The sequence below is a fragment of the Amycolatopsis dendrobii genome (assembly GCF_014145675.1).
Classification (GTDB): domain Bacteria; phylum Actinomycetota; class Actinomycetes; order Mycobacteriales; family Pseudonocardiaceae; genus Amycolatopsis; species Amycolatopsis dendrobii.
The window spans coordinates 114,105-171,775 of record NZ_JACGZW010000018.1 but is presented as its reverse complement, the minus strand read 5'-3'; the positions used below and the strand labels follow the sequence as shown (position 1 = coordinate 171,775).

Here is a 57,671-nt window from a genome sequence, read left to right as displayed (position 1 = left end):
ACCATCCGGCGGACAAAGCGAGCTACCGGCTCGCGATCGCCACGTCGTCGCCGTATCTCGTTGCGGCGACGGGGAATCTCGTGTCGCGGTACCAGTCGGCGAGCACCACGAAATGGGTGTTCGAACGGCCTGAGCCGACCTCGACCTACCTGATGAGCGTCCAGATCGGCCGGTACGAGGACCTCGAATTGTCCGGCGGCGCCTGGGTTCCGGAGCGCACGGTCGAGCGTCCCGGCGGCGTCGTCCAGCGGGCCGCGGTGCCGCCGCGGCTGCGGCGGGCGTTCGCGCGGGACTTCGGGCGGCAGGGCCGGATGATGGACGCGCTGGAGGAATGGTTCGGGCCGTACCCGTTCGACGAGTACGTGGTGGTCGTGACCGACGACGACCTCGACGACCCGATCGAGGCGCAGGGGATGGCGATCTTCGGCGCCAACCACGTGGACGGCAAGCGCACGCACGAGCGGCTCGTGGTGCACGAACTGGCGCACCAGTGGTTCGGCAACAGCCTGAGTGTCGCGGACTGGCAGTACATTTGGCTCAACGAAGGCTTCGCCACTTACACCGAGTGGCTGTGGTCGGAGCGGTCCGGCGGTTCGTCGGCGGAAGAGCTGGCCCGGGCGTGGCATGCGCGGGTGCGCGCCAAGCCCGCGGATGTGGCGATCGGCGATCCTGGCGTGGCGCGGATGTTCGACGAGCGGGTGTACAAGCGTGGGGGGTTGACGCTGCACGCGCTGCGCGGGGAGATGGGGGATCCGGCGTTCTTCGCGCTGGTGAAGGCTTGGGCCGTGGAGAACCGGCATGGTGCGGTGACTACGGAGCAGTTCGTGGCGCTGGCGGAGTCCTATGCGGGGCGGTCGTTGCGGGAGTTCTTCGCGGCTTGGCTGGAGCGGGTGGCGTTGCCTGCGTTGTGAGTCGTCGGGGCGGGTGGCTCGTCGCCTGGCGGCGACATCGGCCCTTGGTTGCGTGGGGCACCCCGTTAGCCCATTGTGCTGACGGTTCGGGGGTGCTTGTCAAGGCGGGAAAGATGCCTTGACAAGCACCCCCGAACCGCAGGGCGGCTTTGTATCGGGGTTGGGGGAGGGTCTGGGTGCTCCGATAGTCGGGTGTGCTGGTGCGGTTGGGCGCTTCGATGGTCGGGGTGCACCGGCGGCGGTTGGGCGGCGGGAGTTAGCGCCCCAATGTGGCATTGGGTGCGTCTTGCGCACCCAATGTGGCGTTCGGTGCGTCACATGCACCCAATGCCACATTGGGGCGCATTCTCGGTGGCGGGCGCGGGCGGGCGGGTGGGTGGTCCGTGAAGGGCTCTTGAGGGAATCCGGGGCCGGCGGAGGGGCTTCTCGCGGACGGCGGGGGCGTGAGGGGGACCCTGAGGGAATCAGAGTCAGTGGGGGTGGCCCGCACGGGCTTCACGTATCTGAATGTGCAGCTGCCGGATCCCAGTCATCGGATGTCTGTGCGGCTTTCCGGGTGAACGACTCTGGCTTTCGCCTGCTCTGTCTGGATATATTCCGCTGAACCCGCGCAAGCGGGCGCGAAACGTAATATGAATCCGGAGGGTGTCATGGTCGGGGTGTCGCGGCGGACGGTGCTTCGATCCGTGTCGGTCGCCGCGGGGGCGGCGGCGTTCGGCGGGCTTTGGGCGCAGGGTGCGCCGCCGGCCCCGGCGGCGCAGCGCAGCCCGCACCGGGATGTCGCCATGGACGCGCGGATGCGGTGGCGACGGTTGCCGAAGAACTGGCAGGAAGCGCCGTTCCTGGCCAACGGCTATCTCGGTGTCCAGGCCTACGCCGGGCAGACGCCGCAGGTGCTGAAGTTCATGCTCAGCCACACTCAGGTCCAGGATCAGCGCATCCAGTGGGAAGCGGGGATCGGGCTGTCCCGGTTGCCGATCGGCGCGATCACGCTCGCCTTCGCCGGCGCGATCACCGGCGTCGACTGGACGCTCGACCTGTACAACGCTGAACTCGGCGGCACCATCACTACCACACGCGGGCAGGTCGCGTTCTCCGCCGTGGTGCACAACGATCTTGGCGTCCTGCTCGTCTCGCTCGACCCGAGCGCGGGCGAATCCGGCGCGACGTGGGGTTTCGCCCCGCTGGTCTCGGCGACGACCCGCACGGTGCGCAAGCCGCCGGAGTACACCGCGAATCCCGAACCCGAGCAGACGAACGGGTACTGCGCGCAGCCGTTGACCGCAGGCGGCGGGTACACGACGGCGTGGCGGGAGAAGCGGATCGGCACGAAGCGGTTGTTCGCGGCGGCTGTCGCGTACTCCTTCCCGCGTTCCACGCACACCCGCGACGCCGTGTCGCTGGTCGGCCGGACGCTGGCGACGAACCCGGATCTGCTGCTCGCCTGGCATCGCCGCTGGTGGAACAGCTTCCATCAGCGCAGTTTCGTGTCCGTGCCGGACAAGCAGGTCCAGCGGTTCTACTGGATCCAGCTCTACAAGATCGCCTCGGCGACCCGCAAGGACGGCCCGGTCGCCGCCGAATGGGGGCCGTGGTTCCCGGAGGTCGGCAACAGCTGGACGGCGGTGTGGTGGAACCTGAACGTCCAGCTCACGTATCCGATCGTGAACAGCGCCAACCATCCGGAGCTGGACGCGGTGACCGAGACTTTCCGCCGCGATCACGCGAACCTGGAGGTGTCGGTTCCGCCCGCTTACCGGGACGGCGATACTTACGCCCTTTCGCATCCGGGGGATTGGCGGCTGCGGCCCGGCGGCGTAAGGACGGTCGGCGTTCCGGGGACGACGTCCAAAACGGACCAGACCGGGAACCTGTTGTGGGGCTTGCACAACGTCTGGCTCGCGTACCGCCATCACCTCGACCAGCCGGTGCTGCGCGACGTGCTCTACCCGACGCTCGCGAAGGCGCTCAACTTCTACCGGCACTTCCTCTTCACCGGACCGGACGGGCTCCTGCACCTGCCGCTCACCCGGTCTCCGGAGTACGCCGACGCGGCCGACTGCACGTACGACCTGTCGTTGATCCGCTGGGCCGCGACGACGCTGGTCGACTCAGCGAGGATCCTGCGGCTGAACGAGCCGCGCGTGCCGATGTGGCGGGAGATCGCCACGAAACTCGTTCCGTACCACGAGGATCCGGCCGACGGCGTGCTGATCGGCGACGGCGTCCGGCTCGCTGATTCGCACCGGCACTTCTCGCACTTGCTCTGGCTGTACCCGCTGCGGGAGCGGAACTGGGAGCACCCCGCCGACCGGGACGTCATGACCCGCACCTTCCGGCATTGGGCGGCGGACCAGTCGGCCTGGCACGGCTACAGCTACGCGGCCGCGTCGTCGATGAACTCGGTGATGGACCAGCCCGAGGAAGCCTTGCGGTACTTGAAGTTCTTCCTCGACCGGAACATCGTCGCGGACACCGAACTGACCGCGAACACGATGTACCGCGAGGGCTCGAACTTCGCCATCGAAAGCCCCGTCACCGCCGCACAGTCCGTTGTGGACATGCTGCTGCAAGGTTCCGGGGGAGTGGTGAAGGCATTCCCGTCGGTGTCGGCGAAGTGGCCGGACGCGTCGATCGCCGGGCTGCGTACCGAGGGCGCGTTCTTGGTGGACGCTTCGCGGCGCCGCGGCGTGACGGAGTTCGTGCGGGTGCGCAGCGAAGCCGGTGCCCCGCTGGTGCTCGACCACGGGATCGACGGCGACATCGACGTGCGCGATCAATGGGGCCGGCGGTTGCCCTGGCGGCCGGTCGGGCCCCGGCGGATCACGCTGGAGCTGCGGCGGGGCAGCACGGTCACCGTCACCCCGCGCGGTGCCCGTCCGGACTTCGGGCCGCGTGACGTTCCTTCGCTGGGCACCGTCCCGGCCTGGGGTTTGCCTGACTAGAAACGAGGAGGCTGGCGGACATGGACATCTCGCGCCGGACAATGCTCGGCGGAGCGCTCGCCGGGATCGCCGCCGCAGCGGCCGGGCTGCCGGGGGCCAGCGCGGCGGAACTGGGCCGCGACGGCGTCGACTGGGCGGATTTCCTGGCGACCGCGGACCTGCGCTGGCGGCGGATGCCGAAGACCTGGTACGAGGGCCCTTTCCTGGGCAACGGTTTCCTCGGCTCCGGCATCTACGCCGAACCCGGGCGCAACGCGGTCCGCTTCAACGTCCAGCACAGCCAGGTGCAGGACCACCGGCCGCAGTTCGGGTCGCTGTTCGGACTGGCGCGGCTGCCGATCGGGTACTTCACCCTCGAACCGGTCGGCGCGATCACCGGCCTCGACTGGCGGCTCGACGTCTGGAACGCCGAACTCGCCGGCACGATCACCACCGCGGCGGGCAGCCTGGAACTGCGTGCGATCGTCCACACCGGACAGTCGCTGCTCGCGGTGGAGGTGCGGCCGTCGGAGGGCGAACGCGGCTTCCAGTGGGTGTTCCATCCGGCGAAGGCGATCAGCCCGCGCGCCGATCCGGTGTGGAAGAAGCCGCCGCCGGACGGATACGCGGAGAACCCGCCGGTCCACTTGCAGCAGGCAGGCGACGCGCACCTCGCGGTCCAGCCGCTGCTGGCGGGCGGCGAGCACGTGACGGCTTGGCGTGAGGTCTCTCGCGGCAGCGCGCGGACGCTGTACACGTCGGTCGCGTGGTCGCATCCGGAGAAGACCTCGGCGGTCCGCGCGTTGCAGACCGTGCGGCGGGCGAGCACGCTGGAAGTGCTGACCTGGGACCATCGCCGTTGGTGGCACGACTACTACCGGCGCAGCTTCCTGTCCATTCCGGACACCCGGCTGCAGAGTTTCTACTGGATCCAGCTGTACAAGGTCGCGTCGGCCGCGCGCCGGGAAGCGCCGGTGATGGCTACTTCCGGGCCGTGGCTGGAAAACACGCCGTGGCCCGCGACCTGGTGGAACCTCAACGTGCAGCTGGAATACTGGCTCATCCAAGGTTCCAACCACCTCGAACTCGACGCGGTCAGCTACGCGCTCGGCAAGTACCGGGACCGGCTCACCAGCCAGGTCGCGAAGCCGTACCAGGCCGATTCCGCGGGCATCCCGCGCACCACCGACATGACGCTGCTCAACGGCCTCGCCGACTCGACCAGCGGCTACCCGGTCGGCATCCCCGGCAAGGACACCCCGACGCCCGAGGTCGGCAACCTTACCTGGGCACTGCACAACGTCTGGCTGACCTGCCGGCACACGATGGACCGCCAGCTGCTCCGCGACACGCTGTTCCCGTTGCTGCGCAAGGCAATCAACTACTACCTGCACTTCCTCGCCCCCGGCCCGGACGGCCGCCTGCATCTCCCGGCGACCTTCTCCCCGGAGTACGGCGTGAACGCGCCGGACACCAATTACGACCTCGCCCTGATCCGCTGGGGTTGCCGGACCTTGCTGGACACCGCGCGCGAGCTGCGCATCGCCGATCCGCTGGCGGGCAAATGGCAGCAGGTGCTCGCCACGCTCACCGACTACCCGGCCGACGAGAACGGCTACATGATCGGCGCGGGCGTCCCGTTCGCCAAATCGCACCGGCATTACTCGCATCTGCTGCAGATCTACCCGCTTTACGAGATCACCTGGGAACAACCGGAGCATCGCGAGATCATCGAAACCTCGCTCAACCATTGGGTCGGCTTCGAGGGCGCGTTGCAGGGCTACACGTTCACCGGCGCCGCGTCGATCTCCGCGCAGATGCTCCGTGGCGAGAAGGCCGCGTATTACCTCGACGAGCTGCAAAAACGTTATATCCAACCGAACACGATGTACAAGGAATCCGGTCCGGTCATCGAAACGCCGTTGTCCGCGGCGAAATCCATGCAGGACATGCTGGTGCAGAGCTGGGGCGGCGTCGTCCGGCTGTTCCCGGCGGTGCCGGCGGCGTGGGGTGACATCGCGGTGCGCGACTTCCGGACCGAAGGCGCGTTCTTGCTCAGCGCATCGCGTGAAGGCGGGAAAACGCGCTGGCTGAAGGTGCACAGCGAAGCCGGTTCGCCCTGCGTCCTGAGGCCAGGCATCGACGGCGAGTTGACGGTGACGGACGCGCACGGCCGTCCGCGGCGCTGGCGGCGGCTGGCGAACGGAGACGTGCAGGTCGATCTCGCGCGCGGTCAGGACGCGTATGTCTGCCGCCGCGGCGACCGGCCGGACTTCACGGTCCGGCCGGTCGCGCCCGGCGGGTCGAGCGATCCGTGGGGGATGCCGTGAGCTAACGGGCGAGGAGGCGGCGAAGTGCTTCCAGCAGGCCGGTTCCCGCCGCTGCGTGCCGCCAGGCGATATAGCCGTCCGGCCGGACGAGGAGGCAGCCGTTTTCCTCGATGCCGCTGATCCGGGCCCAGTCTCCGTAGGAATCGCGGGCCTCGGGCGAACCGATGGTCACGACCCGCAGGTCCAGCCCGAGGTCCGCACCGGCTTTCGCGGCGGCTTCACGCCAGGCGCCGCCGGTGAGTCCAGTGAGGACAGTCCACCGGCCGCGGCCGACGGTATCCAATGTGGACACTCGGCGACCGTCCGGGCCGACGAGCCAGACGTGCGGCAGTTTCGCGCCCGGCGTGGTCGTCGGACGGTGGTACAGCTCGGGATCCCGGTCCGCCGCGGGCTCGACGCCATCCGGGAGGACCGCGTTCGAGACGTACCGCTGGTCCATCTCGACGCCGTGCGCGTTGAACTCGTAGTTCTTCAGCTCGATCGCCGCCTGCAACCGCTTCCGCCGCAGGGCTCCGTCCTCGGTGGCGGCGGTGCAGGCGGCGAGACCGGCGGCGATGGCGTCTGAATCGGTGTCGCCGTCGATGCCGAGCGCGGCGAAAATCGGCCCGAACTGGTCGCGACTGAGGTTCGCCCGGTCCACGATCTGCTTGCCGACCGGGGCGCGCTCGGCGCTGTAGCTGTCGAGAAGTCCTTCGCCCGCCTCGCCGCGGACCACCATCGCGAGTTTCCACGCCAGGTTGTACGCGTCCTGCACCGAGGTGTTGGACCCGAGCCCGTTGGACGGCGGATGCCGGTGCACCGCGTCGCCCGCGCAGAAAACGCGGCCGGACGAGTACTGCGTCGCATAGCTGTGGTTGACCGTCCACAGTGAAGTCGAAGTGATCTCCACCGGGAGGTCGGGATCGCCGACCAGGTCGCGGACGATTCTGGCCGCTTCTTCGGCGCTCACGCCGGGCGGTGGCTGCGCGATGTCGTAACCCCAGGTCAGCAGCCATTCGTTCCACGGCCGGACCATCCGCACGAGACCCATCCCGATACCGCCGAGATGCGCGCCCGGCCGCATCACCCAGTACAGCACGCTCGGCCGGTGCGCGACGTGCTCGGAAAGGTCGGCGGTGAAAGTGATGTTCATGCTGCCGGCTTTGCCGGACTGGCCGTCGATCGGCAGCCCGGCTTGCTCGGCGACGCGGCTGCGGGCGCCGTCCGCGCCGATCAGGTAACGGGCGCGGAGAGTGAACTCGTCGCCGCGAACCCGGTCCAGCAATCGCGCGGTCACGCCGTCATCGTCTTGGGCGAAGTCGAGGAATTCCGTGTCCAGGCGCAGCTTCGCCCCGCGCGCGGCGGCATTCGCGGCCAGGATCGGTTCCAGGTAGGTCTGCGGCAGGTCGATCAGGTGGCACGGGCTCGCCGCCGCGTATTCAGTCGCCGAGCGATCAGCGGTGCCCCAGCTGGCGATCCGGCCGATTTCCTCGCCCACGAGCGACGTGCACAGGACGGTGTCGCCCATCAGCTCCGGGGGAGTGCCTTGCGCGAGCGCCTGGTCTTCGATGCCGAGGTCGCGCAGGACCTCCATCGTGCGCTGGTTGGTGATGTGCGCGCGGGGCGTGTGCGCCATCCAGCCGTATCTGGTCGCGAGCACGGTGCGGACGCCGTAGGTCGCGAGCAGCAGCGCGGCGGAACCGCCTGCCGGGCCGCTGCCGACCACGAGGACGTCGGTGTCATACCTGGTCATGATGGGTTCCCGGGGAGACGCGGAAGGTGAAATCGAGGCGGCGCCAGGGTTCGCGCCCGTCCGGCGCGGGGCCGGTCTGTTCGGCGAAGTCGACGATCAGGCCGTCCTTCACGCCGAACACGGTGTCCGAATCGAGGTAGTCGCCGCCGCGGACGAACAGCTGGGTCACCAGCGTGCGGTAGCCCGGTTTGGCGATCATGAAGTGCACGTGCGGCGCGCGGAACGGATGCCGTTCGGTCGCCGTGAGCATGCCGCCGACCGGGCCGTCGTCCGGGATCGGGTACGCCGAGGGCACGATCGTCCAGAACCGCAGCCGCCCTTCGGCGTCGGTCCGGAACCGGGCGCGCAGCACCGGGCCGTCCACATCGGGCAGCTGGACGTCGTAGAAACCGTCCTCATTGGACTGCCATACGTCCACTGTCGCGTCCGGCACCGGGGTTCCGTCCGGTTCGGTAACCTGGACATCAGTCCACAGTGGAGTGCCCGGCAATCCTTCGGCGAGATCCGCGCCCTGCTCGGTTTCCGGCGGTCCCTCCACATAGAACGGACCCAGTACGGCCGACGGCGTGGTGTCCGGCGTCCGCGAGTTCGTGAGCACGTCGACCACGCTCGAAACGCCGAGGATGTCCGACAGCAGGATAAACTCCTGCCGCGTGTCGGAGCTGATTTGCCCGGTACGAGTAAGGAAGCCGATCGCGTACTCCCACTCCTCCTGAGTGAGATCGGTGCGCACGACGTACGAATGCAGCGTGCGGACCAGCTCGGACAGCAGTTCGCGCAACCGAGGATCCGGTGTGCTGGCAAAGCTGTCCACGACCTCCTGGGTGAGCCCACGCAAATCAGGCGGCGTGCCTTCCGCCGGGTCCGGACGAGTGCCGGACCACGCGTGCCGCAGCAGGTCTTCGATGCCGTCGCGGGTGAGTTCGCGCGGATTCGGGTAAGGCGCGGCGGCGGCCAGTTCGGCGGCCTTGGCGAGATCGCCTTCGGCAAGGCCGATTTCGGCCAGCGAACGCGGCACCGGCAGACCGGCGATCAGGTCGAACATCGCGGTCGGCGCGTCCGGCGCACCGAGCGCTTCGGCGATCCGCCGCATCGCGTCGGCGGCGTTCGGCGCGTTGTACGCCATGGCGTGCGGAAGAACGATCGTGTGCGTTTCCGCGTGCGGCAGCCCGAAACTGCCGCCGAGGGTGTGGCACAGCTTGTGGTGCAAACCCATCCCGACCGAACCCAGGCACGAACCGGCCAGCCACGCGGCGCGCAGCGCGTCCGTTCGAGCGTCCGCATCGGACGGATCGGCGGCGATCCGCGGCAGCGCGGCGGCGAGCAACCGGATCGCTTCCAAGGCGAACTGGTCGACGATGGGGTTGGCCTGCGCCGAATAGAGCGCTTCGACCGCGTGCGCCATCGCGTTGACACCGCTGGTCAGCGAGGTCGGCACGGGCAGGCCGAGCGTGAGGTCGACGTCGTAGACGACCACCTCGGGCAGCACCTTCGGCGACGACTGGGTGGTCTTGCGCCCGTTCTCGGTCTGGCCGACCACCGGCGTCATCTCGGACCCGGCGTAGGTGGTCGGCACGATGATCTGCGGGAGGTCGGTGCGCAGCGCGAGCGCCTTGGCCAGCCCGGTCGCGGACCCGCCGCCGATCGCGACGACGCAGTCCGCGGAGTGCTCGGCGACCAGCGCGAGCGCGCGTTCGGTGACCTCGACCGGGGTGTGCATCGTGGGCTCGCCGAAGCGGGCGGCGAGCAGCGGGCCGAGCGCCTCAGCCGTGCGATCGGCTGCCTGAGCAGCGGACTTTCCGGCCACCAGCAGCACCCGGCCGGCTTCGAGCCGCCGCACTTCGTCGGGGACGACGGCGAGCGTGCCGCTGCCGAACACGACCCGGGCCGGGTTGGCGGTGTAGGTGAACATCGACGGTCCTTCCACGCGGGTACGTCGAGTATCCGGGTGGCGAAGACCCCGCGCCTGCACAGACGTGCTGAGCGGACTGCACGAAACGCGCGTCAGCCGTCCCGGCGCAGCGCGGCGGGCGTGGTGCCCAGCTGGGCGCGCAGCACCCGGGTGAGGTGTTCCTGGTGGGAGAAACCGCAGCGCACGGCGATGTCCGCGATCGGTTCGGTGCCGGTGCGCAGCAGCAACCCGGCTTGTTCCACGCGCAGCCGCAGCAGGTAGCGGTGCGGCGGCAGCCCGGTGCGGGCCTTGAACCGCCGGGCGAACCGGCTGACGCTCAGCCCGGCCGCCGCGGCCAGCTCGGCCAGACCGAGCGGTTCGGCGAGCCGTTCGTCCATCAGCTCGCGCACCTGGGCGAACTGCCGGTCAGTCAACGCCTCGACCGGCCTTGCTGCCGGGGGAACGCCCGGCCCGGCCCGGTGCTGCCGCGCGAGCTGCGCGGCGACGAGCGCGCCGAGCTGATCCGCATACGCGCGGGCACCCGGCTCCCACTCCCGCACGACCCGGTCGAGCGCGAGAACGAGCTGTTCGAGCAGGGGATCGACGCTGCCGAGCTCGTCGGCCAGCCGGACCGGAGCGTCCGATCCGGCGGCCTCCTGCACCGCCGAGTCCGGCAGGTACACGTGCAGGGTGTCGAGTTCGCCGCCGAGCTCCACCGACAGTTCCTGGTGCGACGGCTGGAGGAAGAGCCCGCCCGCCGGGATCCGCCTGCTGCGCTCGCCGGGCGACCCGACGCCGCGGCGGACCGTCACGGGACCGGCGAGATGCAGGATCAGCTGGTGCGTGCGAGCGGGCCCGAACTCCGCGCGATACGGGAGTTCGCGCTGTTTGGACAGGTAGATCCGGTCCCAGCCGAGACCCGCGCTGGTGCGTTCCGGGCGGATCCACGGCAGGGAAAGGATGCCGTTCGTGTCGGCAGGCCCGAGCTCGCCCACGGCGTCCTCCTCTTCGAGGGTCCCGTGGGCGAGGGTACCGCTCAGAGCGGGTTGAACACGCCCAGCGGCGCGGTGCAGAACGGCCCGCCGACGTACTCGGCCGCGGCGCCGGTCGGCGCGGGCTTGTCCGCCAGCTGCTCGGCGTAGACCTCGGCGTTGTCGTGGGACTTGTAGCCCAGCGCCTCGGCCTCGGCAAGCGAGTAGACGCGGCGGGTGTTGTCCGAGACGCCCCAGATCATCCGGTAGCCCGGCGACGGCGCGCTCAGGCACGCCTCGAACAGCCGCGCCCCGTCGTCCGGCGACAACCAGCTGGTCAGCCCGCGGATGCCGAGCGGCAGCGGGGTCTCGAAGCACGAGCCGATGCGGATGACGATCACGTCCATGCCGAACCGCGACGCATACAGGCTGCCCAGCGCTTCGATGGCGGCTTTGCTTACGCCGTAATAAGTGTCCGGCCGGCTGCTGGAGTCGGCGGGCAGCCCGTTCTCGCCCGCGTCGGCGTTGCGGCGGAAGCCGACGGCGTGGTTGCTCGACGCGAGCACGACCCGGCGGATCCCGGCTTCGCGCGCGGCTTCGAGGACGGTGTGCGTGCCGTTGATGTTGACGTCGAGGGTGGCGTCCCAGGACGCCTCGCGGCTGAGCCCGCCGAGGTGGATCAACGCGTCCGCGCCCGCGCAGGCGGCGGCCATCGCCTCGGGGTCGGTGACCGAGCCGGTCACGATCTCGACCGCTTCGCCGTCCTCGGCGGCGGGCTGCTCGGCGAGGTCGAGCAGCCGCAGCACCCGGCCTTCCCGGCGCAGCCGCGGCCGCATCAGGGTGCCGACGACGCCGGCCGATCCGGTGATCAGCACACGCTGGTCTGGCATGGATTTCCTCTCACGAAAGCTCGTGAGTGCCTGCGCCGGTTCTGACCGGCGCCGACGCTCACGAGGGACACGGGTGGCGGCGGTCAGCGGATTCCGGCGCGGCGCAGCTGCTGGCCGAGCTCGGCGGTGGTTTCGGCCAGCAGCTCGCCGACGCGTTCGACGTCGGCGTCGGTGACCTTGCCCAGCGGCATCGAGCAGCTCATCGCGTCGGTGCCGGGGATGCGGTACGGGATCACCGCGGCGACGCAGCGAACGCCGAGGGTGCCCTCTTCGATCTCGGCGGCGTACCCGCGTTCCCGGGTGCGCGCGAGGTCGGCGTGCAGCGCGTCGAGCGTGGTGATGGTGTTCGGGGTGAGCGCGACCAGCTCCTCGGGCATGAGCGCCTCGACCTCTTCGTGGGTCAGTTCGGCGAGCAAGGCCTTGCCCAGCGCGGTCGCGTGCGTGGGCAGGGTGCGGCCGACGCGCGAGATGAGGTGCGTGGAGTGCTGCGACTCGCGCGTCTCCAGGTAGACGACCTCGGTGCCGTTGCGGCGGGCGAAATGCGCGGTGAAGCCGGTCTTCTCGCGGATGCGCTCCAAAGCTTCGGTGGCGTAGGGGACGATCGCGTCGCGGTCGAGGTAGGCGGTGCCGCAGATCAGCGCGCGCACGCCGAGCCGGTAGCGCGCGGAGTTCGCGTCCGCCTCCAGCCAGCCCGCGTCCAGCAGGGTGCGCAGCAAACCGTGCAGACTGGAGCGGGGGAATCCGGTGCGCGCATGGAGATCCGACAGCGACAGCCACACGTCGTTCGCGGCGAACGTCTCGATCAGGTCGATGGCGCGCCGCGCCGACTTCACGCCCGCGGACTCCGCGGGAGCGGTGGCGGGGTCCGTCTTCTGCGCCATGCGCGTCCTCCAACCGGGCCGTTGACTTGTGAGTCCGGCCATATTAGCGTCCCGAACAGCGTTCTTGTGGGTGAACATAGTCACGATAACAGACTCCATTCAAGAATGTGAACATTGGAGCAGAAACTGATGGCACAGACCGAGATCGAGCTGGACGGCTTGCTGGCGTTCCCGCTGACCCCGTTCACCGAAGACCTCGAGCTCAACCTCGACGGGTTCGCGGAGAACGTGGAGAGCCACATCGCCGCCGGTGCGGGCGCGCTGTTCGTCGCGTGCGGCACCGGGGAGTTCAGCTCGCTGTCGGTCGACGAGGTCGCGGCGCTGCTGGCCAAGGCGCGCGAGGTCGCCGGCGGGCGAGTCCCGGTGTGGGTCGGCGCGGGCGGCGGTGCCGCGGGTGCGCGCGCGGGTGTCGCGGCGGCGCAGGCGGGCAACGCCGACGGGGTGCTGCTGCTTCCGCCGTACCTGGTCACCGGGCCGCAGGACGGGCTGGTCGACTACGTGCGCTACGCGATCGGCGACACCTCCGTGCCGGTGATCGTCTACCACCGCAGCACTGGCGTCTTCACCGCGCCGGCCGCGGTGAAGCTGCTGGACATCCCGTCGGTGGTCGGGATCAAGGACGGCTACGGCGACGTCGAAGCGATGACCCGGATCGTCACCACGATCCGCGCGCTCGGCACGCGGCGTTCCGCGGACTTCTTGTTCTTCAACGGTTTGCCGACCGCGGAAGTGTCCGCGAAGGCGTATGCGGCGGCTGGCGTCGCGCGCTACTCCTCGGCGGTGCACTGCTTCGCGCCGGAGATCGCGCACCGCTTCCACCGCGCGCTCGCGGAGGACGACAACGCGACGATGGACGCGCTGCTCGCCGGGTTCTACCTGCCGCTGGTGGCGTTGCGCGACGAGACGCCCGGCTTCGCGGTGTCGCTGGTCAAGGCCGCCGCCCGGCTGCGCGGCGACAAGGTCGGCACTGTCCGGCCGCCGCTGATCGAGCCGACGCCCGAGCAGATCGACCGGCTGGGCAAGGTCGTCGAAAACGGTTTCGCCGTGCTGAAAGGCCTCTGATGAAGATCCGGGACGTGGTGCTGACCCCGGTCGCCTTCGCGGACGCACCGCTGCTCAACGTGATGGGCGTGCACGAGCCGTTCGCGTTGCGCAGCGTGGTGCAGGTGGTGTGCGACGACGGCGTGGTCGGCCTCGGCGAGTCTTACGGCGACGCGGCGTTCCTTGGCGAGGTGCGCAAGGTGCTGCCGGAACTGGCCGGACACGGCATTTTCGACCTGCCGGGCCTGAAGCGGATCATCGCGCGCACGCTCGCCGGAACGGTGCTGACCGACGAGCACGGCCTGATCGGCGGATTCTCCATCCGCAAGACGATCGCCAGCGTGTACTCGCTGTTCGAGGTCGCCTGCCTGGACGCGCAAGGCCAGTTTCTCGGCCGTCCGGTCGCCGACCTGCTCGGCGGCAAGGCTCGCGACGCCGTCGACTTCTCCGCGTACTTGTTCTACAAGTACGGCGCGCACCTCGACGCGGACGAGGACAGCTGGGGCGAGATCCTCACCCCGGAAGCGCTGGTCGGCTCGGCGCAGCGCATGGTCGACGACTACGGGTTCCGTTCGATCAAGCTCAAGGGCGGGGTTTTCGCTCCGGAGCAAGAGATCGAGGGCATCCGCGCGCTCGCTTCGGCGTTCCCCGGGCATCCCTTGCGCATCGACCCGAACGCGGCGTGGACGCCCGAGACGAGCATCCGCGTGGCCGCTGAACTCGACGGCGTGCTGGAGTACCTCGAAGACCCGACGCCGGGCATCGAGGGCATGGCGCGCGTCGCACGCGAGGCGAGCATGCCGTTGGCCACCAACATGTGCGTGGTGAACTTCGGCGACCTGGAACCCGCCTTCCGGGCGCGCGCGATCGGTGTTCTCTTGTCCGACCACCACTTCTGGGGTGGAATGCGCGACACTCAGGCGCTGTCGGTAGCCTGCGAGAGCTTCGGCGTCGGGCTGTCCATGCACTCCAACAGCCACCTCGGAATCAGCCTCGCCGCGATGGTCCACGTCGCGGCTGCCACCCCGCACCTGACGTACGCCTGCGACACGCACTGGCCATGGAAGACTGCCGACGTGATCGAATCGGGCGTGCTGGATTTCGTCGACGGGGCAGTGGCGGTTCCGGACCGGCCCGGGCTCGGGATCACGCTGGACCAGGACGCGCTCGCCAGGGCGCACGAGGACTATGTCCGATGTGGACTGACCAAACGGGACGATGTGACATACATGCGCAAGTACACGCCCGGCTTCGAACCGAACACGGCGAGGTGGTGAACCGGTGAAGGTGACCGGATACGCGTATCCGTGGGACGTGCTCGGCGACACCGCGTTCGCCGAGCGGGCGCAGGATCTCGGGGTGGACGAGGTCGCCGTGGCCTTGGCCTACCACAGCGCCCGCGCCGCGACCCCGTGGTCGACCGAGCGGACCTCGGTGGTCGCGCGCACTGCCGCTCTCTACCGCCCGGTGCGCGCGGAAGCCTGGTCGGACCTCGTGCCCGCCACGCCGGATTGGGTCTCCGGGGAAGACAGCGGCGGCGATGCGGTCCGCCGGCTCAACGACGCCGGAATACCGGCTGCCGCGTGGATCGTGCTCACGCATAATTCGCAGCTGGGCACCGAATTCCCGCAGTACGCGGTGCGCAACTGCTTCGGCGAGTCGTACCCGTGGGCGTTGTGCCCCGCGCAGCCCGCAGTACGCGAGTACGCAGCGACGCTCACCGCGGAATCCGTTGCAGGACTGAAGCTTTCGTCAGTGCTGCTGGAAGCGTGCGGCCCGCTCGGCGGCGTGCACCAGCACCAGCACGAGAAGACCGACGGTGTGTGGGCTCCCGCTGCCGCTCGGCTGTTGTCGATCTGCTGCTGCGACGCCTGTGCGGAAGGCTGGACCGGCCTCGACCCGTCGGAGGTCCGGGAAACCCTGCGCGCCGAGGTGCAGCGGCTGATCGCTACGGCGGATTTGTCGGTGGGCGAGGACAGACTTCCGGGCGAGCTGAAGGAAAAACTGCTGTCTGGTCGGCAGCGGTCGACCGACGCGCTGCGGGCTGCGGTCTTGGCCGTGCTGGAGCCGGGTACGCGGATCGTGCTGCACGGCGCACTCGACCCGTGGGTGACCGGCGCGCTGCCCGGCTTGACCCCGACAGCCGCCGACGACGCCGAGACGGTCGTGCTGCAGAACTGGGCCCCGGGCCAGGCGAGCGTTGACGCCGTCGCGGCCGCACGGCACGCGCTGCCCGACCGGGTCGCGATCGGCAGCTACATCACGGCGGTCGGGGCGAGCGCGGTGCCGGATATCGGGGCTTATGTGGGCGAGCTGGCGAAGGCTGGCGCTACGGAACTGCATCTGTACCACTTGGGCCTTGCCGGGCCTGCGCGTTGGCCGGATCTGCACGCCGCTACCGCTGCTGCGCACTCGGTGTCGTGAGGAGCTGCTTTGAGTCGCGAAGTTTTTGCCGCGGAGCGGGGACGCGTGCTCGCCGGGTGTCGTGAACCTGTGCGGCGAGGAGCTGTGTCGAGTCGCGAGATGTCCGCTCTGGAGCGGGGAAGGGCGCGGGCGGCCGCTGGGCCGTTGGCCGGGGCGGGCCGTCGCCGGGTGCTCGGTGCCGTGAAGTTCGTGCGGCACGGAGCTGCTCCGAGCCGCGAAACCCCCGCCCCGGAATGGGAAAGCGTGCTGGCAGCCGCCCCGCGGTCGGTCGAAAACATCCCGGCTGACCGAGCCGAGTGCCGCGCCGCAGCGCGCTCGGCGTCCTGAACCTGTTTGACGAGGAGATCCATTGAGCCGCGAAACTTCCGCCCCGGAACTGGAAAGCGTGCTGGCCGCCGCTGCCGCAGCCGCCCGGCCGTTCGCTGAGAGCACCCCGGCCGACCGGGCCCAGTGGCTGGCCGCAGCCGCGGATGCGCTCGACGCCGCCGCTGATGAGCTGATTCCGTTGGCGCACCAGGAAACCCGCCTTCCGGCCGCCCCGCGGTTGAAGGGCGAACTCGCGCGCACCACGTTCCAGCTGCGGCTGTTCGGCGAGGTGCTGCGGGACGGCGAATTCCTGGGCGCGACCGTCGACCACGCCGACCCGGCCTGGCCGATGGGCGCCCGGCCGGACCTGCGCCGGGTGCTCGTGCCGATCGGGCCGGTGCTCGTGTTCGCCGCGAGCAACTTCCCGTTCGCGTTCAGCGTCGCGGGCGGCGACACCGCTTCGGCGCTGGCCGCGGGGTGCCCGGTGGTGCTCAAAGCGCATCCGGGCCACGAAGAGCTCTCGACGCGGACCGGCGAGATCGTCGCGCAGGCATTGACCGCCGCGGGTGCGCCGGAGGGTGCGTTCGCGGTGATCCACGGCGTGGAACAGGGTGTGGCGGCGCTCAAGGACCCGCGGATTTCCGCCGCCGCGTTCACCGGTTCGGTGCCGGGCGGGCGCGCGCTGTTCGACATCGCGGTCTCACGGCCGACACCGATTCCGTTCTACGGCGAACTGGGCAGCGTCAACCCAGTCGTGGTCACGCCGGGCGCGGTGGCCGCGCGCGGCGAAGCGGTGGCGAAGGGCTACGCCGGGTCGTTCAGCCTCGGCGCGGGCCAGTTCTGCACCAAGCCGGGCCTGCTCTTCCTGCCCGAGGGCCACGGGTTGGACGACACCCTGCGCGAGGCCGTCAGCGCGGTGGCTCAGCAGGAAATGCTGAACGACCGCATTGCCGCCGGGTTCGCGCAGAAGCTCGCGGACCTGCGCGCGGTGTCGGGCGTCGAGTCGGTAGTGGAAGGCGCACAGGACGGCGATGCGTTCACCCCGTCGCTGCTGGCCACCACCGCGAAGGAATTCCTGGCCGGGGGAGAGGCGGTCCGCGAGGAGCACTTCGGACCGGCGTCGCTGATCGTCACCTACTCCGACCAGGCAGAACTGACCGAGGTGCTGGACAGCCTCGAACCCGGCTTGACCGCGACAGTCCAGGGCGAGGACAGCGACGCCGACTTCGTGCGTCCGCTGCTGCCCTCGCTCGCCAGGTTGGCCGGACGGCTGCTGTGGAACGACTGGCCGACCGGCGTCACGGTCAGCTGGGCCCAGCAGCACGGCGGCCCGTACCCGGCGACGACCGCTCCGACCACGACGTCGGTCGGCACAGCCGCGATCGAACGCTTCCTGCGTCCGGTGGCCTGGCAGAGCTTCCCGGACGCGCTGCTGCCGGAAGCCCTTCAGGAAGCGAACCCGTGGCAGTTGCCGCGCCGTGTCGACGGAACGCGCTGAGCAGAGCCCCTCGTGCGCGGCAATCGCGGTTCTGACCGGGATTGCCACGCACAACCAACCCCACTGGGAGGCACCGTCATGCCCGTGAACCGCAGAACCGCACTGCGTGGCGGTGCCATCGCCGCCGCGTCGGCCGCGCTCGTCGCCACGGCGCGCCCGGCCTTCGCCGCACCTGCTGCTGATCCGCTGAAGAAGATCGTGGCTGGCTACCGCGAGCTGCAGACCGGCATCAACCGCCCGTCGCCGGAACGCACGGCCGCGCTGAAGAACCTCGGCCGGGTCGCGAAGTCCTACTACGACGGCATGTCGGTGTCCGGCAACGGTCCACTGTGGACTGACCTGCCGCTCGGTCCCGGCAGCGACTACACGACGTCGATGTATGCCCGGCTGCGCGCGATCGCCGTCGACTGGGGAACGCCGGGCAGCACGCTTTCCGGCGATCCGAAGGTGCTCGACGGGATCAAGAAGGCGCTGGAGCTGATCTACGCCAGCCAGTACAACCCGCGGGTCGGCGAGATCGGCAACTGGTACACCTACGAGATCGGCGTGCCGTACTACCTGCTGCACACCCTCGTCACGGTCGCCGACCAGCTGACCGCCGACGAACTGGCGCGGTATGTCAGCCCGATCAAGCGGTTCGTCGGCAACCCGAATCTGCGCGCGAACAACCCGAAGGTCGTCGAAACCGGCGCGAACCGGGCGGACAAGGCGCTGATCTCGATCGTTTCCGGCGCACTGACCGGCGACACCGCGTGGATCCGCACCGGCATCGACGCGATCACCGACGTCGCCGGCGGGGGAGCGGCCAGCGTCCTGGCGAAGCTGGACCGCGCCGCGGGCGACGGTTTCCACGCCGACGGCTCGTTCATCCAGCACGACACCATCCCCTACCCCGGCCACTACGGCATCGTCCTGCTGACCGCGCTCGCCGGGACGATCCACGTCACCGAAGGCACCGAGTACGCGCTGCCGGACGAGCTGACGCAGAAGGTGTACGCACTGGTAGGCGACACGTTCGCGCCGTTCGTCTACGCGGGTGCGCTGATGGAGCCGGTGCGCGGGCGGATGCTGTCGCGGCAGGGCGAAACCGGGCACGACATCGGGCACCAGCTGACCGTCGCGACTCTGGTTCTCGCTCGATCGGCGACCGGGACCGTGAAGACCGAGCTGTCCGGGCTCGCGGCCAAATGGATCAAGGAGGGCACGTACGCGCCGTTCCTGGAGATCCCCGATCCCGAACGGTTCGCGCCCGGCCCGGACCTCGTCGCGACGCCAGGCATCGAGTTCGCCCAGGAGATGCTCGCCGGACGCGTGCGGCCCGCGCCGATCGTCGCGACGCACCGGATCTTCGGGCAGCAGGACCGGATGGTGCACGTGACCGAGGGCTGGTCCGCGTCTCTCGGCGTCGGCTCCACGCGGATCTCGCGCTACGAGTCGATCAACGGGATGAACCTGCACGGCTGGCACGTCGGCGACGGCGTGCTGTATTTGTTCCTTCCCAACGCGAAAGGACACTACTCGGACGCCTATTGGCCGACCGTCGATCCGGCGCTCCTGCCGGGCACCACCGCGAAGGCTGGCCCGCCGGGTCCGCTGGCGGCGACGCCGTTGACGACGAAAGCGCACGTCGGCGGCGTGCGCTGGGACGCCCGGCACGGCGCGTACGCGATGGATTTCGTCTCCGAAGACGGTTCGCTGACTGCGAAGAAGTCGTGGTTCTTCACGCCGGCGGGCATCGTCTGCCTCGGCGCGGGGATCACCGACACGTCCGGGCAGGCGGTCCGGACGACGATCGAAAACCGCAACCTCGGCGAAAACGGCCGCGGCACGTTGCTGGCCGACGCGCGCGTGGTCGGCGATTCGAGCACGCTGCACCGGCCGCGCTGGCTGCACCTCGACCACGTCGGCGGGTACGTCCTGCTCGACAACGCCGAGGTCACCGCGTTGCGCGAAGACCGGACCGGCGGGTGGCGCGACGTCGACACCGGTGCCAACACGAAGGGCACAACGACCCCGAACACGCGGCGGTACCAGAAGCTGGTGATCGAGCACGGCGCGAAGCCGGTGGACGCGAAGTACGCGTACGCGGTCCTGCCCGGCGCGTCGGTGGCGGGGACGGTCGCGTCGGTGCTCGCGTGGCGCGTGCGGGCCAATACGCGCGCTGTCCAGGCTTTGCGGCTGTGGGATAACACACTGCTCGCAAACTTCTACAGTGCGGGTACCGTAGACGAAGTATCAGTCTCAGGACCCGCTTCGGTGGCGCTCGGCCGGGACAGTCTCGCTGTTTCCGACCCGACGCAGCTGCAGGACAGCGTCCGCGTGACGGTACGGCGGCGCACGGTGGAAGTTCCGCTCAAGGACACCTTCGGCGCCACCACAGTGGTTTCCCTGCGGTGAACCCGGTTTTCCCCGCCGGGCCGGTGGTTCCCGGCCCGGCCCGGCGGGGCCCCACTTGCTCGCGGCCCGGGCCGTAAGGTGGGCTGGAGTCGCTTCTCTCGGGGAGGAATCGTGGCGCATTTCGACGTCCTGGTCGTCGGAGCCGGGCTGTCCGGCATCGGCGCGGCCTGCCGGCTGCAGCAGCAGTCCCCGGACCGGACCTACGCCGTCCTGGAAGCGCGCGACACGATCGGCGGAACCTGGGACCTCTTCCGGTACCCGGGCGTGCGCTCCGACTCGGACATGTTCACCCTCGGCTACCCCTTCCGGCCGTGGCGCAAGGAACAGGCGATCGCGTCCGGCGCCGAGATCCTCGAGTACATCCGCGACACCGCCGCCGAACACGAGATCTCCCGGCACATCCGTTTCGGGCATCGGGTTGTCCGCGCGTCCTGGTCGTCCTCCTCGGCCCGCTGGACAGTAGAAGCCTCACACGACGGCGAGGCGGTCACCCACACCTGCTCCTTCCTGTACCTGTGCAGCGGCTACTACAGCTACGAGAACGGCCACGTCGTCGACTTCCCCGGCCGCGCCTCGTTCCGCGGCGAGATCGTGCACCCCCAGTTCTGGCCGGAAGAGTCGGACTTCACGGGCAAACGAGTCGTAGTGATCGGCAGCGGCGCCACCGCGGTGACCTTGGTGCCGGAACTGGCTTCCACGGCGAAGTCGGTGACGATGCTGCAACGCTCGCCGAGCTACGTCCTGGCCCGCCCGTGGACGGACTCGCTCGCCCGCCGCCTCCGCCGATTCCTGCCTTCGCGGCTGGCTTACCACGCAGTGCGGGCGAAGAACGTCCTCGTGACGACGTTGCTGTACCAGTTCTCGCGCCGACAACCCCAACGCGCGGCGGCTTTCCTGCGCGAAGCAGCCGCGAAGCAACTGCCTGCCTCGATCCCCGTCGACCCTCATTTCTCTCCCCGGTACCGGCCCTGGGACCAGCGACTCTGCCTGACCCCTGGCGCGGATTTCTTCCGCGCCCTCCGCAGCGGCCGAGCGGACATCGTCACCGACCGGATCGACCGCTTCACGCCCGACGGCATCACGCTGGAATCCGGCGCACAGCTGCCCGCGGACGTGGTCGTCACCGCGACCGGCCTGCGGGTGATCGCGTTCGGCGGAATCGAGCTGAGCGTGGACGGCAAGCCGATCGAACCGGCGGAACAGCTGGTGTACAAGGGAATGATGCTCGGCGGGGTGCCGAACCTCGCGTGGTGCATCGGCTACGTGAACGCCTCCTGGACGCTGCGCTCAGACCTCGTCTCCCGGTACGTGTGCCGGTTGCTGAACCACCTGTCGCGCAACGGTTTCGACATCTGTGTGGCTCGCCCGCCCGCGATCCCGTCCGCCCGGCGGCGGCCGGTCATGGACCTGACGTCGGGCTACCTCACGCGCGCCGCCTCAGTGCTGCCGCGCCAAGGCGACCGGCGACCGTGGCTGATGCGGCAGAACTACCTGCTGGACGCGGCGGATCTGCGCCTGAGCCGCGTGGACGACGGGGTGCTGCGGTTCGAACGGGCGGAGTCGCAGCGCTTGACCTCCTAATCTCGGGTGTGGTGCTCGGGTTCTCGTGATCGCTTGGCGGGGTCGGCTGTGTGCGGTCGGGTCGAGATCGTTCCGGCCCGGCGCGGTGGTTTCCGCTGACCTGGCGGGACCACCGCGGTTCAGCCCAGATCCGTTGCTCCTTGCGAGGTCGGTCTCGTGGGGCCGTCGCAGGAGAGATGCCGCCGCGGACTCTTGGGGCTATGCCGCGGCTGGCTCCTGGCGGCTCGGCAGGGGAGACGTCGTGCCGACTCCTGGGGACTTCGCGGAGGAGACGCCACCGCTGACGTCCGCGGGCCGTCGTGTCGTCGCGCCACCGCGGCGAGCGGACTGCCGACCCGGGCCGTCGTCGCCTCGAGGAACCTCTCCACGCGGGCTCCATCGGCGTGTTCCTGCCTAGCTCCTTCCATCCCGAGCAGAGCCCGGACGACCGGCAGCGAACCGTCGCCCGGTCCTGCCGACGCTCTTGCGCCCCGGCCGCGGCACTGGTCGGTCAGCAACTCCAGTCTTTGCCCAGATCGAGGTTCTCCCTCCGCTGGGTGAAGGAGAACCAGTTCCCGGAATCGTCGCGGAAGATGGCCTCGGTGCCGTAAGGCCGCTCTTGCGGTTCCTGGACGAACTCCACCCCGCGTGCCTTCAACGTCTGGTAATCGGCGTGAATGTCGTCTGTCCCGAAGACCCCCGCTCCCAGCACTCCCTTGGCGACGAGCTTCTTCAGCGCCTCAGCGGATTCCGGATCGAGCGCGGGCGCGTCCGGGACCATCAGCGTGATCTCGAGATCCGGCTGGTCCTTGGCCCCGACAGTCAGCCAGCGCATCCCGCCGTCGCCCATCGTCATGTCCGTGCGGACTTCCAGGCCCAGCTTTCCGGTGTAGAACTCCTTGGCCCGGTCGTGGTCGAGGACCCAGACGTTGGCGATGGACAGACCCTTGATCACAGGTGACTCCTTGTATCCGGCGGACGTCGTTCGCCCGCTCTCTGCGATCAACCGTAGCGACCGCCGGGTTCCCGGGGCTTCTCGAAAATTGCGGTCCTCGGCGGCGCGGCCAGGACGGCCGCGGAAGCGGCTTTTCCCCTTGGCCGGCAACGGCTTCGTGAAGACCGGTCCCGGCACGCCGAGACCGGTCTTCACTCAGGATCCGGCTTGGCCGCGGGCCCCAGCCCCTTGAACCCGCCGTGCCACAGCAGCGCGTAACACCCGGGAACGAGGGCCGAGTTCTGCTTGACGTGGCGCTCCCGGTATTCGCTCGGGGTCAGTCCGGTGTGCTTCTTGAAGCTCGCCGAAAAGGACCCGAGGCTGCTGAACCCGACCAGCGAGCAGATCTCCGTGACCGACAAATCGGCGGTCCGCAGCAGATCCTCGGCCCGCTCGATCCGGCGGCGGCTCAGGTACTGCCCGGGAGTTTGCCCGTACCCGGCCCGGAACAGGCGCACGAAGTGGCAGCGCGAATACCCGGCGTGCGCCGCGACCGCGTCCAGGTCGAGAGGTTCGGCCCAGTCCCGGTCCATGGCGTCCTTGGCCAGGCGCAGCTGCCGCAACTGCGAAAGCTGCGCCTCGGGCGCCGAGCCGGGGGTGGTTCCCATTTCCCGATGGTGACACACCCGCCGTGGAATGGCTTAGGGATGGCGGGGGCTCGCGCTGCCCTCTCTCTTCCTTTAAGCCAGGTGGCGCCCCGGGCTTTCGGAGCGTCGACGCGCTTACGCCGCCGAGTGTGCCACCCAGTGTTCGGCCAGGCCGTGGTCGCCAGTGATAGTGACCCGGTCGGCTGACAGTCGTCGGGTGAGCACCAGAAGGAGGTCTTCGACGGGGCCGGTCAGCGTCACGTCCGCGGTGTCCGTGGCGCGCGTCCATCGCACGCCGCCGGGGGTGCGGGTGATCAGCCAGCCCACCCCGTCGGCAGGGCGAAGCTGGAGCGTCTGGCCGGTGCCGCGCAGTGCCGAGAAGCCCGGTCTCAGCGTCGCCATGACCGGATGGGACAGCATTTCCAGCCACTCGCTGATCGCGTCGGCCGCGAGGTCCGGCGCCACCTCGAACGCGGCCCCGGCGGCCAAGGCCGCGTCCGCGTGGTGCACCGTCGTGTCGTGGGCCATGCGGCGCAGCCAGAACGTCGCCGGTCGCGGGCCGAAGTAGGTCCACACTGGACGGTCGGCGGCGGCGAGCACCGCGGCGGCGAGGTCCGCGGCACCCGCTTGCAGCCAGGCGGACCATTCGCCGGGCGCGCCCGGGTCCGCCTCGAACGGATCGGGGACCGGAGCCGGACCGGAACGGATGAGGTCCGCCGCCCAGCGATGGGCCTGGCCGACGTGGCCGGCCAGCACCCGCAGCGGCCACTCCGGACAGGTGGGCACCGGAGCTTCCGGATCCGCGCCGGCCACCGCCTTCGCGAACCCGGCGGTGTGCTCGTGCAATCCCTGGGCAAATCGTGCGGTATCGAGATCCATGGCCGTACCGTAGGAACTCCACCCGGCTGGAGGTTCCATCGGAAGTGACCGGCGACACACTCGGAATCGGCGACCTGGCGCGGCGCACCGGAGTGCCCGTCCGAACGATCCGCTTCTACTGCGACGAGGGACTGCTGACGCCAGTGCGCAGCGCCGGCGGACACCGCCGATTCGTCCCGGCGGACGTACCCCGCCTGAACCTGGTGCGGCGATTGCGCGGACTCGGGCTGAGCCTGAAGCCGATCACGGACGTCCTCGCCGGAGAGCGTTCCCTCGCCGACGCCGTGTCCGCCGAACGCGCAACGCTGGACCGCGAGCTGACGACGCTGGCTTGGCGACGCTCGGCCCTCCGCGCCGTCGAGGAGGCGCCGCCCGCCGACCGCGCCGCCCGCCTCGAGCTGCTGTCCGCCGCGGCGGACGGCTTCGCCGCGCATGCGGCACTGGTCCGCTTCTGGCACCCCATGGCCACCGGCACCGTCCGGCCGGACACGGCAGACATGTTCCTCGCCGCAAGCGCGCCGCGGCCGCCGGAACTGCCGACCCCAGCGCAGGTCGTCGCCTATGCCGAGTTAGTACTGCTCGCCGCCGACCGCGAGTTCGCTGCCCGGTTGCGGGCCAGCCCGCTGGTCACGCACCTGGGCGCTCTCCACGAAGGCCTCGCGGAGGCCTGCGAGCTGGCGTCCCCGCAGGTAGCGGCCGGCTCCGAGCCGGAGGCAGGACCCGCACTCGACCGGTTCGCGGCGGTCCACGCCGCCGCGTCCGGCACTGGCGACACCCCGGAATTCCGCTGCACACTGCGACGGCGCACCGCTGGCGACCGGCATCCGCAGGTGCGCCGCTATTGGCGTCTCGCGGGCGAGATCACCGGAGAAGCCGCGCCGATGGGCGTCGCGCACAGCTGGCTGCTGGACGCACTGGACCGCTCGGCTGGCTGAGATTTCTCGAACGGCGGACGCGTCGGCTCACCCGACACGCTTTGCTGGGCTGGACGGAGCGGCGAGCGGGGTCCGCTCCTTCGCGCGCGCCGAACACTCCCGGCGGACTCGGCGTTCCCGGTCATTGCGCTGTCGCCGCGGCGGCCCAGCGGGTCAAGTCCTCCCTTCGGAGTGCGGCAGCCGTCAGATCCGGGAACAGGTCGGGCGTGCAGGCGAAAGCGGGCACCCCCAGTTCGCTGAGCGCGGCCGCGTTTTCGCGGTCGTAAAACGGCGCTCCGGAGTCCGACAGGGCCAGCAGCGTGACCACCTGCACGCCGGATCCCACCAGGTCCGCGACCCGGCGCAGCAGATCGTCCCGGACTCCGCCTTCGTACAGGTCGCTGATCAGCACCAGGAGGGTTTGTTCGGGGCGTTCCACGAGCCCTTGGCAGTACGCCAATGCGCGGTTGATGTCGGTGCCGCCGCCCAGCTGGGTGCCGAAAAGGACGTCTACCGGGTCGTCCAGGTGGTCGGACAAGTCGGCGACCGCGGTGTCGAATGCGACGAATTTCGTGCTCAGTGCCCGCATCGAGGCGAGTGCGGCGCCGAAAACGCCTGAGTAGACTACGGATTCTGCCATTGAGCCGGATTGGTCGACGGCCAGGATCACGTCGCGCCGGACGCTTTGTTCCCGGCGGCCGAAACCGAAAAGCTGTTCGGGCACGATGGTTTTCAGTTCGGGGGAGTAGTGCTTCAGGTTTCGGCGGACTGTGCGGTCCCAGTCGATGTCCGCGCCTCGGGGGCGTTGGGTGCGGGCGGCCCGGTCCAGTGCGCCGCGCACTGCCGCGCGGGTCCGTTCGGCCAGGCGTTCCTCTAGTTCGGTGACGACTTTGCGTACGACGGTGCGGGCGGTTTCCTTCGTTTCGTCGGGCAGGACGTTGTTGAGGGACAACAGGGTTCCGACCAGGTGGACGTCCGGTTCCACGGCGCTGAGCAGTTCCGGTTCCAGCAGCATCCGGGTAATGCCCAGGCGGTCTACGGCGTCGCGTTGCATGACTTGGACGACGGAACCGGGGAAGTACTCGCGGATGTCGCCGAGCCAGCGCGCGACTCGTGGTGCGGAGGCTTGCAGGCCGCCGCTGCGGTCGCCGCTGCCGCGGGAGTTCTTGGGGCGCTCGTCGTAGAGGGCGGCCAGCACGTTGTCGACGCCGGTGTCCCTTTCGGACAGTGCGTGGCCGGTGCCGTCGGAATCTCCGCCCAGTACCAGGCGCCAGCGGCGGAGGCGTTCGGGATCGGTGCTCACGAGGCGGCTCCCAGGAGGGTGGCGAAGACCGGCAGGGCGGCTGCGGCGCGGATCTCGTCCAGGTCTTCTGCTCGCGCCGGCTCGGCCCGGCGAGTGCCGGACAGGGTGGCGGCGCGTTCGCCGATGGCGCGTTTTTCCGGACCGGCGAAGGCGCCGAAAGTGCGGCGCAGCAAGGGAAGCACCTCGGTGAAGACCTCAGGCGGGATCGAGGCCAGCCAGGTGTCGACGACCCGCAGCATGCGTTCGTCGTGGACCAGCAGGAGGGCGCCGCCGGAGAAGAAGCCTTCCACGTAGGCCGCGCCGTCGGTCGGGGCGATGCCGGGGGTGAGCATGCGGCCCAGCCGGAGTTCGACTTCCGCGCCGTCCAGCAGGTCGGCGTCGTGCAGGAGGCGCACGATGCGGCCTGCCAAGAGCGGCGGCAGGGCATCGCGGGCGGACAGGCGGGCCAGCGCGGCGAACCAGCGGTCGCGGGCGGCGTCGCCGAGGAGGTCGGTGGCTTCGTGGACGTCGTCGACCAGTTCGCAGAACTGTGCGGCGGCCTCCTCGTCGATGCCGTGGACGGCGGGCGGAAGGCCCGCGCAGACCCGGGCGAGGATCCGGTCGGCGACTTCTTGCAGCTGTGCGGTGTCGGTGCCGCGGACGTCGCCGTAGCGGGTCGCTCGTGCCAGCGGAGGCAGAGCCGTCATGAGGTGCGCGACGTCCGCGTCGGCGGCTGCGCGGGTGTCCAGGGCGGCGAGGGTTTCCGGCAGGGCGTCGCCCAAGCCGGCCAGGAGGCAGCGTTCTACCGCGGCGGTGATGTCGGCGAGCGAGGGCGATTCGGCGACGGTTTCGCGCACGACTGCGGTGGCGGCGGCGGGCACGGTGGTCCCGTGTACCGCTGCGGCGACCAGGTCGACCTCGAAACCGGGTTCCCAGCACAAGGTCCAGGTCTCGCGGAAGGTGCCTTTGTTCCGCACCGAGGACAGTTCCGGTTCGCCCCAGGGGATGCCGAGGATGTGGAGGCGGTGCAGCAGGCGCGAGCGGTCGAGGCCGCCGGGGGTGCGCAGGTCCAGATCCAGCTCCCGCGCTTGAGGTTCGCGTTTGAGCCGGAGCCGCCGGGCGGTGGCGATCAGGTCGGCGGCCAGCGGTGCTTGGGGTACGTGGTCGGGGACCTCGCCGAGCAGTTCGCCGACCACGAGCCGTCGGGTGACCAGGTCGGCTTGGACGTCGTCGCCTCCGCACAGGACCGCGCGGGCGGCGGCGTCGACCTCGGCCAGTCCGGCGGACGACCGGCCGCGCAGCGCGGCCAGCGTCTCGGCCAGCCGCACTGCTTCGATCACGTGCGCGGTGGAGACGGGCAGGTCTTCCTCGCGCAGCACTCCGGCGACGGCGGTGAGCCATCGGGTGGTGACGTCGCCGGAGGTGCTGAACAGGTGGTGGTACCAGCCGGGGGAGCGGACGCCCGCGCCGTATCCGGTGACCGACGCGAGCCTGCCGTGCGTCCACGGCACCCACGTGCACACGACCTTCCGCTTCGGGAGTCCTTTGAGGACAGCCTGGTCCTTGGACGCGGGCGGCAGCGGATCGGCCAGCGCGGGCACGTGCCAGGCCCCGCACACCACGGCGATCCGTTCGTGGCCTTCCTTCCGCGTCTTGCGCAGCACGGTCCGCATGTACGCCTCGCGCCGCTGCTCGTGCGGGTCGTCCGGCCGGTCGCCTTCGCGCAGCGCGGTCATCGCGTCGGCGATCACCTCGAACGGCGATTCCCCGCCCCGGCGGGACTCGACGAAGTCGTCCCACCAGCGTTCCGGATCGTCGTATCCGCCCGCCGCGGCGAGTTCCGCGAGCGGATCGGTGCGCGGTGCGGTCCGTTCCTCGCCGAGCGCGAACTGGTGCGCCGCGGGGAGATCGCAGAACTTCACCGGCACACCGGCCGCGGCGGCGTACCGCAGGGCCTGCCATTCCGGGCTGAACACCGCGAACGGCCAGAACGCCGCGCGCGACACGTCGTCGGACGCGTACGCCAGCAGCGCCACCGGCGGCCGCATGTCGTCGTCCGCGGCGAGATCGACGAGCTGGTCCGCTTCCGGCGGTCCCTCGATCAGCACCACGTCCGGTTCCAGCTCGGCGAGCCGGGCGGCGACCGCCCGAGCCGAACCGGGACCGTGGTGCCGGATCCCGAGGAGATGGGTGGTCATCCGGCGATCTCCTGGCCTGCCCGGTAGAAGTCGGCCCAGCCTTCCCGCTCGCGCACCACGGTCTCCAGGTACTCGCTCCAGATCGCGCTGTCGGCGACCGGATCCTTGACTACCGCACCGTGAATCCCGGCCGCGACGTCCTGTGCGCGCAGCACGCCGTCTCCGAAGTGCGCGGCCAGCGCGAGACCGCCGGTGAGGACGCTGATCGCCTCGGCCGTCGAGAGCGTGCCCGACGGGGTCTTCACCGCGGTGCGGCCGTCCTCGGTGCGCCCGGCCCGCAGCTCGCGGAAAACCGTGACCACACGGCGGATTTCGGCGAGATCGGCGGCTTCGGCGGGCAGCGACAGCGCGGCGCCGAGCTGACCGACCCGCCGCCGGACGATGTCCACCTCGGCTTCGGCGGTGTCCGGCAGCGGGAGCACGACAGTGTTGAACCGCCGCCGCAGGGCGCTCGACAGTTCGTTGACGCCCTTGTCCCGGTTGTTCGCCGTGGCCACGAGCGTGAACCCGGGCCGGGCCTGCACTTCGGAGCCCAGTTCGGGGATCGGCAGCGTTTTCTCGGACAGGATCGTGATCAGCGAGTCCTGCACGTCCGCCGGGATCCGGGTGAGTTCCTCGAGCCGGGCGACCTTGCCGTCGCGCATCGCGCGCAGGATCGGGCTTTCCACCAGTGCCTGGTCGCTCGGCCCTTCGGCGATGAGCCGCGCGTAGTTCCAGCCGTAGCGGATCTGCTCCTCGGCGGTGCCCGCGGTGCCTTGGACGAGCAGTGCGGAGTCCCCGCTGATCGCCGCCGCGAGGTGTTCGGACACCCAGGTTTTCGCCGTGCCCGGCACGCCGAGCAGCAGCAGCGCGCGGTCGGTGGCGAGGGTGGCGACCGCGACCTCGATCAGCCGCCGCGGGCCCACGTACTTCGGGCTGATCTCGGTGCCGTCGTCGAGTTTCCCGCCGAGCAGGTAAGTGACCACCGCCCACGGGGAAAGCCGCCACGACGGCGGTTTCGCCCGGTCGTCGGCCGCGGCGAGGGCGGCCAGTTCGCCGGCGTATTCCTGTTCGGCGTGCGGCCGGAGGACGGGGGACGTCATGCGAGCTCCTTGTGCATTTCACGGCGGAAGGACAGGGTTTCGGCGACTGCGCGCCGCCACGGGGCGGCTTCGCCGGGAAGCGGGATCTCGGCCAGCGGATGGCCGAGGCAGGCGACGGGCACGGCTTTCGCGATCAGCGCTGCCGCGTGCGCGACCAGCCGGTGGTCCCGCTGCCCGGCGACCCAGTCGAGCAGCACCGTGCCGAGCGCGGCGGGCCACGGCTGCGGCAGGTCGAGGATGAGCCGGGTCAAGGCTTCGACCGGCAGTCCGCGCGTCAGCTTCGCGACTGTGGCGGCCTGGTGTCCGGGCGACAGCACGCCGATGAGCGCGGCGGTGCTGCGCCCGCCCGGTTCGGCCTCCACGAGGGCTTGCGCCCATTGCTCGTCTCGCTGCCGAAGCGCGGCGGTGGCCCAGCTTTCGCGCACCACGTTCAGCGGCGGGCCTTCGACGAGCATCCCGGCCAGTTCGCCCGGAGTGCCGTACTCGGCCCAGAACCGCAGGGGAGTGGCGGCGATGATCGCGCGCAGCCGGGCGGTGCCCTGCCCGGGCCCCGCCGGGACGCGGATGCCGTCGCGGATCAAGCTGTCGTCCGGTTCGGGCGGGGCGAACTCGAGGACATCGGCCCGCAGCGCGCGGCTGCGCACGGTGACGCAGGCCCGCAGCCGTTCGATCATCCGCTCGCCGGAGGCTGAACCGGGGTACCGGCCGATCAGCCGCAGCGCGATCTCGCGCACCCCGGCCGCCCGGTCGCCGAGCGCGGCTTCGACGAACGGCTCGTCCTCGTCGGCGAGATGCTCGCCGAGGAGAGCCAGGAACGTCGCCCGGAGGTCAGCCGGTTCGTTGCCCCACGCAGCGGCGAGTGCCTCGCGCGCGCGGGCGGGATCGGCGGCGAGCACGCGCTCCAGCCAGGCCTGCCGACGCGCGGCGGCGCCGAACTGCCAGGCGTCGTCGCTGGTGTCGTCCGCTGCGGCGACCAGGAACGCCCAATCCGGATTCCGCTCGCCGAGCCACGCGCCGACCGGCCCGGCGACCGCGGCGAGCGGCGCCCGCAGCGACACCCGGGTCCGTGCCGCGTCGGCGAGGACGGGCAGCCGCTCGGCCGGGACGCGGAATCCCTTGTCCGCCACCGTGGCGAGCCATTCCTCGACCAGTTCCGGCCGGTTCGCGGAGAGCAGGTGCCCGAGCCGCGCCCGCGCCGCATTCGGGATGAACGGCCGGGTGTCCTCCACTGCGGCGGGTTCGGGTTCGATGCCGGCAAGCGGTTGCTGCCCGGCCCGCCGATAGCCGGTGTATGCGGCCGCGGCGGCGAGCGCTTGGTCGGCGGGGTCGGCGCGCTGTTCGGCGATTTCCCTTACCCCGGAAGGCAATTCGGCGGGGTCGAGGGTCCGGCGGCGGGTGCCGAGCAGGACAGTGCTGACGAGGTCGTTCCAAGCAGTCACAGTCGCACCATCCCGTCGCGATGCCAGCAGCTCAACGGCCGCAGCCCCGCCGTCGTCCACTCCGCAGCCACCGTGACCGGCCGTTCGGCGGCGAGCGCCAGCAGCGGCCACGGATCCACAGAAGGAGCCAAAGGCAGCGCGGCACCGTCCACATCGGACAGCGCCCATCCGCCCCCGTGCCGAGCCGGACGGAGCTCGCTCACCAGCACCGGCCACCGGTCCAGCCACGGATCAGCCGCGAGCGCGGCAGCGTGCTCGGCAAGGGCCGAACCGAAAGTCCCGCCAACCGGTTCGTTTTCCGGGGCGACGGGTTCCTCCCGATGGTCGAACACTGCCCGCAACGGCACGGCTCCCGGGTGGAACACCAGCTCTCCCGCGACGACGTACCCCGGCGGCAGCGAGCTGTCCAGCGGACGCCCGGGCGGAGCGAACGACAGCACCAGCGCGTCCCGGCCGCTGCGTTTGCCCCGCAGCCAGGTGCGCCTGCTGCGCAGCGAGTCCTGCTCCTCGTCGACCGCGCCGGTGACCAGCCATTGGTCCGGCACCCGTTCGCCGGACTCCAGCACCTGCGCGTTGCTCACCGAGAACCCGAGCCGGGTGCGGACGGTGCCGGCGAGCGCGGCGGGCAGCGACTCCAGCCTGCTCGCCGCGTCCGCGAGCACGTACACCAGCGACAACTCGGCCAGCAGCCGATCCGGCCAGTCCCGCCCGCGCCCGACCAGCGCCGCCGCCCGGCGCAGGCCGTTCGCCAGACCGGGAGCCTGCGCGTCGACCATCCGCGAGGCGACCGTGTACAGCTCCTCAGTGCCGCCGCGTTCGAACGTCGCGAACCCGGCCGACACTCGGTCGGCAAGCCATCCGCGCAGCTCAGCGGCCCCGGCGGTGACCCGCGCGAGCCGGTCCTGCGCCCGCTTGGCCGCCGCTTCGAGATCCTTCGGAGCGTCCGTCTTCTTCTCGGCGCGCTCCGCCCTCGCAGCCCGTTCGTCCAGCCACGTGTGCACCCATCCGGGCTCCTCCGCGCGGGGGATCTGCCCGTCCGCCCAGAGCAGCAGCAACCCCAGCGCGTGCTTGCACGGGAACTTCCGGCTCGGACAGCTGCACCGGAACGCGGGCCCGGCCGTCTCCACCGTCGTCTGGTACGGCCGCTTCCCGCTGCCTTGGCACGCGCCCCAGACAGCACGGCCCGACGCGCCCGCGTCCGACCACTTCGCCGGCGCCGCCTGCCCGCGCCCGGCTTTCGCCGACGCGGCGTCCGGCGCGAGTTCGAGCACCCTCTCGGAGCTCCACCGCGCCGCTGCTTCGTCCCCCACGTTTCCCTTGCCGCTCTTCCGGTCCCGTCCCCCTCGGGGGCTGACTCGAAGAGCATCCCACCCGCCACCGACAATTTTCGCGGGCGGCGGGGGCGAGCAGCGGAAATCAGGAAGCTTCGACCGCCCCGCGCCAGCGCACCGTCGGCCGCAGCCGGTCGTCGTTCACCCGGTGCTTGTTCGCGCCGACGATGTCGAACATCGACTCGATCAGCGTGTCCGACAGCAGATGCGGCTCCAGCCCGAGCCCGATCAGCCCGGTGTGCTTGACGTTGTAGTAGTGCTCGGGCTGCTCCACCCGCGGGTTGTCCAGGTTCTCGATCTGCACCGGTCCGGGGAAGCGGTCGGCCACGACCTCCGCGATCCGGCGCACCGACATGCTCTCGGTCATCTGGTTGAACACCCGGAACTCGCCCCGCTCGGCCGGATTCTCCACAGCCAGCCGGATGCACTCGACGGTGTCGCGGATGTCGATGAGGCCGCGCGTCTGCCCGCCCTTGCCGTACACCGTGAGCGGCTGCCCCAGCACGGCCTGGATGACGAACCGGTTCAGCACCGTGCCGAACACCGCGTCGTAGTCGAATCGCGTGGCCAGGCGCGGGTCGAGCGCGGTCTGCGGCGTCTGCTGGCCGTACACGACGCCCTGGTTGAGGTCGGTCGCGCGCAGTTCCCAGATCCGGCAGGCGAACTCGATGTTGTGCGAGTCGTGCACCTTCGACAGGTGGTAGAACGAGCCCGGTTTCTTCGGGTACAGCATCCGGTCGCGGCGGCCGTTGTGCTCGACCTCGAGCCAGCCTTCCTCGATGTCGATGTTCGGGGTCCCGTACTCGCCCATCGTGCCCAGTTTGACCAGGTGGATGTCCGGGTCGATCTCGGCGATCGCGTACAGCAGGTTGAGGTTGCCGACCACGTTGTTGTGCTGCGTGTAGACGGCGTGCTCGCGGTCGATCATCGAATACGGCGCGGACCGCTGCTCGGCGAAATGCACGATCGCCGACGGGCGGAACTCGCGCACCGCGCCGAACAGGAATTCCGCGTCGAGCAGGTCGCCTTCGTAGCGTTCGATGCGCTTCCCGGACACCGCGTGCCACGCGTCGGTGCGGGTGCTCAGGTCTTCGATGGGGACAAGGCTCTCGGCGCCGAGTTCGACGTCGTACTGCCGCCGCGCGAAGTTGTCCAGAACAGCCACTTCGTGGCCTTTGTCCGACAAGTGGAGCGCAGTGGGCCAGCCTAGGTAACCGTCACCGCCGAGAACCAGCACTCGCATCCAGAGCACCCTTTCCTTTCGTTTTCGCGACAGGCACGGCCTTTCGTTCTGCACGACGCCCGGTGTCGCGGTGGCAGATCCGAACCTAATCGCCCGCCGCTGATGTTCGGCTGGCAGTCAGCTGTGAATCCGCTGTGGGCCGGGGGGTCGCGCGGCGGAGCCGGCGGCCCGAGGGGAGACTGGGACTATGACGACGGTAACCAACCCGGCGAACCCCCGCACGACGGAAGAATCGCCCAAGCCGCGCCGCCGCGGCCTGGCCAGGTTCGTCCGCGCGGCCGCCAGTTCGGTCGCCGCGACCCTGCTCAGCCAGGCCGCGCTGATCGCGGTGCTCGCCGCGGGCGGGGCTCCGTGGCTGGCCAGCGCGTGTGCGTTCGCGGCCGGGGCGGTGCTGAACTTCTTCCTCACCCGGCGCTGGGTGTGGGGCCGCCGCGGCCGTCCCGAACCGGTCCGCGAGCTGCTGCCCTACGTCCTCGTCATCTCGCTCGGCGGCCTCGCCTCGGTCGGCCTGACCACGCTCGCGGGGCACCTGCTCGCGCCGCTGCAGCTGCCGCATTTCTGGTGGGTCGTGCTGCTCGACGCGGCGTACGTGCTCAGCTACGCACTGGTGTTCGTCGCGAAGTTCACGATGCTCGACCGGTTCGTTTTCGACCGCGGCGCAGCACGTACCCGCGCCACCACGTCCCTGTCATGACCCGCGCGTAGTTCGCGCCGTACACGACGCTGCCGCCCTTCTTGCTTTTGCCCGCCTTGCGCAGCCGCATGCTCATCGGCCGTTCGAGCACGCGCGCGCCCTGCGCGGTCGCGCCCAGCAGCAGTTCCGACGACTGGTACTGCGGTTCGTTCAGCGGGATCGCGCACGCGAGTTCCGCGCGCAGCGAACGGAATCCGAACGACGTGTCGGTGATCCGCCGCCAGGTGAGCGCCGACGCGAGCCACGCGAACACGCGCACGCCGATCCAGCGCATCCGGCTGTCGGCCTCTTCGTGGCCCAAACGCCGGGAGCCCGTCACGAAATCTGCCGTGCCGTCCAGCAACGGCGCGAGGAGCTCGGCCATTTCGCTGTTGTCGTACTGACCGTCGCCGTCGGTGGTGACGATGTACTTCGCGCCGTTCTCGGCGGCGAGGTGATATCCGAGGCGCAGCGCGGCTCCCTGGCCGCGGTTGGTCGGCGCGACGCACACGTACGCGCCATGGTCTTCCGCGATGGCCGCAGTGTTGTCCGTACCGCCGTCTACGACCACCAGGACGTCCACCGGCAGCCCGAGACATTCGTCGGGCATCTTCTCCAGCACCTGGCCGATGCCGCCGGCTTCGTTGTACGCGGCGATCACCACGGTCAGCTCGGACAGCTTCGCGCCGGGATGCCGGTCGTGGAAGTCCTTGATCGCGCCTTCGTCGACAGTGTCCGGATAACTGGCGAGGCGACGCCGGCTGGCTACGGTGAGGGTGGTGAACCCGAGAGCACCGGCGACGGGCAGCAGCACGAGCGCCGGAAGCTGGTAGCGCCAGGAAAACTCGAACACGGCGGACCCGAACAGCAGGAACAATCCAGTGCCGGCGGCGAACAACGCGCCGCTGCGCGCCGGGTGACGGGGTTTCTTGCGCCGCAGCACGGTCAGCAGGCCGAGCAGCGCGAAGAACCCGAGCACCGCACCGGGCACGAACCCGCCGTTGATCTGGTAATCCCGCAGGAACGCCGCGATCGGCTCGTTGACCTTGGGATCTGTGCCGTCGTACTGCTGCGTGACCGCCTTGACCGCGGCGGGATCGGCGAACTCCGGGTAGCTCAGCTGGAACTGCCACCGGTCGATCGGCACGTCGGTGGACGAGGTGTATCGGGTGAACTGGAAGCTCTTCCCGAAGTCGCCGAGGATCGACGTCGCGACGTCCCGCCACTGCGCTTTCAGCGCGGTCATCGCGAATTCGTGCGCCAGTTCGCCCTTGTCCGCACCGGGCGGAAGCGGGCCGGGCCACGCTGGGTCGAGGTCGGCGTGCGTGTAGTTGTCGACCAGCCGGTTCTCGACCGGTTCAGTGGGGCAGAACTGCCGCACGACCGGGTCGAGCTGGAGTTTCGCGCAGTCCGCGACCGCGGCGGTGCGGCCGTAGAGCATGCTGCCGGACGGCCCGCTCAGGCCCCATTTTCCGGTCTCTGCCTTGACTTTCGCCGCGTATGGGACCACCACGACGAGGATCGCGAGCAGCCCGGCCCCGGCGTCGCGCCAGCCGCGCCACGAACGCCACGCGCTGCCCGCGGCGAGCACGTACAGCAGGAACGGAGCGGCGATCGTGACGCCGATCAGCCTTACCAGCACGCCGAACCCGACGACCAGCCCGGCCAGCGCGATCCGCCGCCAGTTCGGTTTCCCCTTGGCCAGCACCAGCCACAGCAGCCCGAACAGCAGCGCCTCGAACAGCACCTCGGCCATGATGTTCTGCTCGATCTGCACCTGGTAGGCGTCGAGCAGCAGCGGCGCGGCGGCCAGCGCGCTCACCCAGTTGCGCGCGCCGAGCCGCCGGGCCAGCGCGTAGACCCCGACCGCGATCGCCAGCCCGGCCAGGTGCTGAACGGCGGCGACGAACGACAGCCCGCCTGCCGCGAGCAGCGGCTTCAGCAGCAGGTCGTAGCCGACCGGGTTGATCCCGTCGGCGCGCAGGCCGTGCAGATTGTCCAGGTAGCGGAAGGAATCGATGTACAGCAGCGCGGGCCGGTAGGCGATCCAGGCCAGCACCCGCAGCGTGGTTCCCGCGGCGAGGAGCACCAGCAGGAACGCGTGGCGGCGGAGGAATCCGGTCACGGCGCCTCGGCCCGGTCCAGTCCGGAGAAGTACTTCCAGGCCGTGGCGAGTCCGTCGGCGAGGGTGATTTCCGGGCGGTAGCCGATGGTTTCCGCGCTCGCCGAGACGTCGACGACCACCGCGGGCATCTCCCCGGCGGGCGCGGGCACGTGCTCGATCGGCAACTCGGCCCCGGTCACCGCGCGCACGGTCTCGACCATTTCCAGCACTGACACCGAACGTCCGGCACCGACGATCGCACGCCCTGTGTAGCCGCTCTCGTACGCGAGCGCGATCGCGCGCACAACGTCGTCTACGTGGACGAGGTCGCGACGCTGCTCGCCGGTGCCGTACACCCGCACGCCTTCATTATTCAACGCCGCGCGCATCATGCGCGGCACGAAGCTGTCTTTGTGCGACATCCCCGGCCCGTACACGTTGGTGAAGCGCAACGCGCACGTCGTCATCCCGTACGCGCCGGCGTAGCCGGACAGCAGCATCTCGCAGGCCGCTTTCGTGGCACCGTATGGCGTAAGCGGCTTCGTGGGCAGGTCGACCGTGATGGTGTTAGTGCCGACGTCGCCGATCACTGCGTTCGTGGACGCGAGAATGAAGCGCGGCACCTCGCGTACGCGACACAGTTCGAGAAGTTCTTGTGTCACCGCAACGTTCTCCGCGTACGTGTCGCGCGGCAGCTCTACGGACTTCAGCACAGACGTCAGTGCGGCGAGGTGCACGATCCCGCCGACGCCTGCTTCGACAGCTGCTTCGCGGGTTTCGGCGGCACGCAGATCTCCGACGACGACGCGCACTCCCTCGTCCGTCGTCTCGTAGCGCACGCGGTCCACGACAGTGACCGGATAGCCGCGTTCACGGAACTCGCGGACGACAGCGCGGCCGATAAAACCGCTGCCGCCGGTGACGACGACGGGTGTCCTTTCCGGACTGTGGGGGAGTGTCATGGCGCACAACCTACCTCCGCAGCCTGTGCGCCACTTGTGCGTCCCTCGCCGGGACCGGCACGGACGGGCGCAGGCAGGCGCGGGACCGCGTGCGGGCACCCCCAGCGACCGCACGCGGATCCCGGTGTTTAGTTTTCTAAACGATGCGCGGGGCGAGTGTAGCCGGAACGGGACGGCTGGTGTCAAGTTTTCGGGACGGTTATGCTGGTCGCTGTTACGGAGACGGAACGGTGGTGGGGGCGGCATGGCCGAACAGGCGGAGGAGCGCAGCTTCGCGGAACGGCTGGCGCACCTGATCGCGACCGTGCATCCGCCGGACCGCAAGCCCTACTCGTACCGCGAAATCGCCCAGGGCGTCGCCGACGTGACCGGCGTCAGCATGTCGGCCACGCACGTGCAGCAGCTGGCGGTCGGGGCCCGGCGCGACCCGAAACGGTCGCACATCCAGGCGCTCGCGCGGTTCTTCGGCGTGCCGGTCACCTACTTCTTCGACGACGAGGTCGCCGGACGGGTCGACGAGCAGGTCGCCGACGTCCTCGCCTGGCGCGACACCCAGGCCCGCGACCTGGCACAGCGCGCGATGCAGCTGTCCGAGCGCGACCGGCAGACCGTTTCCGCCCTGATGGACCAGCTCGGCAGCTACGCCGAGGGACGCGAGCGCACCCGGCGCGGACGCAAGCCCGAGTGATCCGGGCGGCTATGCTGGCGACGGCCGGAGCGCCGGGGTCTCCCCGGTGCACCAGGCTGGTCCAGCCGCCGATCGCCTCGGGAGGGGACATCGACCCGACCGTGCGAGCGCGCGCCCGCGACCGGGTGCGCGACCTGCTGCGGCACGTGCCCGCCCCGCGGCCGTGGTCGATGAACGCGTGGATCGACCGGCTGGAACGGCACCGCGGCCGCGACATCGACCTGGTCGCGGTCGACTACGCGCCCGGCCAGCCCTCCGGCGCGTGGCAGCGGCACGACGACTTCGACCTCGTCGCGTACGCGGCGGGCACGTCGTCGCTGCACCAGGACCACATCATCGCCCACGAAATCGCCCACCTGCTGTGCGACCACCGCGGCGAATGCGTGCTCACCGACGCCGAAGCGGCGAGGCTCGCGCCGGATCTCAGCGCGCACCTGCTGTCGCATCTGCTCACCCGCGTCACCACGAATTCCGACGAGTACGAAGCGGAGCTCATTGCCGTGTTCCTGATGAGCGCCGCCACCGAGGACGGGGCCCGGTTGCGGCCAGGCGCTTCCGGGCCGGCCGCGGATCGTGCGCGGCGCTTCGCGTCGCTGCTCGGGTAGCGCGCGGATGATCGACGTTCTGTTCTTCGGGGTCGGCCTGCTCGCTCTCGCGGTCGGCATCTGGCGCGCGGTGCGGGCGCGGCGGACCGGTGCGGGCGCGGGGCTCGCGACCAGCCTGATCGCCCTCGGCGTCGCGTTGTGCTTGCTCGCCGACAGTGCCCAGGCGATCGAGAGCCAGCTGTACCCGAGCCTTGGGCGGCTGTTGTCGAACCTCGCGACGATGGTGGCCGCGTACGGCATCGAAGTGACTGTCGCGGAGATCGGTGGCGTGGCAGAGCGTCGACGGCGCGCGCGGCGCGGGGCGTTGATTATCGCGCTTGTCGTGCTCACCGCGTCGTTCTTCGCGACACGCGGGCTGCCGACGGGCGTCGGGCTCTTCGACGAGCTTTACCGTTCGAATCCGACGCTGGTCGTGTACATCGCCGTCTACACGCTGTACCTGGGTTTGGCGGTCGCGGACATCGCCGTGGTGTCGGCCGGGGCGGTGCGCGCGGGCACCGGTGCGCTGCGGGCTGGGCTGGGCATCATGCTGCTGGCCTGTGTGTTCGCTTTCGCTTACCTGGTCGGCAAGATCGTCGACCTGATCGGCGATCTGACCGCGGAGCATCCGGTCACGAAGCTGTGCCGCGGCGCGTTCTCGACGGTTGGATGCACGCTCGCGGTCGGCTTTCCGGCGGTTTCGGTGCTCCTCATCGTGGTGGGGCTGACGGTGCCTGCGTTGCCCGCGCTGGGGCGGGCGGTGCGCGACGCGCGGACGCGGACGGTGCTTCGGCCGCTGCGGGAGCACCTGGCTTCTCGGTACCCGGACGTCGTCCGGCTTGACGACGCGTCGGGGACCGGCCGGGAGCGGTTGTTGACGATGATGAGCGAGATCAACGACGGGTTGCTGCTGTCCGGGGTCGGGCCTGAGTTGTCGCCGAGCGCGGCTGTGCAGGTGTTGCGCAGTTCGGAGCCGGTGCTGGACGAGCCCGCGGAACCGCCGGTGCTGTCCCAGGAGACGGCTTTCGCAGCGGATGTGGCTCGGTTGCGGGCTATCGCGCAGGAGTTCCGAGCGGAGCCGACAGCCGGAGCTGCCAACCCTGCTCCGTGAGCACGACGAGGTGCAGCGTGTCCGCCTGGGCAGTGATCGGCAGGGCTGCTCGCGCGCGTTCGGCGACCTCGGCGCGCTGATCGTCGGTGCCGCCGAGGGCGATCGTCAGGTGTGCTGGCGGGTGCGCCCCGAAGCGTCCGCCGTACGGGGGCACGTCGGGCCAGTGATCGCATACGGCGTCGGCGAGGGGCTGGAGCGCCGGGGCGGCCGCCGCGACGAACCCGGGTGCGGTGACCAGGTCGGCGAGCTGCACTTCCGGCGCGGGGACGCTGGCGGCGAGCCGGCTGATATCGGCTTCGGTTTGCTCGGTGAGCCGGTCGGCGGGCAGGAACGGGTACAGCGCCGTGACGTGCGGCGGAAGGCCGGGACGGACGAGTCCGGGGTCGACGGCCGCGGCGGTTTCGAGCAGGACGGCGGCGGAGGGGAGCGTGACGACGAGCGCGCTGGTTCCGGGCGTGGGCACGCTCCCGATCCTGCCGGACCGCCCGCGGCGGCGCACCGCAAGGGCCCGCTCTCTCCGGAAAGGAAAGGCAACCCTTTCTTTTCTGCTTCTTCCGGGGAATTCCGCTTGACCGAACCCTAAGTCTTCCCCAAGTCCGCCGACGGCGATTCCCGGCGGTCCTACACTCGGTGGATGAAGATCGTCCTATGGACCGCATTGTGCGGATTGTGCGCCGTCACCGGCCACGTGCTCCTGGGCGTCGTGGCAGGTTTCCTTCTGCTGGCTTGTGTTCCGCGCCGTCCCGCTCCGGGGCGGCCGGCACCCGAAAGAGAATTGATCAGCTCCCGCGGCTGACTTTCCGGGGAATTCTCGCGGAATTGCCGCCCGGCGGCCGGCGCTGCCTCCTCCCGGCCGCCGGAGTCCCGGAAATTGTCGGTGCCCCGCGGTACAACGGTGGCCGGCGAACAGGGAGGAAACGATGCATTACGTCGAACACGGTTCCGGCACGCCGGTGCTGGCCGTGCACGGCTGGATGCCGGACCACCGCCTGATGACCGGCTGTCTCGAGCCGGTCTTCGCGCGGCGGCCCGGATTCCGGCGGATTTACCCGGACCTGCCCGGGATGGGCGAGTCGCCCGCCGGATCCGCGCGCGGGTCGGACGACCTGGTCGCGGGGCTGGAAGACCTGGTGGACGACCTGATCGGGGACGAGCCGTTCCTGCTGGTCGGCGAGTCGTACGGCGGTTATCTGGCGCGCGGGCTCACCCGGGCGCGGCCCGCGCAGGTCGCCGGGCTGGCGCTGGTGTGCCCGGTCGGCCGCCCGGTGCCGGTGCTGGAGCGGGACGTGCCGGAGCACGAGGTGCTGCGCGCCGACCCGGAACTGCTGGCGGGTCTCGACCCGGCGGAGGCGGCGGAGTACGGGGAGATGGCCGTGGTCCAGTCCGAGGAGACGCTGGCCCGTTTCCGCGCGGACGTCGCGCCCGGCCTGGCGGCCGCCGACCGGGCCGCGCTGCAGCGGATGCTGGCAGGCTGGACGCTGTCGACCGATCCGGAAAGCGGCCCGGCGTACCGGAAACCGACGCTGATCGTGTGCGGCAGGCAGGACGCTTCCACGGGATTCGCGGAGCTGTACGGGTTGCTGGGGCACTATCCGCGGGCGAGCTACGCGGTGCTCGACCGGGCGGGGCACAACCTGCAGTTCGAGCAGCCGGTGCTGTTCGAGGCGCTGATGGAGGAATGGCTGGACCGGGTCGTGGAGGGGAGTGGTGCGGTGGAGTGAGGGGCGCGCGGGGTGTTCGCGGCGGGATGGCGGGCGCCCGGCTGTCTCGTGTGCGGCGGGTGGTGCCGCTTCGTGCGATGCGCGGCTTGGTGAGGTGCTGGGGCGGTGCCGGGCGAGCCGACGTGCGTGACTCGCCGTGCGACGGGTGCTGAGGTGCGGCTTGGCTCTTGCCTGCGCGGCAGGTAGTTCAGCGGTGCGCGGTTTGGCGAGGCGTTGGGCGAGGTGAGCCGCCGTGCGTGGTTCGCTGCGTGGTGGCGGGCGGGTGCTCGGTTGTTCCGTGCGGCGGCCTGCGCCGCGATGCACCGTCGGGCGAGCTGCCGTGCGTGGTTCGCCGTGCCATGGCGGCTGCCTGGTTGTTCCGTGTGGGGCAGGTGGTCCTGCGTCGCGCGATGCGCCGGTTGACGAGGCGTTGGGTCGGTGCTGGGCGAGGCCAGTCAACGTGCGTGGTTCGCTGTGCGGCGGTGGGTGCCTGGTTGTTCCGTGCGGGGCAGGCGGTTCCGCGCCGTGCGATACGCGGTTCGATGGGTGCCAGGTCGGTGCTGGGCAAGGCGAGCTGCCGTGCGTGGTTCGCCGTGCGACAGCAGTCGGCTGCTCAGCTGTCCATGTGCGGCATCAGGTCCTGTGCCGCGCGACGCACGGGCTGATGCGGCATTGGGACGGTGTCGGGCGAGGGCGAACTGCCCAGCACGGTTCGCTGTGCGGGCAACAGGCACCGCTCAGCGATTCCGTGTGCGGCAAGCAGTCCCGGCCGTCGTGCGTCGGTTGTCTGGCGCGGCGGTCGAGGCAGCCGAGGTGAGTCGCCGAGTGTTCACCGCAGCGTCGTTGTAGGGGGTGGCCCCGGGGGTTAGCGTCGGCGCGACTTCATTGCTGCGGAGGTAAGCCATGTCCACTGGGGAACTCAACCGGCGCAACCTGTTCCGGGCCGGAGGCGTCGTCGCGGCGGGCGCGGCGATGAGCATGGTGCCGGGCGTGTCGTTCGCGGCGCCCGCGCCCGGCGCCGGGCAGCAGACGAAGACCGTCACCGGCACCTTCCGCCCGGACGTGCCCGACTGGTACTACCTCCCGGTCGACGTGCCGCGCGGCGTGAAGCAGATCGACGTCGTCTACTCCTACGACAAGCCGTCGGTGCCCGCGGGAACGCGCGGAAACGCCTGCGACATCGGGATGTTCGGCCCGGAGGGGCACGAACTGGGCACCCGGCGCGGCTTCCGGGGCTGGTCCGGCGGCTTCCGCGACCGGTTCTCGATCAGTGCTGCCGAGGCGACTCCCGGGTACCTCGCCGGGCCGGTCACGCCCGGCCGCTGGCACGTGATCCTCGGTCCGTACACGGTCGCGCCGCAGGGGCTGAACTACCGCGTCGACGTGACGCTGACGTTCGGCCGCGACACCTCGAAGCCGTTCCAGCCGAACCCGGCGCCGGAGACCGCGCCCGCGCGCGACCGCGGCCGGTCCTGGTATCGCGGCGACTCCCACCTGCACACCGTCCACTCCGACGGCAAGCGCACGCCCGAGCAGCTGGTCGCGGACGCGCGGGCGGCCGGTCTGGACTTCATCGTGTCGACCGACCACAACACGTCCAGTTCGCAGCTGGTGTGGGGCGACTACGCCACCGAGGACCTGCTGATCCTGAACGGCGAGGAGGTCACCACGCGGTCCGGGCACTGGCCCGCGATCGGCGTCCCGGCGGGCACGTGGATCGACTGGCGCTACCGCGCTGCCGACCCGCGCGACTTCCGGCGGTTCACCGACCAGGTCCACCGGGCGGGCGGCCTGGTCACCGCCGCGCATCCGTTCGCGAACTGCTTCGGCTGCACGTACGAATTCGCGTACGAGATCGCCGACCTCGTCGAGGTCTGGAACGGGCCGTGGACCCCGGAGGACGAAGCGAGCGTCACGCACTGGGACGGCCTGCTGCGCGGCGGCCGGTGGATCCCGGCGATCGGCGATTCCGACGCGCACAACCCGGACCACACCGTGGCGCTTCCGCACACGGTCGTCCAGGCGGACCGGCTGGGCCGAGCCGAACTGCTCGCCGGGCTCAAGGCAGGCCGGTCGTGGCTCGCCGAATCGAAGGACGTGCAGCTCGGCTTCTCCGTCTCCGGCGCGGGCCGCACCGCGGGCATCGGCGGACGGCTCGTCGCGGGCATCGGCACGCCGGTCGAGGTGCGCGCGGTCGTTCGCGGAGTTCCCGGGACGACTGTGACCTTCCTCGATCAGCTTGGTCCGGAGCACAGCGAGACTGTCCCGGAGTCCGGCACCGCGACCGTCACGTGGACGACGTATCCGCGCTACAGCCGCTGGGTCCGCGTCGAGGTGCGGCGTCCGTCGGGCGGTCCGAAGACGACGACGCCGAACGCGATGGTCGCCATGTCGAACCCGATCTTCCTGGGCGCCGCCGACGCGGGCTGACCCGACCCGAGCGTCCCGCGACCGGAACGTCCGGGCAGACTGTGCACCTGAAGCGGGCAGTGGGGAAGGGCGGGCACGGGTGCGCGGGTGTGGCGTGCGAGCGGCGATCCTGGCGGTCGTCGTGGCGCTCGCGGCGGTGGTCGTCGTGGTGGTCATGTTTTCGAGCAGTGACGAGGTGAAGACCCCCGGCTGCACTGTCGCGTTGCCGAAGGGGCCGAACGACGCCTCCGCGCCGCAGTACACGCTTCAACCGGAGCCCATGAACAACGCCGCGATCATCGCCGCCGTCGGGATCAAGCAGGGGCTGCCCTCGCACGCGGTCACGGTCGCCCTCGCGACCGCCCTGCAAGAGTCGAAACTCCGCAACCTGAGCGGCGGCGACCGGGATTCGATCGGCCTGTTCCAGCAGCGCCCGAGCCAAGGCTGGGGCACTCCCGACCAGCTCCAGGACCCGGTCTACTCGGCGACGGAGTTCTACAAGAAGCTCGCGAAACTCGACAACTGGCAGACGATTCCGATCACCGAGGCCGCGCAGGCTGTGCAGCGCTCCGGCGCGCCCGACGCGTACGCGCAGTGGGAAGAGGAAGCCACCGCGCTGACCGGGGCGCTGACGGGCACCTACCCCGCGGCGTTGACCTGCCGGAACCTGACCCTGAACCCGCCCGCGAACCTGGTGACAGTCGCGAACGCAGAACTCGGCACGGCGCGTTTGAGCGGCGCCCACCCGGCCGCGGAGGGCTGGCGGATCGCTAGCTGGCTCGTGGCGCGCGCGGCGAAGCTGGGGGTGGACCGGGTGAGTTTCGCCGGTCAGACGTGGACCGCGGAGTCCGGTGCGTGGGCTGCGGACGAGAAGGCGGGACAGAATCTCTCGCTGCATCAAGCACCGGTTGCGCCGCCTAGCTCCAGCTGAATTCGCGGGTCCGGCGTCCCGTTCGGGAAACCTGCGCAGTGCACGCGCGAACGCACTGGTCTCCATCGGAGAGGGGTGCGCGGTTGCGGCACAACGGCGCCCGTCGCCTGCTGCCCACAGCGCTGCTGCCGCCGTTCGCGAGCGCATCCCGCGTTGCCTCGTTTCCGCGCGAAATCGATGCCGCTTTCGACGGATTCGACGAAGCGGCCACCGTGTCGCGGGACTTGCCGAAGCCGCGCGCTAGTGAAGCTGTTCCGCGCGTCGCGTCCGAAGCCGCCGACGCGGGCGACGCCGACGATTCAGCACTCGCGGTCCGATCGCGCCGCCATGCTGGTCGAATCCGCGTCTCCGATTCTTTTTCCGGCCGGATTCGCCGGACGGGCGCACGCGTCGCGGCGATTTCTTCATAATGGAATAATCAAGGCCGAACCATGCCGGATAATCATCCGTTGACAGTCGCGATTCTCCTGCCCTAGGGTCGATACTGCTTGATATGGGGACGGGCGCCGCGGAAAGATCCCGGCGAGGGTTCGCATTTAGTTTTTGCTGTGCCGGCAGCTGCTGTTCGGTATCGTCGCCGACGAGTTGGTTTCCGTGCGCCCACCCGTCTCCTGGGTTATGCGGAGAAACTCTGCTGGAAAATACATAAAGGAAAGGTGTGCCGAAAAATGACCAAGAACCGTAAACCGAGGAGGATTTCGGCTCGGCTGGCCGTGCTCGCCGGGGCGTCGCTCGCTGTGGTGCTGGGCGTTCTCGGCGGGGCCTCCGCGGCGGGCGCCGCGGAGGCCCCGGGCGCGCAGGGGGAGACGCGGCTCGGGATGCACGCGGTGGACTTCGACGCGGCGGTCGCCAAGGCACACGGCTACCGGATCGTCACTTATGCCAACGGCGACCGGCAGTCGGTTCCGATCGACCCCCGGTCGAACCTGCCCAAGAGCGTCATCGTGCACCCGCAGCCGGCAGCCCCGTCCGGCGGGAGCGCGAGACCCGCGGCCGCCAACACGGACTACGCCGAGGTGTGGGGCAACTGCGGCCGCTCCTGGATTCGCGTCAGCCAGACCGGAACCAACCAGGTCGCGGTCGCCAGCGGGTTCAGCAACACGCCCGCGAAAGCCTTCTTCTGGTCCTGGGACGTCTCGCTCAGCGACCGGAACGGAACGTCCCACCAGACCTACAGCGGAGCGATTTTCGATGACAAGGCGGCGCGTATCTGGACCGGTTTGAACCAGTTCGGCTACACCTTCGACCGCGTGCACAACGGCGGCGCGACGCTGATCGACGGCACTATTTGCCACTCCGGACATCCCAGTGTCTCGATCTACCTCTGAATTCTGCGGCCAGCGAGTTCCCCGGGGATTCCCGGGGAACTTTCCGTTTTCCGGACGGCCGCGTTTTCCGGTTTCGACCGGCGTCGCCGGGGCTGCTAGAATCGCTGGCATGGATGCCGCTTCCTGGCAGGGGCCGCCCAGGGAAGTCCTGGGGCAGATAGTGCCGATCCAGCAGTTCGTCGCCCGGACTGACCGCGTCGCGGCCGCGCTGCATTACGCGGTCGCTTTCCCGGAGGGCTGCCTGCTCGCTTTGCACCTGGCGATACGGCGAGGCTCGCTGGACGATCCGGCGTGGGAAAGCGTGGCCGGAAACGATTTCGACTACGTTTCCGGTCCTCAGCCGGGTGCCGGGGGCTTGAAAGTGGGCGTTCGCTTTCCCGGCGGTTCGAGGGCGACCACAGTCGAACACGCTTTTCCCGGCTGGGCTCATCCCACCGACCGGCCGGAGGGCCCGATGCTCGTCGAGGCCGGGGGCGACGCTGCGAGCAGCGACCAGTACTACGACCGCCATCAGCGGCTCTGGCTCTGGCCGCTCCCGCCGCCGGGCCCCTTTGAATTCGTCGCGGAGTGGCCGGACCTGGGCATCGACCTCACCTCCGTCACCCTCGACGGAAACGCCGTCGTTCGCGCGGCAGAGCACGCAGTGCCGCTCTGGGGCTGACGACCGCGAGCATCGCCGACTGTCGCTGAGAAACCTCGTTTCGTGCCCGGGGCTGTCCGGACGCTGCCGGATGGTGCTTTCGGCGCTGGTCCACACCCCTGGCGGCGACGGCACTTGTCGCAGCGCGGGGAGTTCAGAGTGGCGCGGTTGATCGGCCGCCGAGCACGACCTCCGCACTGCCGGTTTCCGGCCTTCGCTGTCGAAGGCGGAAGCACGACCTGACGTGACCGTCGCGGTTCCCGGGCGGCTCTGGCGTCTCCCGCGGCAGGCAGCTCCGCAAGACGAGCGTCGGGACACACACAGCCCTCTGCCCGGTGACGTGTCGGTACTGCTGTCCTCGAATAACTTCGCCGGGCTGCCTCGGGCCGGTGAGAGTCTGTTTTTCGTCCTCCCGAAGCACGACCGGGTGCCGAGGGTGCTTCCTGTTGCGGAATGCGCTGGCGGCCGGAACCGGACACGGCGGTGTCCCGCTGTTGCGGGGCGTCCGCGGAGAAGCAGTAGTTGCAGGGCTGGTTGTCGCGCAGTCGTGGAATCGCCGGTCACTCCGCCTGGTGCAAGGCTGCTCGCGGCGTTAGTTCACCTGATCGCCGAGTTGTAGAGCTGCGCGATGTCGTCGTCGAAGTAGGCGCTGTAGGAGACGTCCGGGGTGGCGCCGCCGGTTTGGTAGCCGCCGATCGTGCCGATGACGGTGCCGGTTCCGGTGGTCGGGTCCTGGTTGACGACCCAGGGGCCGCCGCTGGTGCCGTCGGGGAAGCCGGGGCAGGCGACGCGTTGCTGGTAGGTGTCGGACTGGGTCGTGGTGCCCGTGCAGACGACGGGTTGCTCGGTGCCGTCGGGGTAGCCGGTGAGGGTGATCGTGTGCGAGAAGCCTTGGTTGACGCCGAGCTGGTTGGCTCCGGTGAGGCTTTCGAGGCTCGCGGAGCCGGGCTGGGCGACCTTGAGGAACGCGAAGTCGAGGTCCTGGTCGGACGAGGATTTCCACCCGTCGGCGACGATCGCGGCGGTGACCTGCCAGGTGCCGTAAGGGGCGATGCCGTCGTGGTAGCCGGGTTTGAAAGTGATGCCGGAGACGTCGCCGCTGACGCAGTGCGCGGCGGTGAGGAGCAGGTCGCCGGCGGGGCTGTGCACCACGCTGGCTGAGCAGAAGTGGTTGCCGCCGGAGAACAACGCGCCGACCGCCGGGCTGGCCGTCGCGGCCGCCGGGGTGCTGGACGAGGTGTTCGTTCCGGTGCCGCGCGAAGCGTCGCCGGCCGAAACGGCGGGGGTGCTGCTGGAAGAGGTGCTCGTCCCGGTACCGCGGGCATCACCGCCGGTCGAAACGGCCGGGGTGCCCGCGCCGCTCGGCTGGACGGCCGGGCCGGTGACGTCAGCGGTGTCGACGACGGCGTTGGCACCGCCGGTCGCGACGATCGCGGCCGCCGCGCAGACGATCAGCGCTGTCCGGGAAACGTTGACTCTCACGCTTCAAGATGACCACGCCGACGCCCGGCAGGCATCCCGTGCGGGCGGATGCACAGCAACCTCACAGCGCTCGCACATCGGCTCACAGCAGGGGGATTCGGGCTGCGGAGGCTGGGATTTTCCACCCTCGCGGGGGTGGGTGCGCGGGTGATCGGCGGGTTCGAGACCGGCCTTTCCGGTGCCTCGCATCGCCTCGGGGGCGGGGCGCCAGGAGGTGATGTTTGCCCTCCGCGTTGGGTCCGGGCGGTGGGCGCTGGGAGGTGATGTCTGTCGTTCTCGTCGGTGTCGGGGGCGGGGTGCCAGGAGGTGATGTTTGCCCTCCGCGTCGGTTCCGGGTGGTGGGCGCGGGGAGGCGATGTCTGTCGTTCCTGTCGGTGTCGGCGGCGGAGTGCCAGGAGGTGACGTCCGCCCCTCGCACAGGCACTGGGCAGGCGTGGCTGGCGAGTCTGGGGGATTGGTCGGTCAGGCGGACAGCAACGCAGGACGCGGCCGGGCTGGGCTCGGGGCCGTCCCCGTTCGCGGGCGTGACTGGCCAGCCCGGGGACTAGCCAGTCAGGGAGGCAGCTTGCGCGCCGCTGCGTGGCTGAGCAGCCTGCGGCCGTCCGTGTTCGCGGGCGTGACCGGCCAGCCTGGGGGACTGGCCGGTCACCTGCCTGCTGCGCAGGCAGCCCGCGGGACGCCGCCTGGCCGAGCCGCAGTCGTCCGCGTTTGCTGCGCCTCCGCGGCTAGCCTCGGAGAGTTGGCTCGGGAGCGCTTCTTGCGCGGCCCTCCCGAGTTGTCTCTCCGAGCCAAGCTCTGGCCGTCCGCGTTGGCGGGCAAGTGTTTGGCCGACACGGCCGCTTGCCGGACGAAGGCAGCGCTCACTGATCGGCGACGTCGCCGAGGCGGCCATGGCCAGTGTCAGGCCATGGCGTCCTCGGCGGGTGCCGTCTCCGGGGCAGAGCCGGCCTGTGTCGAGTCATCGAGGTGGTGCCGGCCCGGTCGTTGGCCACCGACCGGACCGGCACCAGACGGCCCGCCACTGCGATCCGCCGAAGTCGAGCGCCCTCGTCTACTGAGGCAACTGCGCCTCCGAGCCGAAGCGGGTCACTCGAGTGCCGCGGAGCGTCATCGTCACTCACCCGCCGGAGGGGTGTGGGTCACCAGCAGGGTGACGCCTGCTTCTCCGTCGCAGTCGACCATCACCGGGCCGACTCCGTTGCCGATCTTCGTCGTCAGTTTGGCTGTTGCCTTGAAGGCGTCCGGGTTCGCGTCGACGATCTTGACCTCCTTGAGGACCTGGTGGCCGGGGTAGCCGCCGATCACCTTTTTCAAGCCCTTTCCTCCGCCGCAGTTGCCGGTGATCGTGACGTCTCCGCCGGGGGCGGCGGGGTTCGGGTCGACCTTCACCGTCGCGCGGGCGCCCTCTGGGGGCTGTTCGGCGGCGGGCGGCTGGGCGGCAGCGGCAGCGACAGGTGCTGCGGCGGGAGCCGCTGGACGATCGCCGGTCGCTGCGGCCGCGACGCCGATCGTGCCGCCCGCGATGGCGGCTGCGGCGAGTGCCGTGCCTGCGACAAGGCGGCCACGGCGCAGGATCGAAGACTTGACTGACATTCGGTTTCCCTCCCTCGGTGTGTCCATTGAGGACACTTGCGGTTCACCCGTGCATGGGTTCGTCCGGGTAGTCGCCGCGACCCCCTCCCCAGGTTCTCTCCGGCGGGAAAAGTGACCGGCGTCACATCGGCGGAGAAAGGCTACGATAGCGGGAAATCCAACGCTGGCGGGGAGTTTTCGTGACAGTGGCCGGAGAAGCGCGCGAACGGCTGAGTCCTCGGGTCGCCAAGCAGGTGCGCGATCTGATCCTGACCGGCGCGGTCCGCGGCGGCGAGCGGCTGCGCACCGAGCATCTGGCGGAGCGGCTCGGCGTCAGCGCGACCCCGGTCCGCGAGGCGTTGATGGCGCTCGCGGGCGAGGGCATGGTGGATTTCCGTCCAGGGCGCGGATTCCGGGTGATCCCGGTGACGCGCCGGGACGTCGTCGACGTTTACGCGATGCAGGCCTACGTCTCGGGCGAACTGGCCGCGCGGGCGGCGGAAGCGTTCGATCCGGCGGGGCTGGCTCGGCTGGACGACCTCCAGCGCGAGATCGAGAAGACCGTGCGCGAGGGCGACCTCGACGCGACGGAGCGGGCCGATTTCGCGTTGCACCGCATGGTCAATCACGCGGCGGCCGCGCCGAAGTTCACGTGGATGCTGTCGTTGACGCTCAGGTACGTGCCGTTCTCGGCGTATGCGGACATCCCGGGCTGGCCGCTGCTGGCGCGAGACGACCACGACCGGGTGCTTGCCGCGTTGAACGAGCGCAAGCCGGACGCGGCGCGGGAGGCGATGGCGGCGCACATCCGCGAGGCGGGGGACCTGCTGGTCGACTTCCTCGCGGCGCAGGGCGTGCTCGCGGCGCACTAGACAGCCGGAGCGTTTTCTATAGAATCCGGCGAGGGAGTGAACCTAGGTCGAAGGAGACTCGGTGGCTGAGCGCGACGTGCTGTACATCGGCGGCGAATGGGTCCGTTCGGAGGGCGAAGTCTCGATCCCGGTGGAAAATCCGGCCACCGAGCAGGTCCAGGCGCACATCCCGGAGGGCACGGCCGCTGACGTGGACCGGGCGGTCCGGGCGGCGCGCGAGGCGTTTCCGGCGTGGGCGGCCACCAGCCGGGCGGACCGCCGCGAACTCCTGCGGAAGCTGCACGACGGTCTCGCCAAACGGGCGGAAGAGATCGGCGAGACGATCGCCAAGGACGTCGGCACGCCGTTGCGGATCGCGACCCGGATCCAGGCCGCGCTGCCGCAGACTGATGTGCAGACCTACGTCGATCTGCTCGGCCAGGACGAGCCGGAGGAGAAGGTCGGCAACTCGCTGATCGTGCGCGAGCCGGCGGGCGTGGTCGCGGCGATCACGCCGTGGAACTACCCGCTGCACCAGATCACCTGCAAGATCGCGCCCGCGCTGGCGGCGGGCTGCACGGTCGTGGTGAAGCCGAGCGAGGTCGCGCCGTTGAGCGCCTACCAGCTGTTCGACGCGATCCACGAGGCCGGTTTTCCGCCCGGCGTGGTCAATCTGGTCACCGGATACGGGCCGGAGGCCGGCGAGGCGCTGGCGGCGCATCCGGAGGTCGACGTGGTGTCGTTCACCGGTTCGGTGCGCGCCGGAACGCGGGTCGCGGAGCTGGCGGCGCGCACGGTCAAGCGTGTCACGCTGGAGCTGGGCGGCAAGTCCGCCAACGTGATCCTCGGCGACGCGGACCTGGCGACCGCGGTCAAGGTCGGCGTCTCCAACGCGTTTCTCAACGGCGGCCAGACCTGCACGGCGTGGACGCGCATGCTCGTCCCGCGCGAGAAGCACGACGAAGCGGCGGCGCTCGCGAAGACGTTCGCCGAAGGGTTCACGACGGGCGATCCGCTGGACCCCAAGACCAAGCTCGGCCCGCTGGTGAGCGCGGCGCAGCGCGACCGCGTGCGCGGCTACATCGAAAAGGGCATCGCCGAGGGCGCGACTCTCGTGACGGGCGGCATCGAAGCTCCTGCGGACACAGGCTACTTCGTCGCACCGACAGTTTTCGCGGGCGTGGACCCGGATTCGACGATCGCGCAGGAGGAAATCTTCGGCCCGGTGCTGTCGATCATCCCGTTCGACGACGAGGACGACGCGCTCCGGATCGCCAACAACTCCCGCTACGGCCTGCACGGCGCGGTGTGGTCGGCCGACCAGGACCGGGCGCTCGCCTTCGCGCGCAAGGTCCGGACCGGGCAGATCGACGTGAACGGCGGGGCCTTCAACCCGCTGGCCCCGTTCGGCGGCTACAAGCAGTCCGGTCTCGGCCGCGAAATGGGCCGGGCCGCGCTGGACGAGTTCACCGAGCTCAAATCCATCCAGCTCTAGCACGATCCGAAGGAGAAGACACCGTGGTCAAAGCCGTGGTCGTGCGCGAGCAGGGCGGGCGTCCGGAAGTCTGCGACATCGTGCTGCCGCCGGTCGGGCCTGCCGACGTGCGGGTGCGGGTCGCGGCCGCCGGGGTGTGCCATTCCGATCTGTCCATGGTGGACGGAACGCTGCGTCCGCAGTACCCGTTCGTGCCGGGGCACGAGGCGTCCGGCGTCGTGGCGGAGGTCGGCAGCGAAGTGACGCACGTGCGCCCGGGGGACCGGGTGGTGCTCAACTGGGCCGCCGCGTGCCGGGAATGCTGGTTCTGCCGGGCCGGGGAACCGTCGTTGTGTTCGGCGATCGAGGGCGTCACCACGGTGCCGCGCGGGGAGCTGGACGGTCAGCCGCTCAACGTTTTGCTTGGCGTCGGCGGGTTCGCGGAGGAAACAGTGCTGCCCGGGCACTCCGTCGTACCGCTGCCGGACGGCGTGCCGCTCGATCTGGCCGCGTTGATGGGCTGCGCGGTGCTCACCGGGGTCGGCGCGGTGCGCAACACCGCGAAGGTCCGAAAAGGACAGAGCGTGCTCGTGCTCGGGCTCGGCGGGATCGGGTTGTGCGTGGTGCTCGGGGCGAAGCTCGCGGGCGCCGGGCAGATCGTCGCGGCCGACCTGTCGCCGGAGAAGGAAGCGCTCGCCCGCGCGGCCGGCGCGACGGATTTCCTGGTGAGCGACGACAAACTCGCCAAGCAGGTGCGCGGGCTCACCGAGGGGCGCGGCGCGGACCACGCCTTCGAATGCGTCGGCGCGGCGGCCACGATCCGCGCCGCGTGGAGTTCGGTGCGCCGCGGCGGGCACTGCACGGTGGTCGGGGTCGGGCGGAAGGACCAGCAGGTCGTGCTGAACCCGCTGGAAATCTTCCACTTCGCCCGCACGCTCACCAGCACCGTCTACGGCGCTTCCGATCCGGATCGCGACATCCCGGTGCTCGCCGACGAGGTCCGTTCGGGCGCGCTGGACCTGGAAACCCTGGTGACGCACCGGATTTCGCTCGACGAGACGGGCGAGGCGTTCGACCGGATGCGCCGCGGCGAGGGCGCCCGCTCGCTGATCCGGATCGGCGGCTGACGGGCCGATCCGGATCGGCCCGGGATCAGTCCGCCACGTCCAGCGCGGCCTGGATGATGCTGTCGGTGTCGATGCCGTGGTGCCGGTACACGCTCTCCAGATCGCCCGACTGCCCGAACCGCGTCACGCCCAGGTGCGCCGCCCGCACGCGGTGGACGTTCGCCAGGAACGCCAGCGTGTGCGGGTGCCCGTCCAGCACCGTCACCATCGGCGCGGACCGCTCGGACGGCAGCGCCGACTCCAGGATCCACGTGTCGGCCGTATCCTGCCCCGCCCGCGCTTGCCCGGCGCGGAACAGCAGGCCGGGGCTCGTCACGCACACGACGTCGGCGTGTTTGCCCAGCGCGTCGAGGCGGTCGGCGGCTTCCAGCGCCTCGGTGACCATCGCGCCCATCGCCACCAGCGTGACGTCCGGGCGCGCCACCGCGGCGGTGCGGATCGGGTACGCGCCAGCGACGACCTGGCGGCGGCGGCGTTCCCGCGCGGCCGGATCGGACGGCACCGCGGCCAGGCTCTGGTCCACGGGGCGGGTCGACAGGCGCAGGTAAGCGGAGGTTCCGTCGGGACGGCCGAGCCGCGAAAGGGAAGCCAGCAGGGTCCACTCGACGTCCAGGGCGAACGCGGGTTCGTACGTCACGCAACCCGGCTGCTCCAGCCCGACCGACGGCGTGGTCACCGACTGGTGCGCGCCGCCCTCGGGCGCGAGCGTGACGCCGGACGGCGTACCGACCAAAATGGACTGCCCGCCGCCGTAGATGCCGAACGACCACGGTTCCAGCGCGCGCTCCACGAAGGGGTCGTAAAGCACCCCGATCGGCAGCAGCGGACGGCCCCAGCGCGACCACGTCGTGCCCAGTTCGCCGAGCGCGCTCACCAGGTTCACCTCGGCGATGCCCAGTTCCAGATGCTGTCCGCTGGGCCGTTCGCGCCAGTGCAGGATCGTTTCCGGGTCGTCGGCGAACCAGTCGACGCGTTCCTGCGGCGACCACACGCCGACCTTGTTGACCCAGCCGCCCAGGTTGGTGCTGGACGAGACGTCCGGGCACAGCGTCACCACGAGTTCCGCGGCCTCGGGTGCCTCGCGGGTCAGGTCGAGCAGCGCGCGGCCGAGCGCGGCCTGCGTGGTGGTGCGACCCGACGGCGTGCGGCCGATGTCGGACGGCAGGACCGGAACCGGTTGCAGCTCAACGGGTTCCCGTTCCAGACGGGCTGCGGTCGAAGCGCACAGCTGCGCGGCCGCGGAGCCCTCGGGGAACTTCTGCCACGGGTTGTCCGGCGAGATTCCGACGCGCTCGGCCAGCGAACCCAGCTGTTCGGCGGTCAGCAGCGACGAGTGGTTCTGCGGGTGCCCTTCGCTGGCGAGGCCGAATCCCTTGACGGTGTAAGCGAAAACGACGGTCGGCCGGTGGTCGTCGATGGCGTCGAAGGTGTCCAGCAGCGCGGACAGGTCATGGCCGCCGAGGTTGCGGATCGCGGCGTGCAGCGTCTCGTCGTCGAGGGTGTCCAGCAGCGGAGCCAGTTCCGGCGCCGTCAGGCGTTCGCGCAGCTGGGCCGGGGTACAGCGGAGCAGCCGCTGGTACTCCGGGTTCGGCATCTCGTCGATGCGCCGGCGCAGCGCCGCGCCGCCCGGCCGTTCGAACAGTTCCTGCAGCAGCCGGCCGTACTTCACGGTCAGCACCTGCCAGCCGGCCGCCTCGAACATGCCCTGCAGCCGGGTCGCGCCGATGTTCGGGACCACGCGGTCGAGCGACTGCCGGTTCAGGTCGACGATCCACACGACCTCGCCCAGTTCCGCCACGTTCGGGTCGAGGACGGCTTCCCAGCACGCGCCCTCGTCCAGTTCCGCGTCGCCGACCAGCGAGTACTGCCGTCCGGTGCCCGCGCCGCCGCCGTGCGATTCGACGTAACGCCGCGCCAGCGCGCCCCAGATCGGGGCGGTCGCGCCGATGCCGACCGAACCGGTGGAGTAGTCGACCTGGTCGGGATCCTTCGAACGCGACGGGTAGCTCTGCAGCCCGCCGAACTCGCGCAGCGTCGTCAGGTACTTCTCGTCGAGGTCGCCGAGCAGGTAGTTGATCGCGTGCAGCACGGGGGAGGCGTGCGGTTTGACCGAAACCCGGTCCTGCGCGCGCAGCCGGGCGAACCACAGCGCGGTCATGATCGACACCATCGAGGCGCTGGACGCCTGGTGCCCGCCGACCTTGAGCCCGGTCGGATTGGGCCGCACCCGGTTCGCGTGGTCGATGATCGCGGCCGACAGCCACAGCACCCGGTCCTGCACCTCGCGCAGGACGGTCACCGTGTCGTTGTCCGGAAGGCGTTCGGGGGCGGCGCTGCTCACGAAGGATCGGACCTTTCTTGGGCGGAAAGTTCAGGCCAGTCCAGCAGAGCTGGGTAGGGTGCACAACAAGCGCGTTCAACATTGCGCAGAACGCCCAAGCCGGCACCGCACGGTGCGGAGAGGATTGCGCAGCATGCCCAGCACTCAGCGGCTCGACGCCACCGACGCCCGGATCCTGCTCGCGCTCGGCCGCACCCCGCGCGCCACGGCGGTCGCGCTCGCCGACGAACTGGGCCTGTCCCGCAACACCGTGCAAAGCAGGCTCGCCCGGCTCGAACAGGGCGACGCGCTGCGCTCGGCCGAACACCGGATCGACCCGGCCGCGCTCGGCTACCCGCTCACCGCGTTCGTCACGGTGCAGGCCCGGCAGCGATTGCTGGACGAGGTCGGCCGCGCGCTCGCCGCGGTGCCGGAAGTGCTGCAGGTGCGCGGGTTGACCGGCGCGCAGGACCTTCTGGTGCACGTCGTGGCGACCGACGCGGACGACCTGTACCGGATCGCCGGGGAAATCCTGGAAATCCCCGGCGTCGAGCGCACCAACAACGCGCTCGTCATGCGCGAGATGGTGCCCTACCGGCTCACTCCGCTGCTCGAGCGCGCCGCGCGCCGCTGAGGGTCACGTCCGGTCGCCGGCCAAGGGCTCGCGGCGGCGCTGCAGCATGGTCCGGTGCGCCCAGACCAGCAGCGGCGCGGCGACCAGGCCCCACAGGAACCAGCCGGTGTCGCCCGCCATCAGGCCGAAGACGAGCATCATCGCGGCGGTGACCTCGGCGAGCACGAGGATCTTCTGCCATCGCCGGGTCTGCACCGGCGGCACGCCTTGGCTCAGCGTCGCGGCGAACACGGGGTCGCTCGCGGCGAGTTCCTCTTCGATCTTCCGCAGGGCGCTGCGGTCGCGATGGGGCAGCATGATCCCCTCCTCGGGCAGGACGGGCCGGTGATCGCTCAAGTACCAGTGGAGTACCCGGCCGGGGGCGCCGTCAAGCCCGGGTTTTCGCAGGAATAATCGCCCGTGCCCGCGGGTCGTTGCAAACTGAAACACGTTCTAATAACGTGCCGGGGGTGAGATACGGGATCGTGCTGTTCACCAGCGACCGGGGCATCTCCCCGGCGGCGGCCGCGCAGGCCGCGGAAGAGGCCGGCTTCGCGACGTTCTACGTGCCCGAGCACACGCACATCCCGATCCGGCGCGACGCCCCGCATCCGCGGACCGGCGACTCCTCGCTGCCGGACGACCGCTATCTGCGCACGCTCGATCCGTGGGTCGCGCTGGCCAGCGCGGTGCCGGTGACCTCGACGATCCGGCTGGCGACCGCGGTGGCGCTCCCGGTGGAAAGCGACCCGATCACGCTGGCCAAGACCGTCGCGACGCTGGACCACCTGTCCGGCGGCCGGGTCACGCTCGGCGTCGGGTTCGGCTGGAACACCGACGAACTCGCCGACCACGGCGTGCCCGGGAAGCGGCGGCGCACGGCGCTGCGCGAGTACCTCGAGGCGATGCGCGCGCTGTGGACCGAGGAAGAGGCGAGCTACGCGGGCGAGTTCGTCGAGTTCGGGCCGAGCTGGGCATGGCCGAAACCGGTGCAGCCCAAGGTGCCGGTGGTCGTCGGCGCGGGCGGCACGGAGCGCACGTTCCGCTGGATCGCGCGCCACGGCGACGGCTGGCTCACCACGCCCGCCGAAGGCGATATCACCGCGAAAGTCGCGCAGTTGCGCGAAATCTGGCGCGAGGAGGGCCGCGAGGGCGAGCCGGAGGTCATCGCGCTCGGCCCGCGCCCGGATCCGGAGGGGCTGGCCAAGCTCGACGAGGCGGGCGTGACCGAGGTCGTGTTCGGGTTGCCGGACCGTTCGGCGGGCGAGGTCGAAGCGTGGCTGGACCGGCTCGCCGGGAAGCTCGGGCAGCTGGCGGGAGCCTGACTGCGTCCATTTCGGACGGCGCTACCTCCTTGAGGGGGCAGCCGCGCGCTGAAAACGCGAATAGCGCCTGAA

At 70.3% G+C, this 57,671-nt stretch carries 46 protein-coding genes (1 of these 46 only partly in view); 25 read left to right on the top strand and 21 right to left on the bottom strand.

Going from position 1 to position 57,671, the window contains the following annotated elements:
- From H4281_RS39760 to H4281_RS39750, 3 genes are all read left to right on the top strand, one after another.
- A protein-coding gene (locus H4281_RS39760) for a M1 family metallopeptidase (protein ID WP_182896017.1) crosses the window boundary here: on the top strand, window positions 1-911 show its 3' portion. The gene continues 445 nt to the left of window position 1, outside the view; 911 of the gene's 1,356 nt are visible here — the last part of the coding sequence; its start codon lies beyond the left edge, outside the window; it ends in the stop codon at window positions 909-911.
- Between the two features lie 650 nt (window positions 912-1,561).
- Complete coding sequence (locus tag H4281_RS39755) at window positions 1,562-3,856, top strand: glycosyl hydrolase family 95 catalytic domain-containing protein (RefSeq protein WP_182895996.1); 2,295 nt, start codon at window positions 1,562-1,564, stop codon at window positions 3,854-3,856.
- A gap of 20 nt (window positions 3,857-3,876) precedes the next feature.
- Complete coding sequence (locus tag H4281_RS39750; protein ID WP_182895995.1) at window positions 3,877-6,165, top strand: glycosyl hydrolase family 95 catalytic domain-containing protein; 2,289 nt, start codon at window positions 3,877-3,879, stop codon at window positions 6,163-6,165.
- 1 nt (window position 6,166) lies between these two features.
- Here H4281_RS39750 and H4281_RS39745 read toward each other — a convergent pair whose 3' ends face one another.
- The 5 genes from H4281_RS39745 to H4281_RS39725 form a co-directional block, all read right to left on the bottom strand.
- Window positions 6,167-7,897 carry an FAD-dependent oxidoreductase gene (locus tag H4281_RS39745; RefSeq protein WP_182895994.1) on the bottom strand — a complete coding sequence of 577 codons (1,731 nt, stop codon included), beginning with the start codon at window positions 7,895-7,897 and terminating at the stop codon, window positions 6,167-6,169.
- Entirely contained in the window at window positions 7,884-9,809 is a 1,926-nt protein-coding gene (locus H4281_RS39740) for a maleylacetate reductase and hydroxyquinol 1,2-dioxygenase domain-containing protein (protein WP_182895993.1), read from the bottom strand. The genes H4281_RS39745 and H4281_RS39740 overlap by 14 nt, the downstream gene beginning before the upstream one ends.
- 92 nt (window positions 9,810-9,901) lie before the next feature.
- Window positions 9,902-10,783: a helix-turn-helix domain-containing protein gene (locus H4281_RS39735; RefSeq protein ID WP_182895992.1), complete on the bottom strand. Its 882-nt coding sequence runs from the start codon at window positions 10,781-10,783 to the stop codon at window positions 9,902-9,904.
- A 41-nt stretch (window positions 10,784-10,824) separates the two neighbouring features.
- Window positions 10,825-11,649, bottom strand: a complete 825-nt coding sequence (locus H4281_RS39730; RefSeq protein ID WP_182895991.1) for an NAD-dependent epimerase/dehydratase family protein — start codon at window positions 11,647-11,649, stop codon at window positions 10,825-10,827.
- Between the two features lie 83 nt (window positions 11,650-11,732).
- Window positions 11,733-12,530 carry an IclR family transcriptional regulator gene (locus H4281_RS39725; RefSeq protein ID WP_067589020.1) on the bottom strand — a complete coding sequence of 266 codons (798 nt, stop codon included), beginning with the start codon at window positions 12,528-12,530 and terminating at the stop codon, window positions 11,733-11,735.
- 129 nt (window positions 12,531-12,659) lie between these two features.
- Between H4281_RS39725 and H4281_RS39720 the strand changes: the two genes are divergently transcribed.
- From H4281_RS39720 to H4281_RS39695, 6 genes are all read left to right on the top strand, one after another.
- Window positions 12,660-13,592 (top strand): 5-dehydro-4-deoxyglucarate dehydratase, encoded by a 933-nt coding sequence (locus H4281_RS39720; protein ID WP_182895990.1) that lies wholly within the window; start codon window positions 12,660-12,662, stop codon window positions 13,590-13,592.
- Window positions 13,592-14,848: a glucarate dehydratase family protein gene (locus H4281_RS39715; protein WP_182895989.1), complete on the top strand. Its 1,257-nt coding sequence runs from the start codon at window positions 13,592-13,594 to the stop codon at window positions 14,846-14,848. Before H4281_RS39720 ends, H4281_RS39715 begins: the two co-directional genes overlap by 1 nt.
- A 4-nt stretch (window positions 14,849-14,852) precedes the next feature.
- The gene (locus H4281_RS39710) at window positions 14,853-15,995 is read left to right on the top strand and encodes a cupin domain-containing protein (RefSeq protein WP_182895988.1); all 1,143 of its coding nucleotides are present in this window, start codon (window positions 14,853-14,855) and stop codon (window positions 15,993-15,995) included.
- 349 nt (window positions 15,996-16,344) lie between these two features.
- Window positions 16,345-17,799, top strand: a complete 1,455-nt coding sequence (locus tag H4281_RS39705; protein WP_182895987.1) for an aldehyde dehydrogenase (NADP(+)) — start codon at window positions 16,345-16,347, stop codon at window positions 17,797-17,799.
- Window positions 17,800-17,877: 78 nt separating this feature from the next.
- Window positions 17,878-20,196, top strand: coding sequence for a polysaccharide lyase 8 family protein (locus H4281_RS39700; RefSeq protein ID WP_182895986.1), 2,319 nt, complete (start codon window positions 17,878-17,880; stop codon window positions 20,194-20,196).
- Window positions 20,197-20,304: 108 nt separating this feature from the next.
- Window positions 20,305-21,777, top strand: coding sequence for a flavin-containing monooxygenase (locus tag H4281_RS39695; protein WP_182896016.1), 1,473 nt, complete (start codon window positions 20,305-20,307; stop codon window positions 21,775-21,777).
- Between the two features lie 490 nt (window positions 21,778-22,267).
- Here H4281_RS39695 and H4281_RS39690 read toward each other — a convergent pair whose 3' ends face one another.
- The 3 genes from H4281_RS39690 to H4281_RS39680 all read right to left on the bottom strand — a co-directional run bounded on the left by H4281_RS39690 (window position 22,268) and on the right by H4281_RS39680 (window position 24,216).
- The gene (locus tag H4281_RS39690; RefSeq protein ID WP_182895985.1) at window positions 22,268-22,711 is read right to left on the bottom strand and encodes a VOC family protein; all 444 of its coding nucleotides are present in this window, start codon (window positions 22,709-22,711) and stop codon (window positions 22,268-22,270) included.
- A gap of 191 nt (window positions 22,712-22,902) precedes the next feature.
- Window positions 22,903-23,358: a helix-turn-helix transcriptional regulator gene (locus tag H4281_RS39685; RefSeq protein WP_182895984.1), complete on the bottom strand. Its 456-nt coding sequence runs from the start codon at window positions 23,356-23,358 to the stop codon at window positions 22,903-22,905.
- 114 nt (window positions 23,359-23,472) lie between these two features.
- On the bottom strand, window positions 23,473-24,216 hold the full coding sequence (locus tag H4281_RS39680; protein WP_182895983.1) for a maleylpyruvate isomerase family mycothiol-dependent enzyme: 744 nt from the start codon (window positions 24,214-24,216) through the stop codon (window positions 23,473-23,475).
- Between the two features lie 44 nt (window positions 24,217-24,260).
- Between H4281_RS39680 and H4281_RS39675 the strand changes: the two genes are divergently transcribed.
- Complete coding sequence (locus tag H4281_RS39675) at window positions 24,261-25,151, top strand: MerR family transcriptional regulator (RefSeq protein ID WP_182895982.1); 891 nt, start codon at window positions 24,261-24,263, stop codon at window positions 25,149-25,151.
- Window positions 25,152-25,272: 121 nt separating this feature from the next.
- On the opposite strand, the gene H4281_RS39670 is transcribed toward H4281_RS39675, so the two are convergent.
- From H4281_RS39670 to H4281_RS39645, 6 genes are all read right to left on the bottom strand, one after another.
- Window positions 25,273-26,433, bottom strand: coding sequence for a VWA domain-containing protein (locus H4281_RS39670; protein ID WP_182895981.1), 1,161 nt, complete (start codon window positions 26,431-26,433; stop codon window positions 25,273-25,275).
- On the bottom strand, window positions 26,430-28,610 hold the full coding sequence (locus H4281_RS39665) for a DUF5682 family protein (protein WP_182895980.1): 2,181 nt from the start codon (window positions 28,608-28,610) through the stop codon (window positions 26,430-26,432). Before H4281_RS39665 ends, H4281_RS39670 begins: the two co-directional genes overlap by 4 nt.
- Window positions 28,607-29,692, bottom strand: a complete 1,086-nt coding sequence (locus H4281_RS39660) for an ATP-binding protein (RefSeq protein ID WP_182895979.1) — start codon at window positions 29,690-29,692, stop codon at window positions 28,607-28,609. The genes H4281_RS39665 and H4281_RS39660 overlap by 4 nt, the downstream gene beginning before the upstream one ends.
- Complete coding sequence (locus tag H4281_RS39655; protein WP_182895978.1) at window positions 29,689-31,131, bottom strand: DUF5691 domain-containing protein; 1,443 nt, start codon at window positions 31,129-31,131, stop codon at window positions 29,689-29,691. Before H4281_RS39655 ends, H4281_RS39660 begins: the two co-directional genes overlap by 4 nt.
- Window positions 31,128-32,441, bottom strand: coding sequence for an SWIM zinc finger family protein (locus tag H4281_RS39650; protein WP_237600240.1), 1,314 nt, complete (start codon window positions 32,439-32,441; stop codon window positions 31,128-31,130). Before H4281_RS39650 ends, H4281_RS39655 begins: the two co-directional genes overlap by 4 nt.
- A gap of 106 nt (window positions 32,442-32,547) precedes the next feature.
- Window positions 32,548-33,705, bottom strand: coding sequence for an NAD-dependent epimerase/dehydratase family protein (locus H4281_RS39645; RefSeq protein ID WP_182895977.1), 1,158 nt, complete (start codon window positions 33,703-33,705; stop codon window positions 32,548-32,550).
- 187 nt (window positions 33,706-33,892) lie between these two features.
- Between H4281_RS39645 and H4281_RS39640 the strand changes: the two genes are divergently transcribed.
- On the top strand, window positions 33,893-34,399 hold the full coding sequence (locus H4281_RS39640) for a GtrA family protein (RefSeq protein ID WP_182895976.1): 507 nt from the start codon (window positions 33,893-33,895) through the stop codon (window positions 34,397-34,399).
- Here the strand turns inward: H4281_RS39640 and H4281_RS39635 are convergent.
- Together H4281_RS39635 and H4281_RS39630 are read right to left on the bottom strand one after the other, a co-directional pair.
- Window positions 34,329-36,503: a glycosyltransferase family 2 protein gene (locus H4281_RS39635; RefSeq protein WP_182895975.1), complete on the bottom strand. Its 2,175-nt coding sequence runs from the start codon at window positions 36,501-36,503 to the stop codon at window positions 34,329-34,331. The genes H4281_RS39640 and H4281_RS39635 overlap by 71 nt on opposite strands.
- Window positions 36,500-37,444, bottom strand: coding sequence for an NAD-dependent epimerase/dehydratase family protein (locus tag H4281_RS39630; protein WP_182895974.1), 945 nt, complete (start codon window positions 37,442-37,444; stop codon window positions 36,500-36,502). The genes H4281_RS39635 and H4281_RS39630 overlap by 4 nt, the downstream gene beginning before the upstream one ends.
- 244 nt (window positions 37,445-37,688) lie before the next feature.
- On the opposite strand from H4281_RS39630, the gene H4281_RS39625 reads away from it, so the two are divergent.
- The 3 genes from H4281_RS39625 to H4281_RS39615 are packed head-to-tail and all read left to right on the top strand — an operon-like array spanning window position 37,689 to window position 39,827.
- Window positions 37,689-38,132: an XRE family transcriptional regulator gene (locus tag H4281_RS39625; protein ID WP_182895973.1), complete on the top strand. Its 444-nt coding sequence runs from the start codon at window positions 37,689-37,691 to the stop codon at window positions 38,130-38,132.
- A complete protein-coding gene (locus H4281_RS39620) occupies window positions 38,129-38,737 on the top strand; it encodes a hypothetical protein (RefSeq protein WP_312872268.1) in 609 nt (202 codons plus the stop codon). The genes H4281_RS39625 and H4281_RS39620 overlap by 4 nt, the downstream gene beginning before the upstream one ends.
- A 7-nt stretch (window positions 38,738-38,744) precedes the next feature.
- Window positions 38,745-39,827: a hypothetical protein gene (locus H4281_RS39615; protein ID WP_182895972.1), complete on the top strand. Its 1,083-nt coding sequence runs from the start codon at window positions 38,745-38,747 to the stop codon at window positions 39,825-39,827.
- Here the strand turns inward: H4281_RS39615 and H4281_RS39610 are convergent.
- Window positions 39,769-40,290 carry a 2'-5' RNA ligase family protein gene (locus tag H4281_RS39610; protein WP_182895971.1) on the bottom strand — a complete coding sequence of 174 codons (522 nt, stop codon included), beginning with the start codon at window positions 40,288-40,290 and terminating at the stop codon, window positions 39,769-39,771. The genes H4281_RS39615 and H4281_RS39610 overlap by 59 nt on opposite strands.
- Before the next feature lie 457 nt (window positions 40,291-40,747).
- Between H4281_RS39610 and H4281_RS39605 the strand changes: the two genes are divergently transcribed.
- From H4281_RS39605 to H4281_RS39580, 6 genes are all read left to right on the top strand, one after another.
- On the top strand, window positions 40,748-41,548 hold the full coding sequence (locus H4281_RS39605) for an alpha/beta fold hydrolase (RefSeq protein WP_182895970.1): 801 nt from the start codon (window positions 40,748-40,750) through the stop codon (window positions 41,546-41,548).
- Window positions 41,549-42,430: 882 nt separating this feature from the next.
- Window positions 42,431-43,957, top strand: a complete 1,527-nt coding sequence (locus tag H4281_RS39600) for a CehA/McbA family metallohydrolase (protein WP_182895969.1) — start codon at window positions 42,431-42,433, stop codon at window positions 43,955-43,957.
- A 94-nt stretch (window positions 43,958-44,051) separates the two neighbouring features.
- Complete coding sequence (locus tag H4281_RS39595) at window positions 44,052-44,867, top strand: hypothetical protein (RefSeq protein WP_182895968.1); 816 nt, start codon at window positions 44,052-44,054, stop codon at window positions 44,865-44,867.
- Window positions 44,868-44,950: 83 nt separating this feature from the next.
- Entirely contained in the window at window positions 44,951-45,277 is a 327-nt protein-coding gene (locus H4281_RS39590; protein WP_182895967.1) for a hypothetical protein, read from the top strand.
- A 258-nt stretch (window positions 45,278-45,535) separates the two neighbouring features.
- Complete coding sequence (locus tag H4281_RS39585; protein ID WP_182895966.1) at window positions 45,536-46,195, top strand: hypothetical protein; 660 nt, start codon at window positions 45,536-45,538, stop codon at window positions 46,193-46,195.
- 109 nt (window positions 46,196-46,304) lie between these two features.
- The gene (locus H4281_RS39580; RefSeq protein ID WP_220508522.1) at window positions 46,305-46,856 is read left to right on the top strand and encodes a hypothetical protein; all 552 of its coding nucleotides are present in this window, start codon (window positions 46,305-46,307) and stop codon (window positions 46,854-46,856) included.
- Window positions 46,857-47,432: 576 nt separating this feature from the next.
- Here the strand turns inward: H4281_RS39580 and H4281_RS39575 are convergent.
- Both H4281_RS39575 and H4281_RS39570 read right to left on the bottom strand, forming a co-directional pair.
- Complete coding sequence (locus H4281_RS39575) at window positions 47,433-48,317, bottom strand: trypsin-like serine peptidase (RefSeq protein ID WP_312872267.1); 885 nt, start codon at window positions 48,315-48,317, stop codon at window positions 47,433-47,435.
- A gap of 1,113 nt (window positions 48,318-49,430) precedes the next feature.
- The gene (locus H4281_RS39570) at window positions 49,431-49,910 is read right to left on the bottom strand and encodes a hypothetical protein (RefSeq protein ID WP_182895965.1); all 480 of its coding nucleotides are present in this window, start codon (window positions 49,908-49,910) and stop codon (window positions 49,431-49,433) included.
- Between the two features lie 179 nt (window positions 49,911-50,089).
- Here H4281_RS39570 and H4281_RS39565 point away from each other — a divergent pair, with 179 nt between their 5' ends.
- The 3 genes from H4281_RS39565 (at window position 50,090) to H4281_RS39555 (ending at window position 53,341) form a co-directional block, all read left to right on the top strand.
- Complete coding sequence (locus tag H4281_RS39565) at window positions 50,090-50,761, top strand: GntR family transcriptional regulator (protein ID WP_182895964.1); 672 nt, start codon at window positions 50,090-50,092, stop codon at window positions 50,759-50,761.
- Between the two features lie 61 nt (window positions 50,762-50,822).
- Window positions 50,823-52,235, top strand: a complete 1,413-nt coding sequence (locus H4281_RS39560) for an aldehyde dehydrogenase family protein (RefSeq protein ID WP_182895963.1) — start codon at window positions 50,823-50,825, stop codon at window positions 52,233-52,235.
- Window positions 52,236-52,258: 23 nt separating this feature from the next.
- On the top strand, window positions 52,259-53,341 hold the full coding sequence (locus H4281_RS39555) for an alcohol dehydrogenase catalytic domain-containing protein (protein ID WP_182895962.1): 1,083 nt from the start codon (window positions 52,259-52,261) through the stop codon (window positions 53,339-53,341).
- 25 nt (window positions 53,342-53,366) lie between these two features.
- Here the strand turns inward: H4281_RS39555 and H4281_RS39550 are convergent, their stop codons facing one another.
- Complete coding sequence (locus H4281_RS39550) at window positions 53,367-55,682, bottom strand: transketolase-like TK C-terminal-containing protein (protein ID WP_182895961.1); 2,316 nt, start codon at window positions 55,680-55,682, stop codon at window positions 53,367-53,369.
- A gap of 133 nt (window positions 55,683-55,815) precedes the next feature.
- Between H4281_RS39550 and H4281_RS39545 the strand changes: the two genes are divergently transcribed.
- Window positions 55,816-56,295: an Lrp/AsnC family transcriptional regulator gene (locus H4281_RS39545; protein ID WP_182895960.1), complete on the top strand. Its 480-nt coding sequence runs from the start codon at window positions 55,816-55,818 to the stop codon at window positions 56,293-56,295.
- Between the two features lie 3 nt (window positions 56,296-56,298).
- On the opposite strand, the gene H4281_RS39540 is transcribed toward H4281_RS39545, so the two are convergent.
- The gene (locus tag H4281_RS39540; RefSeq protein WP_182895959.1) at window positions 56,299-56,592 is read right to left on the bottom strand and encodes a DUF3040 domain-containing protein; all 294 of its coding nucleotides are present in this window, start codon (window positions 56,590-56,592) and stop codon (window positions 56,299-56,301) included.
- A 152-nt stretch (window positions 56,593-56,744) separates the two neighbouring features.
- Here H4281_RS39540 and H4281_RS39535 point away from each other — a divergent pair, with 152 nt between their 5' ends.
- On the top strand, window positions 56,745-57,599 hold the full coding sequence (locus H4281_RS39535) for a TIGR03619 family F420-dependent LLM class oxidoreductase (RefSeq protein WP_182895958.1): 855 nt from the start codon (window positions 56,745-56,747) through the stop codon (window positions 57,597-57,599).
- The last annotated feature ends 72 nt before the right edge of the window (window positions 57,600-57,671 follow it).

Excerpts from the sequence above, each read along its gene's own strand:
- H4281_RS39755 (WP_182895996.1), top strand. The coding sequence starts at position 1,562 with ATGGTCGGGGTGTCGCGGCGGACGGTGCTTCGATCCGTGTCGGTCGCC.
- H4281_RS39750 (WP_182895995.1), top strand. The coding sequence starts at position 3,877 with ATGGACATCTCGCGCCGGACAATGCTCGGCGGAGCGCTCGCCGGGATC.
- H4281_RS39745 (WP_182895994.1), bottom strand. The coding sequence starts at position 7,897 with ATGACCAGGTATGACACCGACGTCCTCGTGGTCGGCAGCGGCCCGGCA.
- H4281_RS39740 (WP_182895993.1), bottom strand. The coding sequence starts at position 9,809 with ATGTTCACCTACACCGCCAACCCGGCCCGGGTCGTGTTCGGCAGCGGC.
- H4281_RS39730 (WP_182895991.1), bottom strand. The coding sequence starts at position 11,649 with ATGCCAGACCAGCGTGTGCTGATCACCGGATCGGCCGGCGTCGTCGGC.
- H4281_RS39725 (WP_067589020.1), bottom strand. The coding sequence starts at position 12,530 with ATGGCGCAGAAGACGGACCCCGCCACCGCTCCCGCGGAGTCCGCGGGC.
- H4281_RS39720 (WP_182895990.1), top strand. The coding sequence starts at position 12,660 with ATGGCACAGACCGAGATCGAGCTGGACGGCTTGCTGGCGTTCCCGCTG.
- H4281_RS39715 (WP_182895989.1), top strand. The coding sequence starts at position 13,592 with ATGAAGATCCGGGACGTGGTGCTGACCCCGGTCGCCTTCGCGGACGCA.
- H4281_RS39700 (WP_182895986.1), top strand. The coding sequence starts at position 17,878 with ATGCCCGTGAACCGCAGAACCGCACTGCGTGGCGGTGCCATCGCCGCC.
- H4281_RS39685 (WP_182895984.1), bottom strand. The coding sequence starts at position 23,358 with ATGGGAACCACCCCCGGCTCGGCGCCCGAGGCGCAGCTTTCGCAGTTG.
- H4281_RS39680 (WP_182895983.1), bottom strand. The coding sequence starts at position 24,216 with ATGGATCTCGATACCGCACGATTTGCCCAGGGATTGCACGAGCACACC.
- H4281_RS39665 (WP_182895980.1), bottom strand. The coding sequence starts at position 28,610 with ATGACCACCCATCTCCTCGGGATCCGGCACCACGGTCCCGGTTCGGCT.
- H4281_RS39660 (WP_182895979.1), bottom strand. The coding sequence starts at position 29,692 with ATGACGTCCCCCGTCCTCCGGCCGCACGCCGAACAGGAATACGCCGGC.
- H4281_RS39645 (WP_182895977.1), bottom strand. The coding sequence starts at position 33,705 with ATGCGAGTGCTGGTTCTCGGCGGTGACGGTTACCTAGGCTGGCCCACT.
- H4281_RS39640 (WP_182895976.1), top strand. The coding sequence starts at position 33,893 with ATGACGACGGTAACCAACCCGGCGAACCCCCGCACGACGGAAGAATCG.
- H4281_RS39630 (WP_182895974.1), bottom strand. The coding sequence starts at position 37,444 with ATGACACTCCCCCACAGTCCGGAAAGGACACCCGTCGTCGTCACCGGC.
- H4281_RS39625 (WP_182895973.1), top strand. The coding sequence starts at position 37,689 with ATGGCCGAACAGGCGGAGGAGCGCAGCTTCGCGGAACGGCTGGCGCAC.
- H4281_RS39615 (WP_182895972.1), top strand. The coding sequence starts at position 38,745 with ATGATCGACGTTCTGTTCTTCGGGGTCGGCCTGCTCGCTCTCGCGGTC.
- H4281_RS39605 (WP_182895970.1), top strand. The coding sequence starts at position 40,748 with ATGCATTACGTCGAACACGGTTCCGGCACGCCGGTGCTGGCCGTGCAC.
- H4281_RS39600 (WP_182895969.1), top strand. The coding sequence starts at position 42,431 with ATGTCCACTGGGGAACTCAACCGGCGCAACCTGTTCCGGGCCGGAGGC.
- H4281_RS39585 (WP_182895966.1), top strand. The coding sequence starts at position 45,536 with ATGACCAAGAACCGTAAACCGAGGAGGATTTCGGCTCGGCTGGCCGTG.
- H4281_RS39580 (WP_220508522.1), top strand. The coding sequence starts at position 46,305 with ATGGATGCCGCTTCCTGGCAGGGGCCGCCCAGGGAAGTCCTGGGGCAG.
- H4281_RS39570 (WP_182895965.1), bottom strand. The coding sequence starts at position 49,910 with ATGTCAGTCAAGTCTTCGATCCTGCGCCGTGGCCGCCTTGTCGCAGGC.
- H4281_RS39545 (WP_182895960.1), top strand. The coding sequence starts at position 55,816 with ATGCCCAGCACTCAGCGGCTCGACGCCACCGACGCCCGGATCCTGCTC.
- H4281_RS39540 (WP_182895959.1), bottom strand. The coding sequence starts at position 56,592 with ATGCTGCCCCATCGCGACCGCAGCGCCCTGCGGAAGATCGAAGAGGAA.